The following is a 44,165-nucleotide window of genomic DNA, read 5'->3' on the forward strand; positions in this document are numbered from 1 at the left end:
AAACAAGTCGTTTGGGCATAATCATAAGATCTCCCTGAGCGTATGTTGAGAGTCCTGAAAAAATAAAAATAAAAAATAGGAGTAGGGGGTTAAGTAGTTTTTTTATCATATCCTTGGGGCTGGATTTTTTTGTTATTTCGTTGGTTTCAAAGTTAATGAATAAGAAATTACCTGTTAAGGAAATCTAAATTTTAATTGTAAGAAACCGTTACGTTAAAACCGGAGGAATTGGTGTAAAAGCCCGAAGTCTGGTTAGCTTCAAGATTTAAAGTTCCGCCAATTTTGATAATATCAATTACATTGCCTTCCTGGGGCAGCACAGTAAATTGGTCAATGATTAAAACCTGGTTTGGATTCTCCTGATTATATAAGGTAAATTGCTCTGGCAGGGTGATGGCATAGTTGTTATTGCCATGGGTAACAATTGCTTCTGCAGGATTTACAGTTCCGGGAATTGTGTTGGAAATTTGCACTCCGTAAGCAACCCTGGAGCCATCTGGTGACAAAATCACCTGCCCGGGATTATAGGCGCTAATTATATTACCAAAATCAAGGTCCACCGTTTTATCAATTTGTATGGGGTCTATAACCGTTGCCCTGCTGTTCACAGAAGCTGAAGCCGAATTTTGCGCCGAAGCGCTAAATCCGATTAAGCTTAGGAGTATGAAAATATATTTTCTCATTTTTATTTTCGAACGCAGTTAGACAAGCTTGATTTAAACTAAAAAACACCGCCACAGAGGGCGGCGTTTTTATATATTTTGTATAGGTAGTTTTCTATTTATTCGTAAGCAACACTTACGTCAAATGTACCAGTATAATTTCCTGTTGGCTGATTGGCTGCCACATTCAATGTTGCTCCAACACCAATAGTTTGAGCATTACCTGTACCTGTAGGTTCTGCTCCGGCATTATCGGTAAAAGCATCTACAGTAATAGAATTAGCTCCGCTTACAAGATTAGCACTTCCAGGTGTAGTAACATTATACCTATAGCCATCTGCAGCTGTTACACTAAAAATTGCAGCTGTTGGAGTTGTATTGCCAATTTGAGATAATCCAGTGAATGTACCATCTGTAGCAATTATTACATCACCTTCAATATTATTCGAAACTTTACCAAAGTTTAGATCCTGTGTAACAGTAATTGACAGTGGGCTAACGATATCTGCAGCAGCAATAGCAGTTGCGGATTCTTGTGCAAAAGCAGTTCCTGAAATTAGTGCAAGTAGGATAAAAGTAATTTTTTTCATTTCGTTTATTTTAATTTTGATTTGGGGTTCAAAAATTTAACATTGCAAATATGGGGGTAAACCCTTATACGAATGAAACTTATTCGATAACCAAAATAAAATACTCGTTGAAATACACTTTTAGGTAAAATTATGATAAAACTACAACGTTATAGTCGGTTTTATTGAAGATTTTTCAATTGTAGTTTACGGTAACTTGTAGATCGCTGGCAGTTTTATAGTCGCCAGGTAGTTGATTTGGATTTACAATTAGACTGGCACCAACCCTTATAGTTTTACCATCCCCATTTAAACTACTACCATCATAATTAGAGGTGAAATCCTGTAGAATCATACTTTCACTACCGCTGGTTAACCTGTGGGTTCCTTTTGGTAAACTAATCCCAAAAGCAAAACCGCTTTGTCCGGTAACTTCAAATGTTGCAGCAGAGACAATTCCTCCTTTGGCTAATTCTAATTCCCCGTTTGTTATCCTGGTATTTTCAGGAGTTAAAATTACAGCGCCACCTTCTTTAGCGTCAATGTTGGCGAATTTCATATTAGAAGTAGTGGTGATTCCTATAGGCTGAATAATAGTGGCAGAAGCAGTAAAATTTGCCGTCGCAGAAGCCTGGGAAAAAAGAGGGCTAATTCCTAAAAATAAGGTAAAAATTAAAAAGGCTATTAAGTTTTTCATCGTTTGTCTGCTGCTGCGTTTTAATCATAGTTTAAAAGTACAAAAGTTTTATTCATAAAACCGACAAAAGGCGTATATTTTCGATGAAATGCACAAATTATTTTAAATTCTGTTCTTTTTAAGTTGATTATCCTTACAAAACCCTGATTTTCAATTATAATGATAATGACATCAGCCTATGGATTTTTAATTCCTTACTTATTTATAGGAATAATTTAAAAGAATAAACTTAATTTGGGTGACTAAAACTTTTAACTGAATTTGTTTATCTATGAAAAACTCTTACTCGACCAGTCTTAACCTTCAAAATACCGATTTTGGCCTTCTATTATTTAGATTATTCATTGGAAGCCTGATGCTTACCCATGGACTGCCCAAGCTCATTACATTTTTTGGAAGCGAAGAAATCTCTTTTGCCGATCCCATTGGCATCGGTGAAACAGTCACCTTTACATTTGCTGTTTTTGCAGAATTTGTTTGTGCCATACTCATTTTATTAGGCTGGGCTACCCGGTTTGCAGCAATTCCTTTAATTATAACGATGGCCGTTGCCGCGATTATTGTTCATTGGACCGATGGTTTTGGCCGCCAGGAATTACCATTGTTATATATGGGAGGCTTTCTTCTGCTATTTTTTACCGGAGCCGGTAAATTCTCACTTGATTATTATCTTTTAAAGAAGAAGTAATTAAATAGCTACAGATATTTATAAAATGCATTTAAGGCGACGATTTCGTTGATTAATTAATAAAAAAGAGGCTGTCTGAAAAGCTCATCAAGCTAATTGTTTTAAACTTTATCCCGAAAGCCTTCGGAACAGCTTGACGAAAATATAATTTTTCAGACAACTTCTTTTTGAAACTTTAGTTCAATAAAATCTATTTATTCTTATTAGTATCAGGATCGGGGAGATCGTCTAAATCTTTCTTTTGTTTAGAAATTCCTTTCTGGTTAAATTGATAATTTTCTTCGTCTACCAATTCTTCCCTATCATTTTTTTTATTTTGATTTCTCCCCGGAATATCTAAATTATCGGCAGTAAAATCTACAGGCACATCCCTGTCCAGTTCCTTGTCCTGACCTTTATCCATGCTTCGACCCTTTTCATTCAAGGCTTGTTTATCTTCTGAAGTAATATCAGGATTATACTTTTTCTTTTTTTCTTCTTTACTCATGACTTTATTTTTTCTTTAAGTTATAGAATAGCGCTAGAATTGAAGAAAATTTCAGGTTAAAATTCTGTCAAAAAAAAGCCTTAAAAGACTAAAATCTTTTAAGGCTTTTTATATTAATTGGAATTTGGTTTCCTATTCAGAATCCAGCATCGCGAAGAATTTATCCAGGTTTGGTATAATTACTATTCTGGTTCTTCTGTTTTTAGCTCTGTTATCATTATCAGTATTATCTACTAATGGTTGGTAACTACTTCTTCCTGCTGCGATAAGTTTTTCGGGGGCAACATTGTATTTATCCTGAAGTAAACGAACAATTGAAGTGGCTCTTCTTACACTAAGGTCCCAGTTATCCTGGATGTAAGATCCTTCTACCATAGTACGATCATCGGTATGTCCTTCAATCATTACTTCCATAGCCGGCTCAGAGTTAATAACTTCAGCAAGCTTTTTCAATAAAGGCTGCGCGTTATTAGAAACACGGTAGCTTCCGCTTCCAAACAACAATTTATCAGAAACATTGATCATTACCACAGTTTCATCAACGGTAATTTCAATATCTTCGTCGTCTGATCCTTCAGATATATTACTCTTTAAATTATGAGAAATTGCAAGGTTTATAGAATCTTCTAAAGTTTCTGCACCCGCTACTTTTTCCTGATCCATTTTTGCAATTGTAGCCCGCATTTTGTCTTTATTGTTATTAGACATTACGGTAAGATCGTTCATTTCCATTTTGCTGTCGTTCTCCTGGCGCAAGGAATTGATCTTCGAATTGTAATCTGCAACACGTTCTTCAATACGTGCATATTTCTCTTCAATTTCCTCTTTTTCTACCTGAGTTTTTTGCAACGTACTTTGGGTATCATCTAATTCATCCTCTAAAGCCACATATTTTTTCTTAGAAACACATGAGCTTAGCATTGTTGCTGCTAAAACAGTTACAGCGATTGTTCTTTTCATATTTCGGTTTTTATTAAGTTAGGCCTTTTAATTTTTTCGATTTGGGTATTTAAAGGCTTGTTCTATTTGGGCGAGAACCATACCAAGTTGGTGAAGAAGGTAAAGTTACCCGGTTCTGGAAACTTCCTCTAAATTTCTAACTTCTCATTTTCTGGTACTTAGAAATAATTTTCACTTTATAATTTATTGTTTTTAAATAATTTCTTACATATAATAGGATTGCGAAATCTGTGGATTTAAATGAAAAAACTGTGGTAAAATTGCACACTTTTTCAAATAAAACGAAAATTTTAATTCCAATATTAAAAGTTAATTATCTTGTAATCAGAATTTTATAATCATTTTTTTGTTTACATTACATTACGAATTATAAAATGGGGAATTATGAAAAAATTAGATGTAGGTTACAGTAAGATTCTGAGGCTATAACGAGTTTTTATTTTCGATTTAATCTGAAGATTATTTCGCCTGCTACGATCCCGGATATTGGGCTGAGCCCTGCAGAATAAAGCTTTATTAACTAAATCTTAGGTTTAAAAACTTTATATTACTCTTAGAATGCAATAAATTTGAATTTATAGCGATTACAGGATTTGGAAAAGGAAAAAAAGAAGAAGAAAAAATATAAAATATTAAAGATCCTCGCAAAAATCTTTGCGGGGCTCTTTATTTTTATAATCTTATTGCTGCTTTTTATCAGAAGTCCATGGGGACAGGATATTATAAAAAATCAGGTGGTAAATAATATTTCCGGTAAAACCAATACGGATATTACCCTGGATAAACTTTTTATTACTTTCTCTGGAAATATTCAACTCGATGGTCTTTACCTCGAAGATAAAAATGGTGATACGCTAGTGTATTCCAAATCACTTGAGGCCGATATTCCAATATGGCCAATTATTCAGGGAAATGCCATTAGTGTAGATAATTTAGATTGGGAAGGTTTAAAGGCCAATATTGTTAGAAAAGATTCTGTTGAAGGCTTCAATTACGAATTTCTAATGGAAGCATTCGCCACAGATACTACCCAGCAAGCCAGTCAGGAACCTACACCACAAGATACTACCGCTTCACAGGAAATCAATATTGGAAACCTTAATTTTAAAAATTTCAACATCACTTTTAAAGATGATGTCATGGGGATTGACACTGAAGTATCTTTGGGTGAACTTATCCTGGAACTGGAAAAAACCGATCTTGAAAAGATGGATTTCCGGGCCGGAAATGCCAGCATAACCAATACGAAAATTAAATATTCACAAAATAAGCCCTTTCCTGAATCCGAAGATGAACAACCGGCACCAATGCCTTATTTGGTGGTAGATAACTTTAATCTGGGAAATGTACAGATAGATTACAATTCTATTCCCGACGGAATTAATGCGAATCTTGACGTTCAGGAATTTTTAGCGGAAGTTCCGCTGATGGACCTTAAAGCTCAGGAAATAGAAGTTAGTAAGGTCGCATTGAATAATTCTGATATTAAACTGGAAATGAAAACTATGGTACAGCCGCAGGATACCACTGCCACCGAGACTACTCCTTTTTCATGGCCAGATTGGCAAGTTGCCGTTAATGAAATAAACTTTTCTGATAATAACATAAGTTATTTGGTAGATGGAGCTGAGCCTAAAAAGGGCGAATTTAATGCTGAAGCATTGGTGCTGGATTCTCTTAATTTAAATGCGAATAATTTATATTTAAAGGATAAAATAGCCGGAGTCGAAATTGCTGCCTTTAATTTTAAGGAAGCTTCAGGGCTTGATTTAAATCAACTTAACTTTAACTTATATTTAGAGGAATCTCAACTAGATCTTACAGAGTTTGCATTGGCTTTAAATGAAAACAGGTTGGAAGGGGAGGCCGGTTTAAAATATAATTCAGTTCAGGACTTGATCGATAATTTTGAAACGGCAGAACTGTCCCTGGATCTTCCAACAATTTTGTTAGATGTGGAAGATGCATTTAGGTTTCAGCCAAACTTAAGATCCAATCCTTATATAAAGGAGTTAAGTGCCAATAAGGTATCGGGAAATCTTAAGGCCTCGGGAAAACTTTCAGATATCGCAATTTCAAGAGCTAATCTTAATTGGAAAAACACTTCACTTTCAGCTAACGGAAATATTTACAACGCAATAGATCCCGATAATATTCGGTTTAATATTCCTCGTTTCAATGCAAAATCCCGCAAATCTGACCTTACAGGTTTTGTGAGTGAAAAAGACCTAGGAATCAGTATTCCGAAAAATATTCAGCTTAGCGGGAATTTTAGAGGAAGTCCTGAAGACCTTTCAGCCAAAGCATTTTTAAAAACTTCCGAAGGAAATATTCGCATAAATGGTAATTTCTCCAACCAGCAGGAAATTGTTTTTGAAGGAAAAATGACATCCGAAGAACTTCAGCTTGGAAACATCTTGCAAAATGAAAGCCTGGGAGCTTTAAACCTTGAAGTTGAAACTTCAGGAAGGGGAAGTACGGTAAATACACTTGATGCAACTTTAGACGCCACCATACAATCATTCTCTTATAATGATTACGGAATAGAAGGCCTTAAAATTTCCGGCGATATTAACGATGGAACCGGTACCATATCTTCAAACTTTAAAGACGATAACCTGGAATTGGTACTTAATTCGCAAGTGGAGCTGGATTCGGTTAAACCTAAAGCGAACCTAAATTTAGATCTAAAAGGGGCGAAGTTACAGGAATTGGGACTTTCTTCCCGGGATATTCGTATGGCCTTTAAATTGGATGCTGAATTTGAAGGAAATGCAGATGAATACGAAACCTACGCCAATTTCACTGATGCAGTGGTAGTTTATGATAATAACACTTATTTGCCCGGCGATTTAAATGCGCACGCCTTTGTACGTACAGATTCCACTTCTTTGCAGATTAGTAATAAAATTTTAGATCTGGATTTGAAATCTAATGCCGATCCTATAGATTTTTCCAAGGCACTAAACCGACATTATGAATCCTATTTTACCGAAGTAGATCCTTTAGATACCGTGCAAAAACCTGTTAATTTAAAACTGCGTGGAACTATAATAGATGCTCCCGTTTTAAATGAAGTTTTCTTAGCTAATCTCGAACAGCTTGATACCATACATATTGAGGCCGATTTCATTGAAAAAGAGCGAAAATTTGATGCTCTGGTAAGCCTGCCTTATATAAATTATTCAGGTAGTGAAATTGATAGTTTGGAATTTAGTTTAAATTCAGATCCTGAAAACTTTGATTTTAACCTTGGGTTTAGAGCGATTAACTCAGGACCGATCGCAATTCAGGAAACCGATTTTAATGGAAGCCTTACAGAAGATAAACTCTTCCTGGATTTCACTTCTAACCAGGGCGAAGAACGATTAATTCATATGGCTTCAGAAATCACCAAACCCGGGGATAGCCTTAGATTTTATATCAATCCGGAAGATTTAATCCTGAATAAAAATGAGTGGAATATTGCTTCGGGAAATGAAATAATAGTTTACGGGGAGGATATTACCGCAAATAATTTCAGGTTAAGTAGAAATAACCAGGAAATGCTATTAAGCAGTGAGCTTTCTCAATCAGATAAAAACCATATTGGAATGGAATTTAATAATTTCAATTTAGGGGCACTGCTAAATTATTTGAATCCGGAAGAAGAATTGGCCACGGGGCAATTAAATGGTTATTTAATTTTTGAAGATCCTATGCAAAAAATTGGAATTCTTGCTGGGATGGAGATCAATCAGTTAAAAGCAATGGGGGTAGAGCTTGGTAAACTAAGCCTGAATTCTACTCCAAAAGCCGATTTCCAATACGATGTTGGCCTCGCTTTAAAAGGTGAAAATGTGGATCTTGATATGAATGGCGATTTCCAGGCGCTGGACACTACTACCACCTTAGATTTCGAAATGCAGATCAATAAAATTAATATGAAAACTCTGGCAGCAATTTCTCAAGATGCGATTACTGATGGGCAGGGAAGTATTTCCGGAAACTTGAGTTTGGAAGGCACTACAACAGAACCTGAGTATAAGGGGCAGCTTAACTTTGATGAGGCTCAATTTAATGTAGCCTTACTTAATGTTCCTTTTACGCTCCCTTCAGAGACATTGGAATTTGACAATCAGGGAATATATTTCAATGAATTTAGGGTAGAAGATAAAGATTCAAATTCATTTGTTGTTAATGGGGAAGTGCTTACAGAAAGTCTAATAAATCCTAAATTCGACTTGAATTTCAAGGCCAGGCAATTTCAGATTCTTAATTCTTCAAAAGAGGATAATGAAATGTTTTACGGAACTGCCACTTTTGATGCCGATGCCAGCTTAACCGGAGATCTTAATATTCCTAAATTAGATATGAATATTACCATAGGTTCCAATACCGATTTCACCTATGTTATGGCAGAAGAAGAGCTGGCGATGCAGGAACGTGAAGGGATCGTGATTTTTACAAACAGGGAAGATCCCGATGATATTCTTACCGGAAGCGAAGAAGAAAAATCGGCTACACTTACAGGTTATAATGTTAGTGCCCGAATTAATATAAATGAAGACGCCGCATTTAATATTATTATCGATGAGCAAACAGGGGACAATTTTAGAGTAAAAGGAGAGGGAGAATTAGATTTTAATATGTCTCCTAATGGAAGAATGACGCTTGCCGGCCGTTATACAATGAGTGGTGGTCATTACGAGATGAGTTTGTACAGCCTGGTAAAACGTAGATTTGAAATTGCCGATGGCAGCCGAATTACCTGGTCTGGAGATCCTTTGGATGCAACCTTAGATGTGAGTGCTATTTATAAGGTAGAAACTTCACCCGCATCGCTTATGGCAACCAATCGGAGCGCTGGTGACAATAATCAATTTAGAAGGGAACTACCATTTTTAGTATACCTTAACGTAGATGGCGAATTAATGCAGCCAAAATTATCTTTTGGTCTGCAAATGCCAGATGATGAGCAGGGTGCAGCCGGAGGCCAGATCTATGGACGCCTGCAACAATTGAACAGTCAGGAAGCGGAGTTGAATAAACAGGTTTTTTCATTATTGGTATTAAACCGATTTTATCCAACTTCCGGGAGTGCCGGCGACAGTGGTGGAAATCTTGCCATTGCCCGCGATAATTTAAGTCAGGCGCTCTCAGATCAGCTAAATATGTTTTCTGAAAAACTACTGGGGGATACCGGTGTTGAGCTTAATTTTGGAGTAGACAGTTATACTGATTATAGCGGAAATACAGCAACCGAACGTACTGAGGTAGATATTGAAGCTCAAAAACGCTTGTTGGACGATCGTCTAATTGTAAGTGTAGGAAGCGAAGTAGGTGTGCAGGGTAGTAACCGTCCCGGAGAAGAAGCCAGTCCCGTAATTGGAAATGTAAGTATAGAATATTTACTTACTGAATCCGGAAGATTTAGATTAAAAGGTTTCCGAAGAAACGAATTCGAAAATGTAATTGACGGACAGCTTATTATTAGCGGGATCGCTTTTATTTTTACAAGGGAGTTCAATGAGTTTCAGGAATTATGGGATAATTTCTTTCTGAAAGAGAGAGAAGCAGAGGAGGAAGAATCAGCCGAAAACAATGATAAAGAAGATTAACAAATAAAACCGGCGTGATACTGAACGCATAAACAGGCAACTTATTGAGCAGTGGTTTTTGCCCGTGACTAATTCACAAATTAGGATTGAAATTAAAAACAGATGAAGGTTTACTTAAAATATATCGCTTATGCTTGTGTAATATTTTTGCTACTGCAGGCGTGCAATGTGAAAAAATTTGTTCCTGAAGACGAATTGCTTTACACCGGCGCCAAAATTTCAATGGAAAGTGATACTACTATTAAGAAGCGTTCCCAGTTAAAGGCTGAGTTGGAATCAGTCTTAAGACCAGATCCTAATAGTTCATTTCTGGGAATGCAGCCGCGATTATATTTTCATTATAAAGCCCAGCGTGAAAAACCGGGTTTTATCAATAAATTTTTGAATAAACAAATAGGGGAAGAGCCGGTTTACGGGAGCGATGTAAACCCGGTACGCACCGAAGATCTGCTTAAAAACAGACTCGAAAATAGAGGGTTTTTCTATAGTACTGTTGTTTCTACAGTAGACCGTAAAGAAGAAGAGAAAGAAATGAGCGCTGCCTACTCAATACAAATTCCCGCTCCATATTTGCTTGAAAATTACAAGTTAGATTCAGATAGCCTTCCGATTTACAAAGAAATACAGACCACTTTAGAGAACTCTCCACTGGAAAAAGGTATGCGATTTGATCTTTCAACCATGAAACTGGAAAGGGAGAGGATTGATAGGAATTTAAAATCTGAGGGTTATTATAACTTCAACTCCGGATTTTTGATTTTTGAGGCTGACACCAATCAATACGATCAGAAAAAATTTGATCTTTTTTTGAGATTAAAAAAGGATATCCCAAACGAAAGTGTTATTCCTTATAGAATAGAAAGCGTTAATATCTATCCTAACTATGAAGTGGGAACCGACAGTTCTAGTGCAAAAACGCGATATGCAGAGAAAAACTTTTTTCAGGAGGAAGTGTTCTTTAAGCCGAAATATTTAGATCCTTATCTTCTTATTGAAGAGGGACAGCTTTATAACCCCGAAACGTCCAGGAATACAGCCAGGAGATTAGGGAATATTGGTGCTTATAAATTTGTAAATATAAGTTATCGTGAGATAGACAGTCTTGCTACAGATAGTACCGGTGTTCTGGAAACAAATATTTATCTATCCCCCTTAAACAAACGTTCTCTAAGGGCAGAAATACAGGCAGTTACAAAATCTAATGGCTTTACCGGGCCAAGTTTGGCTTTGGGCTACACCAACCGAAATTTATTTAAGGGTGGAGAAATTCTAAATATTACCGGAAATTTCGGGTATGAAGTGCAGGTAGGTGGAGGTACCCAGGCCGGTTTAGAAAGTATCCAGCTTGGATTGGAAGGGGAACTTATCTTTCCAAGACTTTTATTTCCAATAAAATTTGATAAAAACTGGTTCTCATATTCCATTCCCAAAACAAGAACAAGTTTAGGCGTAGATTATCTTAGCCGAAGTAATTTATTTAGTTTGCGTTCTGCTTCTGCAAGATTTGGTTACATCTGGAATGCGAACCGTTTTGTGACCCATGAGCTTAATCCAGTATCGGTAAATTATGTTAAATTGGGAAATACGAGTCAGGAATTCCGGGATATATTAGAGAATAATCCTTTTTTGCAAAACAGTTTTAACCAGGAATTCATTGCCGGTTTAACCTATTCTTTTACCTATAACGAACTAGTAAATAGCAATAGCCGGCATCAGTTTTTCCTAAATTCAACCTTAGATGTAGCCGGAAATCTGGTAGATGCTATTAGTGGAGGAGGCGAAGAAGATCCTCAAACTTTCCTGGGACTCGCATATGCACAATATGCAAAAGCCGATATTGATTTTAGGTATCATTTAAATGTTGGAAGTGGCTCTAAAATAGCCAGTAGATTATTTGCCGGTTATGGTGTGCCGTATGGAAATTCCGATGTTTTACCTTTTACCAAACAATATTTTTCCGGGGGGCCTTATAGTGTAAGAGCTTTTAATATACGTTCCTTAGGTCCCGGAACTTACACTCCACCTGGCGGGGAAGGTGCATTTTTTGATCAGGCAGGAAATATTAGGCTGGAAGCTAACCTGGAATATCGTTTTCCACTTTTCCCTTATTTATACGGAGCTGTATTTGCCGATGCCGGGAATGTCTGGAATACAGGAGAAAATAGTACTTTGGAAGGAGGGCAATTCAGCAAAGATTTTATGAACGAGTTGGGAATCGGTACTGGTTTCGGCTTACGGGTAGATATTCAAAGTTTTGTGATTCGGGTGGATCTGGCTGCGCCTGTTCACGATCCTTCATTGCCCGAAGGCCAGCGCTGGGAATTTGACTATGCAAACCCTGTGCTGAATTTTGCTATTGGATATCCATTTTAATATGCACCAGGAGATTCTAAAACACGTTACTTCCAAAATTGAACTGTCTAATGAAGAACAGCGGGAATTTGTTGGGATACTTTCAGAAAAACATGTTTCAAAAAAAGAATTTTTAATTGAACCTGGTCAATCTGTAGATTGTGAATATTATGTGGTGGAAGGCTGTTTAAAAGCTTATTATTTAGATCAAGATGGCAATATGCATATTATTCAGTTTGCGGTAGAAGATTGGTGGATAAGCGATTTTGAAGCTTTCTTCGGAAATATTCCAGCTCAATTATTCGTCGAAGCCATAGAAGACTCGGTGCTTTTGGGAATTCATCGCGATACCTTGGAAACCTTATACCACAGAATTCCTAAATTTGAACGTTTCTTTAGAATGAAAACCACCAATGCTTTTGTAGCCCTTAGAAGTAGAATTCTTTCCTCACTTCAAAAGAACAATAAAGAGCGATACCTGGAATTTTGCATCACTTATCCGGAAATAGAAAAACGGATTCCCAATTATCATATAGCAAATTACCTTGGCATAAAGCCGGAAAGCCTTAGCCGACTAAGAAAAGAGCTGTTTGAGCTTAACATTATTTAACAGGCACTACTAACATACATCAAGTAGTTTCTTTTCCTTTTCAGCTAATTTCGCTTACCAAGTGAGACTTATAATTTGGCAATTTTTTTTGCAGAAATTTTAATTCTCAAATTAAACATGCTCATGGTTTATCCCGGGTTTGTTTTAAAAAAAATACTAAGAAAAAGATTTTAAAATTAACAAATTACAAGTATGAGTAAAGAACAAAATTTATTAAAATCATATAATTTAAACGGACTGGAACTTCCAAACAGAGTGGTAATGGCTCCCATGACAAGAAGTAGGGCCGATAATCCTGAAAACAAACCTGCAGAAGGTCTACACGATGTTTATTACACCCAGAGAGCCTCTGCCGGGTTTATTATTACCGAAGGGTCTCAGGTTTCTAAAGAAGCTGTTGGTTATGTTAATACTCCCGGGATTTACAGCCAGGAACAGGTTGAAGGCTGGAAAATGGTGAATAAAAAAGTACACGAGGCCAATGGCCGAATGTTTATTCAGCTATGGCATGTAGGGAGAATGTCTCACCCCGATTTTCATAATGGGGATTTGCCCTTGTCTTCTTCAGCAATAAATCCTGAAACTCAATCTTATACTCCTGAAGGTTTTAAAGATACTGTGACTCCAAAGGAAATGACCATTAATGATATTAAAAGAACTGTTAAGGATTTTAAGCATGCAGCTAAAAATTCAATGGAAGCCGATTTTGACGGGATAGAAATTCATTCTTCCAACGGTTATTTATTCCACCAGTTTTTTAATGGCACATCTAACAAAAGAAATGACGAGTACGGCGGAAGCATAGAAAATCGTGCAAAGATCTTATTTGAAATTATAGACGCGATTAAAGAAGTAATGCCCGAGCAAAAAATTGGTTTAAGGTTGAATCCTTCACTTCACGGTATTTTTGGAATGACGATGGATGAGGAAACCATCCCAACATTCGATTATATTATCAAGAAACTGAACGATTACGATCTTGCTTATGTGCATTTATCGGAGCCTTTTAACGATGTTTCAGAGGTACCACACGCAGTAACTGAAATCGCCAAAAGATACCGTCCAATGTACAATGGCACTTTAATTATTAATGCAGGCTTTGATCAGGAATCTGGAAACAAAGTCATTGAAGAAGGAAATGCCGATTTGGTAGCCTTTGGTAAACCTTATATTTCTAACCCCGATCTGGTAGAGCGTTTTGCTGAAAACATTCCACTTTCAGAATGGGATACCGATACTTTTTATACTCCCGGGAAAGAAGGATATATAGATTACGAAGCTAAAGCCAGAAAGCAGGAAGCATAAGGCATAAAGATTCTGTTTAATTGCAATTATTAAAGAGGTTGTTTGGAATAAACTTACTTCGTCATTCTGAATTTATTTCAGAATCTAATATGTTTTATAATTTAAACATGTTAGACCTCCGATAAAAATCGGAGCGGGCTCTGAAACGAGTTACCATTGACGTATTTTTAAAACCCTGATATTTAGGTTTGTTTTTTTTATAATTCAAAAAGAAACTTACCTGGTTTGGAAGTTTCCTTTTTCATTTTTTGCGTGTATTCCTCTCACTGCGTTCGTCGGATACAAGTAAAACGAAACAAAACCCGCCTGAACGGACGGGCAGGAAGGGCGTCCTATGTGGAGGTGTTTTTTTGGCAACTGCCTTCCTCTCCCTTTTGGTCGTCGGAGGCAGAAAAAATCGCAAATCAGCAGCTAAATTTTTTCCAGGGCCCTTCGACTCCACTCAGGACAAGCTTTCAAAAATTATTAACGCTGCTGATTTGCTACACTCACATACAGAGTTTAAAACTCGCTATGCTCGAAACGTCATTTTCCTACGCTAGATAAAATTTTTTATCACGGGTCTCAGAATGACGAGTTAACTTAATTAATTCCAAACAACCTCTTTTTTAAGTTTAAAACGAAATCACATTCTTACCAATAGATTTCCCTGTTTCCTGTAGTTCATGAACTTCTTTAAACGTTTGTGCGCTAAGTCCGGTGAAGGTTTTATTTAGAGTGCTTTCAATGGTTTCTTCCTCTAAAAGTTTAGAAATTCTTTCCAGTATTTCGTGTTGCTTATGCATATCTGGGGTTTGGAATTTTGCCCGGGTAAACATCAATTCCCAGTGAAAAGCCACACTTTTATTTTTTAGTTTATTTAGATCTACCGGGTTTTTGGTTTCCACAATAGAACAAATATCCCCCTGGGGTTTTATGAGTTCGGCCATTGCATTCCAGTGCATATCGGTATCAGAAAAGTTCAGTATATAATCTACCTGCTCATAACCTTTAGATCTCATTTCTTCTTCTAAATTCTTATGATTTACAATTACATCGGCGCCCATATTTCTGCACCATTCTTCGGTTTCATTCCTTGAAGCTGTGGCAATCACGTTAAATTTGGTTAGTTTCTTTAAAAGTTGAATTCCAATAGAACCAACTCCGCCGGCACCACCAATAATTAGAATATCCTGATTTTCACCTGAGTTCTCTTTAATCTTTAAGCGTTCAAAAATGCATTCCCAGGCGGTAAGGGAAGTAAGGGGCAAAGCTGCAGCTTCTTCAAAAGAAATATTTTTAGGTTTATGGCCTGCAATATTTTCGGTTACCAGCTGAAATTCGGCATTACAACCGGGGCGATCTATTTCTCCTGCATAGAAAACTTCATCTCCCTGCTTGAATTTCGTGACTTTATTACCAACCTGTTCTACAATTCCGGCAGCATCCCAACCAAGAATCTTAGGTTTTTCGAGTTCCTTATCCTTAGCAGCATTCTGTCTTACTTTAAAATCTACGGGATTCACAGAAACCGCCTTGATACGAACTAAAAGATCTGAATCTCCGGGTGTAGGTTCTTCAGTATTAAATTCAACAAAACTGTCTTTATCGGTTATTGGTAGGGATTTTTTTATTCCAACGGCTTTCATAAACTGATTTTTAATATTCATATCTCAATTTAAGAAATATAAAAGCCAGCGCCCATCACTTAAGAAAAATATAAGATATCCGGGAATAATTAATGCTGAAGTTTCCCGCCGTAGCAAAGATCTCCGGCATCGCCGAGACCCGGTATAATATATCCGTGATCGTTTAACTCCTTATCTATGGTAGCGATCCAGAGTGTAGTGTCTTCGGGAAATTCTTCTTCCAGGTGAGCAATGCCATCTTCTGCACCAATTATAACCACTAAATGAATCTCTTTGGGAGTTCCCATCTTTTTTAAAGCCTCCATTACATTTACAAATGAACGGCCGGTGGCCAGCATAGGATCGGCCAGGACAAGCGTTTTACCTTCCAGGGAAGGAGAGGCGAGGTATTCTACTACAATTTCAAAATGCTCATCGTTATTGGGGTGGTGGCGATAGGCGGAAATAAAAGAATTCTCAGCATCATCAAAATAATTCAATAAGCCATTGTGTAAGGGAAGGCCTGCACGTAAAATAGAGCAAACCACAATTTCGTTTTCAGGTAATTGAACTTCGGCATTTCCTAAAGGGGTTTTGATATTTTTAGCTGAAAATTTTAATTTCTTACTAAGTTCATAGCCTAGAATTTCTCCTAAACGCTCAATATTTCTGCGAAAACGCATTCGGTCTTTTTGAATTTCAGTATCCCTAAGTTGCGCTACAAATTTTCCGGCGATTGATTTTTCTTCTAAGAGATGATGTACCTGCATACTGTTTTTTAATTTTTAAACTCACTTAGTGAGTAAACTACCTCGGGTCAAGCCTCAAGAGGCATTATTGTAAAATATATTTTGATTTCGAGACCCGCCTGCGAAACGGGCTGGCAAGCTTCGGAGCATTAAATCTCGACTATCAAGTAAAGATAAGTAAAATAGACCGGAGCAAATTGCAAGGACATTAGTAGTAGTAAACAATATTTTAATTTCAGAGCATATCTCGAGTATTTTAATCTCGATTATCGAGTAAATGTTTTTCGAATGCCCTGGGTGATAAAAACTACAATGGGGTTTATACTTAAAAGATTTTTCTATATGCTAATTTGGCTGTATTTTTGATATTAATTGCCTAAAGAATTCAGCTGATGAAGTTTATATATACTTATTTATTTCTTTTCTTCACCGTGCTAGGCTATGGGCAGATAGATCTTCCGGCTACCAATAAAACCGGGGGAATCTTAAAAGCAGAGCCGGAAACGAAATCTTCCGGATTTCCTATTCTTCGTGCCGAGGAATCTAATGAGGAAAGCAAATATCTTCGTGAAAAGCCTAAAGAGATAGACTTTAGGGAGAAACCGAATAACCTGAAAACGGCAGGCGATGCTGTTAAGGAAAAATGGACTAAAGATAAAGAAGCACTGGATAAATATGGTGAAGATCAATATTTAGGCGACTTTAAAACCAGCGGAAAATTTGTTGAGCTTTATTGCCGTGATCATCAATTTGTAGACGGCGACCAGGTTAATGTTTATGTAAATGGAAAATTTATAGAGCGGGTAGTGCTGGCCGGGAGCTTTCATCCCATCCTGGTTACTCTTGAGAGTGGTTTCAATAACATAGAATTCGAGGCGATAAATCAGGGCTCTTCTGGTCCCAACACCGCACAGCTAAAAGTTTTGGAAGAAAACGGTAACCTTGTTGCTTCTAAAGAATGGAACCTTTTAACCGGAGCTAAAGCAAGTTTAATCGTAGTTAAGGAATAAGCTTTTATTTCCTTTGAATTTCCTCTCTCCGAAATGATTCATTATTAAAAATTCTGCAGTTTAGAATTCATTTAATAACTTTATAAGAAATCCAATCTTATGAAGCGTATATTAATTGCCATAGATTATCATCCGGTTTCAGAGAAAGTTGCTGAAGCCGGTTACAAGCTGGCCAAACAACTAGATGCCAGGGTTTGTTTACTTCACGTCATGGCCAATGTAAGTTACTACGGAATTGATTATCCAACTTTTATGGGCTATTCCGGTTACGATGAAATGGCCGTAAACCTGGATATAGCTCAGGAAATGAGGGAGGTAGTGGAAGATTTTCTTGAAACTGCAGCAAAACACCTTAACGACGAAAATGTAGAAACCCATTTAGCCGAAGGTGATGCAACCACTGCCATTCTTGAATATTCAAAAACCTGGAATGCAGACCTGGTGGTAATGGGCACGCACAGTCATTCGGTTTTTGAAAAACTTTTAATGGGAACGGTCGCTTCAAGTGTTTTGGAAAAGACTGAAGTACCGGTTTTTATGGTGCCGATAAAGAAGGATTGATAAGAGAGTGAATACCTGTAAAACAAAAAAGTCTTCCGTATTGGAAGACTTTTTGTGATCGCGCCAGGATTCGAACCTGGGACCGCCTGCTTAGAAGGCAGGTGCTCTATCCAGCTGAGCTACGCGACCGTTTTTGCGGTTGCAAATATAAGCCTCTTTCGAAATAAAACAAGCTTTTTCTATTTAAAAATGTATTTTTTTATTTAGCCTGAATTTAGTCGAAATTTAATCAATTTTAACTTAATTTTTATTTTCAAAGCATTTCTAAATTATATCCTTAATTTTGCTTTGGTAAATTTTTTAATAGATCCCTTTTGAAAATCTTGATTTCTTTCTCCTCCCGGAATTTTAGTCCTGTTAACCAGCTTTTTGAGTTAATTTTATTATCACAACTTCAAAATAAACATCTATAACTGTTTATGGATTTTAAATTCACCATTATCGTTCCGGTTTATAATGAGATAGAAAGTTTACCAAGGCTTTTTGAATATTTACAAAACTACCTCAAAATTGCTTCTCTAAAATCCTGTGTTTTACTGGTAGATGATGGCTCCAGTGATGGGAGCTCTTCTGCTATTGAGAAATTCTGTTTGGGACAGGAAGATTTCAACTGCTTGTTATTTGACCGGAATTATGGAAAAGGTGCTGCATTAAAGGCGGCTTTTGATCATACTCAAACGCCTTTGCTGGGTTATCTCGACGCAGATCTGCAAACCCACCCCGAAGATTTTGAATTACTCCTGCCTCATATTAAAGATTATGGTTTGGTTACAGGTTGGCGAAAAAATAGAAAAGACACCCTGGTAAAACGTATTTCTTCTAAAACAGGGAATGCAGTAAGGATATTTTTTACCCATGATAATATACACGATACCGGATGCCCGCTTAAAATTATACATACTGAATATGCCAAGAAAATACCCATGTTTAAGGGCTTACAACGCTTTTTACCGGCAATGATATTATTGCAGCAAAAGGAGATAAAAGAAGTTGTGATAAGTCATTATGCAAGAATCGAAGGCAGTTCAAAATACAATTTCAAAAATAGGTTTCTCGGCCCTTTGCTGGACTGTTTTGCCTACGTCTGGATTAAAAAATCATATATAGATTACAGCATAAAAGCGAAACATGAGTAATTCGCTAATAATCTATGTGATTGGCTTTACCGCGCAGATCCTGTTTTCTTCAAGGATGATCATGCAATGGATACTTTCTGAAAAACAAAAGAAAGTTCTCACGCCAATTCTTTTTTGGGAACTGAGTTTAGTGGCTTCATTTTTATTATTTATCTATGGTTATTTTAGGGACGATTTTGCGATTATGCTGGGACAAAGTCTTACCTATTTTATTTATATAAGAAATTTACATTTCCAGGGGCAATGGGGGAGGCTTCCTTTTCTTTTTAGAGGTCTAATACTGATTTTTCCGGTGCTCGTGGTTGTTTACAGTTTTTTTAATAATGAATATAACCTTGAAAAATTATTTTTAAATGAAGCAATCCCGCTCTGGTTGCTTTTATTAGGAATTGTAGCGCAGATAGTTTTTACGCTGCGATTTTTATATCAATGGTTATATTCCGAAAAACAGAAGAAATCTTCACTCCCACTCGGGTTCTGGTGGCTAAGTCTGGTTGGTTCTTCCTTAATTCTGGTTTACGCAATTTTCAGAAAAGATCCGGTTTTGCTCATTGGGCATTTATTTGGCGCGATAATGTACATTAGAAATATAATAATTCATCATAATGAAATCAGAGAATAAATACCTGGTACTACTTATTCTTGTGGGAATAGCAGTGTTTTTTGTAAATCTTGATGCAATCTACATCAACATTATGGAGGCGCGTAATTTTATTACCGCCCGGGAAATGCTAAACGATAATAACTGGATTTTCACAACGATGAACGCCGAGCCGCGTTATGAAAAACCTCCGTTGCCAACCTGGTTAACCGCAATTTCTATGTCGGTTTTTGGAATGGAGGGACTGTTTGGCTTGCGTCTTCCTTCCGCAATTATGGGAATAATTTTAGTGGTTTTTACTTATAAATTCCTCCTCAAGATTACTAAGAACATAGAATTATCATTTCTGGCGGGATTAATTGCCAGCACTTCCTTTTATATTGTCTATTCAAGCAGAGACGGGCAATGGGATATTTATACCCATAGTTTTATGATGCTCGCCATCTTTTCACTTTACAAATTATATAATTCTACAAAAAACTGGTTCTTATATGCTGCAATTAGCGGATTATTTATTGGCTGCTCCATTTTGAGTAAAGGGCCGGTTTCGATATATGCCTTATTTCTTCCTTTCTTAATTGCCTACGGAATTATCTACAAATTTGATGGCACTCAAGAACGCAGGAAAGCATTAGTTCTTCTTGCTCTTGTCGCTTTAATTTCCGGCGGATGGTGGAATCTATATGTTTATTTATATGATACCCGTGCGGTTGCTGAAATCACAAGTCAGGAGACCGGAAGGTGGCTAAATTATAACGTAAGACCGTTTTATTATTACTGGAGCTTTTTTATACAAAGCGGTTTATGGACCATTCCATCTTTTGTAGCGTTGCTTTATCCTTATTTGAAGGATAGGGTTAGCAATAAAAAGGCTTATAAATTCACACTTTTCTGGACCTTAGCTTCCGTTTTTCTATTATCTGTTATTCCAGAAAAAAAATCCCGCTATCTTTTGCCGGTGCTTATTCCTATGGCAATGAATACCGCTTTTTACATTGAATTCCTTTTTAATCATTTCAAAAGTATTAAAACAAAAGAAGCTGCAGTGGCTTATTTCCATTTTGGAATATTTGCTCTTGTAGGTTGTATATTTCCCGTCGCCGCATACTTCTATTTTGAATCTTTTCTGCAGGATATTCTGCTTTGGTACCTTCTAAGTTCAATTTCATTATTTATTATCGGAATACTTATGTTCAGGTTTTTAATGCTGAAAAAAATAAAACCCGTGTTTTATTTAAGCGTTTTCTTTTTGATAAGTATCGTGTGGTTTGGCTTGCCAATGGCAGATAAAATCAACGTCAATAAGGAGTATAGCAGTATTGTGAATATAGATAGGCATCTTGATAGGTATAATGCACCGGTATATGAATTTCAAAATTTTACTCCTGAAATTATCTGGGAATATGGAAAACCCATCCAGGTGTTAACCCAAAGAGGCCAGGTAGAAATTCCTTCAGAAGACAAATTTATGCTTTTAACTGAAGCTTATAACAGTGATAGTTTAAAGCAGGTTTTTAGCAACTACAAAACAACAAAAATTGATAGTGTAGATATGAATCCTGTGAGTACCAAGCATAAACAAAGATTATATCGGGAGCTGTATCTAATTGAAAGGACCGGAAACCGTTAATATTAGGAATATTAAAATTCTGAAAACCCCAGCGTTTTTTTGACAAGGCTAAAATATTTCAAACCGTACCTGAAATGAGACCTTAACCAATTTTTTAACACGGCAATATTTGATTATATTGAAACGTTTTTAAAACCAACCAAAATGCTAGATTATCCAATAAAATTTTATCCCATTTTAAAAGAAAAAATTTGGGGTGGTAAGAAACTCAAAAATATTCTCAATAAAGAAACAAACCGGGACGACCTGGGGGAGAGTTGGGAAGTTTCTGGAGTAGAGGGCGCTATTTCTATAGTTGCCAATGGCGAACTTAAAGGTTTTTCGTTAAAAGACCTTTTAGAGGAATATAAAGATAAAATTGTAGGCAAAAAGATCTACGATGAATTTGATTCCGATTTCCCTTTGCTTATAAAATTTATAGACGCTAACACTAACCTTTCTGTTCAATTACATCCTAACGACGACCTTGCACGTCAGCGCCATAATTCCTTCGGAAAAACAGAAATGTGGTATATCATGCAGGCCGATGAAGGCGCGAAAATCAATATAGGCTTTAAGGAAAGTGTTTCAAAAGAAGACTATATAACTCGCTTAGAGGAAGGAAAAATCGTGGAAGTACTCAATTTTGAAGAAGTAAAAAAAGGGGATAGCTTTTTTATCAACACCGGAAAAGTACACGCGATAGGAGCAGGAGTGCTTTTGGCTGAAATCCAGCAAACCTCAGATGTTACGTACCGAATTTACGATTGGGACCGAACCGATGATGAAGGTAATTCCCGGGAATTGCATACCGCTTTAGCCATAGATGCAATAGATTTTGAAAAGAAAGACGATTTTAAACTGAATTACGAGAAAGCGAAAAACAATTCTTCTGAAGTGGCTAGTTGCCAGTATTTTACCACAAATTATCTTCCGGTAGAGGGAGAAATAAATAAAGATTATAGCAATTTAGATTCCTTTGTGATCTATATGTGTGTTAGTGGAAAGGGGAAAGTTTCCGTAAACGGGAATTCTGAAAAAATTGCCCAGGGAGAAACTTTACTTATTCCTGCTCAAAATAAGGAAGTAAATCTTTCAGCTGAAAATTGTGAACTTTTGGAAGTTTATATCAAATAAAAAAGGAGGCTTTTTGAAAAATTTTAAATCGTCACCCTGAACTTGGTTCAGGGTCTAACATGTTAGAATCCCGAAGTAAATTCGGGATAAAGTCTGAAACAAGTCCGCCTGAACGGACGGGCAGGTTCAGCTTGACGAAAGTTAGACGTTTTTCAAACAGCCTCCTTTAAACTAAGAAATCTTCCTACTTATTCTGCAGAATTCCCTCTATTTTTTCTAATTCACTTTTACTAAATTCAAGGTTTTCAAGGGTTTTAATATTGTCTTCCAATTGAGAAACTTTGCTGACTCCAACCAATACAGAAGTTACCCGCTGATCCTTTAACAACCAGGCCACAGCCATTTGTGCCAGGCTTTGATTTCTGGATTGGGCGATTTCGTTTAGTTGCTGCACTTTATTTACAACTTCAGGCGTGATCTGCGATTCATCTAAATAACTGCCCTGGGTTGCCGCGCGGCTGTCTTTTGGAATTCCGTTTAGATATTTATCGGTTAGAATTCCCTGTTCCAGCGGAGAAAATACTACACTACCTATGCCTTCATGTTCCAATGTATTTAACAAACCATCTTCTACCCAGCGATCCATCATATTATATCGTGGTTGATGAATTAAAAATGGCGTTTTTTGTGCTCTTAGGATTTCGGCCGCTTTTGCGGTATCCTTAGACGAATATTGTGAAATCCCTACATAAAGTGCTTTTCCCTGTCTTACAATCTGGTCTAAAGCAGCCATAGTCTCTTCTAAAGGCGTTTCGGGATCCGGGCGGTGATGATAAAAAATATCTACATAATCCAGTCCCATTCTTTGTAAAGACTGGTCTAAACTGGCGATTAGATATTTCCTGGAACCAAAATTGCCATAAGGTCCCGGCCACATATCCCAACCGGCTTTGGTTGAAATAATTAGTTCATCACGATATTGCTTAAAATCTTCAGCAAAGATCTTCCCGAAATTCTTTTCAGCAGAACCATAGGGTGGGCCATAATTATTGGCAAGATCAAAATGGGTTATACCGTTATTAAAAGCGGTTCTTAAAATATTTCTTGCATTGTCAAAATCATCATTATCTCCGAAATTATGCCATAAACCCAGCGAGAGCAGGGGGAGTTTAATTCCGCTTTTTCCGCAGCGGCGGTATTGCATCTTTTCGTAACGATCTTCTGAAGCTTTATAAATTTCCATAAGTATTAATTTTTCAGCATAAATATCGGGATACTTCTTAAAATAGCAAGTCTGGCTGGTAGGAAGTTTGTTTTGGATTAAATTTTCCAATCTAAACTTCGAAATACTGGAAATTTGATTAGCCTATTCAAAATAGGTTATCAGAAATAATTTAACAGAGCATAAAAGCTAAATTTTATTCTTTAGGTAGGAGTTATAGAAGTCTGAAGCTGCCATTTGATGGGGACGCAAAATATCCTGCGCTCCATAGTTATCTAACTGAACATGATCTTTTTCAGTTAAGGCGGTAAGGAAGACTTCTCCCTTGTAATTATTCTGTTTTAAGGAAGTTATTAAATGTCTTGAAAGTTCATTATTGGCCACCGTGCTAATTATCATCACACTGTTATCGTAAGGAATTTGCTCCAATAATTCGGGATCTTCCATATCTCCATAAATCACATCTCTCCCGTTTCTTTTCCATTCTTTAATTATACCGGAATCGAAATCTATTCCGAGAAAATTAATTTCGGGATGTTCGTCGAGCATTTCAGAAAGTCTTTTTCCAAATCTTCCTAAACCAATAATAATCACATCATATTTTTTAGATTCGTTTATCTGCATTTGACCTTCCCGGTAGGGGTGTTGCTTTTGGAAAATACTTAAAGCTGGAGAGATGAATTCATAAATTTGATGGGAATATAGAATAAGATAAGTAGAAAGTCCAATAGTAATAAGCCCTACCAGGGTGATTAAACCAACCACTTCTTCTGTGATATGACCAACTGCAAGGCCTAAACCGGCAAAGATCAGTGAAAATTCACTTATTTGAGCTACGGTTAAACCTGCGAGAAAAGAGGTTCGTTTACGGTAACCCATAGCCCCCATGATAATTAATACAATTATTGGATTTCCCACCAGTACAAAAACTGAAAAATAGAGAGCAGGGACAACCTGGCTTCCAATTATAGATAAATTAAGATTTGCACCAAGGTTTACGAAGAAAAACAGAAGTAAAAAATCCCTTAAACTCACCAGCCTGCTACTAATTACATCTTTAAAATCTGAGGATGCCAGACTAATCCCGGCCAGAAACGCTCCAACCTCTCCGCTAAACCCAATAAGTTCTCCTATTGATGCCAGGGAAACTGCCCAGGCAATGGCAAAAAGGGTAAGTAATTCCTGCGATTTTGCAAGAAAAGCACTGAATTTTGGTATTACCCATTTCATTGCAATTAAAGTGAAGCCTATAAGCCCCAAACCTGCTATTAGCGTGCTAACAATATCATGGGTGAGCGAGGTATCTTCTCCCTGCCGCATCCCCGATAAAATAATCATCACCAGAATTACCACGATATCCTGAACAATTAAAAAACCTATGGCTATCTGGCCGTGCAGTGAATCTATTTCCTTTTTGTCTGAAAGTAACTTTACTATAATAATAGTACTGGAAAATGTAAGCGCTACAGCAATATAGAAGCTATGCAATGAGCTAAATCCCAGGGCTAACCCAATAAAATATCCAAATAAGGAGGTGAAGAGCACCTGACCCATTCCCGTAAGCAGCGCAATTTTCCCGACATTTTTAATAATTCGTAAATCCAGCTTTAGACCAACAATAAAAAGTAAGATAGCGATCCCTATTTCGGCTAACAGATGAATGTTTTCCTCAGATTTTACAATATTTAAAACTGAAGGCCCAACAAGAATTCCTAAAGCAATAAACATTACAATAAGGGGTTGTTTTAAAACCCTTCCAATTGCACCCAGCAGGGCTGCCAGGGCAAGTATAATTGCAAATTCATAGAATGGATTTTCAGCTAAATTAGATAACCAGTTCATGAGGATAAAACAATTAAAGGAGTGTCTCCATTATAAACCAATTCGTTGATCATAAATTTTCTGAAAATGCTGTCTTGCAAAGAACGAGATCCTTGTTGTAGTAATAAAAAAGTATCATTATTTTTCCCTACACTATCTACTAGCCTGGTGTAGGTATCACCGTTTAATAATTCGGAAGTTGTATTAAAACTTTTATATTCTTCTTTAATTTGTTCCAGATAAATTTCTGCCTCAGTTTTATCATCATTTTCTTCCAGAATAGTGAAAAACTTAATTTCACTAATTTGTTCTTTAAGGCCCGATAAAACGGTCTCAAACTGGGTTTTATTTAGCGGAAACTTCTTATTTACCCCAATAGCAAGTTTTGTTGGAAGAGTAATTTTTTCTTTAACAGGAACAGCAATGGTAAGGGAATCTGATTTATCTACGATGGAAAGGGTAGTGCTGCCAATAAACAGCCGCTTTAAAAATCCGGTTCCTTTTAATCCCGCCAGAACCCAATCATCATAATTCTCAGTTTTTAATTCATTTAAAATCGTGATTATATTTTTTTCACTAATCAAAAAATGCTGATCGTTTTTGAATCTATCCGGAGTTATTTCGTATAATTTTTCCCGGGCATCATTTTTTTCGGCTTCAATTATCTTATGCCTGCTTTCAAAATCTGTCATCCCCGGAACAATTCCCGGAACCTGATGGATAAACATTACTTTGGCATTTAGCGTTTCCGATAAACCCACGGAGAAATCAATCAGGTTTTTAGAGTTCTCTGAAAAATCTACCAATACTAAAATTCTGTTACGCCTGTACATAATGTCTATTTTTTAAATTCGAATTCTTTTAAAATTAACCTGTGAAACTCTAATTTAATTCCCTTACCCAAATATTCCTGAAACTCACAGGGTTTCCGTGATCCTGAAGATGAATAGGAAGTTTTTCGTCATGTTTCGTATAGTTAGGAATACCAATGTATTCGGTTGGACCTCTAAGGGTATAGTTATTTTGTACCAGAACGCCATTATGCAAAACGGTGATTTTTGCCGGACTTAACAACATGCCCTCTTCATTGAATCTTGGAGCAGTAAAAATAATATCGTAAGTATTCCATTCCCCTGGGGCTTTTGTAGCGTTTACTAAAGGCGGGGATTGCTTGTAAATACTCGCGGCCTGGCCATTGGTATAGGTTTCATTTTCGTAAGAATCCAGGATTTGTACTTCATACTTTTCCATAATAATCACGCCACTGTTTCCGCGTCCCTGACCATCGCCCTGAATTTCTGAAGGCGAGCGCCATTCTAAATGCAACTGTATATCGCCGAAATTCTCTTTAGTCTTTATTCCGCCAGTTCCCGGGTTTACCGTTAGAATATTGCCCTCAATATTCCAGGTAGGATTAGACCCGTCTTTCTCATTAACCCAGCCCGTAAGATCTGAACCATCAAATAATATTTTTGCATCAGAAGGAGCTGTAGTGGTAGATTCACCCGCTTCAATTTTTGGCGGAACCGGTTCATAAAATTCGGTTGCTTCAGGTGGAAGTTCAGTTTTCTCATCCTGGGCTACACCTGTAAAAGCAGTAAGAGCCAAAGAAATTGATAGAATAGAAGAAGTAATGGAAATTTTCATATTTAATTGCATTAAAATTATTTTTCAGTTAGATGATCGTAGATCATTTTGGATACTTCAGTAAGCATTTTAGTACCGGCCTCCATATCTTTCATGTTTTTTGATAATAAAACCAAAACATATTTTCTTCCATCAGGTACTTCAATTAAGGCTGAATCGTGATGTACCCCGGTTATCCAACCGGTTTTATTGGCAATTTTTAAGTCTTTTGGAAGTAACTTCGGAATTAAGTCGGTGTGTTTTTGTTGCCGCAAAATGTTAAGCATTTTTTCATCAGCTTCAGTACTTACTGCATTTCCGTTGGCAAGAGCTTCAAAAATCAGCATTAGATCATAAGCAGTTGTAGAATTGCTCAAACCTGCTTCATAAGCTTTCATATCTTCCACACCGCGAAGTACATTAATATTACTAGCGCCCATTTCGCGCATAGTTTTATTCACATTTTTAGCATCAACCAGCTCAATCACGATATTAGTGGCCAGGTTGCTGCTGTAAATAATCATATCGGTTACAAGGTCTTCAATCCTTCTTTTCCGGCCAATTTGCTCATAAAGATGTTCCCCGCTGTCCCGGCCAAGTTCCATAGCATAAAGACTTCCATCTAGAATACTTTTAAATTCATTTTTGATGAGAAGGGAATCTTTGAGCGAGAATTTACCTTCGGAGACTTGTTTAAAAACCTCTATCATTACCGGGGTTTTCATCGTGCTGGCAGCGTGAAAATTCTCGTGCTGATTTATAAGAATACTGTCTTTATCTAAGGAAAGATCTTTAAAAGCAATGGCAAAATCACCTTGCGTACTTTTAAAAATGGAATCAATTTTCTGCTGAAGTTGTTGTGTTGAAGTTTGCCCTGAGCAAACCAAACAGCTAAGCATAAAAACAATTATTGGAAAAAATTTCATTGGTTTCAGGATTTAGTCCCGAATTTAACGAATTTTCTCTAAACCGTCTTAAATACTGCCTAAAGCAATTTCTACCATTCGGCTAAAACTTTGCTCCCTGTCTTTTGCGGGAAGGTGTTCCCCGGTTACCAAAGAATCTGAAACTGTTAATACTGAAAGAGCCTGTACTTTATGTTTCGCGGCCACGCTATAAAGTCCGGCGGTTTCCATTTCTACGCATAACACACCGTATTCGGCCCATTTTTCGTAAGTCATGTCGTTTTCTTCGTAAAAGACATCTGAAGAAAGTACATTGCCGGCTCTGAATTTTATGCCGTTATTTTTGGCAAATTTTACTGCATTCATAAATAATTCGAAATCTACAGTAGGCGCGAAGTCGGCATGTTGAAATTTAGCTTTATTAAAACCCGAATTGGAAGAAGCAGCCATTGCCAAAACAACTTCATTTACTTTTAGATCTTTTTGGTAAGAGCCGGCCGATCCTACCCGAATGAGTTTTTTGGCACCGTATTCAGTGATTAATTCAGTACAATAAATCAATGCGGAAGGTATACCCATTCCCGTAGCTTGTACTGAAATTTTTTCGCCTTTATAAGTGCCGGTAAATCCCAGCATTCCCCGTACTTCGTTATAACAAACCGCATTTTCAAAGAAATTTTCGGCAATCCATTTTGCTCTTAAGGGATCTCCCGGAAGTAATACATTTTCTGCTATTTCATCTTTTTTGGCTTGTATATGTACGCTCATATTAGTTGTCTTCTGAAGTTACCAGTTTTATACCCGAGGAAGTTCCCAGCCTGGAAACGCCTAATTCTATATATTTAATGGCAGTTTTCCGATCTTTAATGCCGCCTGAAGCTTTTATCTGCATTTTAGTACCAGCGATTTCTTTCATCAATTTTACATCGTCAAAAGTAGCTCCTGCAGTTCCAAAACCGGTAGAAGTCTTTACGAAATCGGCTTTGGCATTTAAAGCAGCCCGGCAGGCAGATTTCTTTTCAGTATCGGTTAAGTAACAGGTTTCAATAATTACCTTGAGCACTTTAGAACCGATTGCTTTTTTAATTGCTGCAATTTCTTTTTCGATATAATCATAATCTCCGGCTTTTAACATGCCAATATTTATAACCATATCAATTTCATCTACCCCTTTATCCAGGGCGTTTCTAGCTTCAAAGACCTTAGCTTCCGTTGTCATAGCACCCAAAGGAAAGCCTATAACCGTTGCTATTTTTACTTCGGAAGTTTTTAAAACCGATTTGGCAATTTCAATATAAGAAGGAGGAATACAAACGGCATAGAATTGATGCTCTATAGCTTCCTCACATAAATTCTGAATATCTATTGGAGTAGCTATTGGATTTAATAAGGTATGGTCTATATACTGGTTGAGTTGCATTATATATTTTATTAAGAATTACAAAGCTAAAACTTTCTACTACATCTAATTTATGATTGTTCTCAGCTTTTTAATATTTTGTGTGTAAGTTTTTAATTCCCTGAGGTTTTTCACTTCAGATCTAGATGAAAAATTTGAAATAAATGTGGAAGGTTTTACAAGTGATGGGAAACCAATATAAGTAAACAGATTTTTTGAAGTGGAATAAACCCTAGTCCTTATTCTGGCTTTCGGGGTAATCTTCATACCAATCATCAAAGGTCTTTTCGGTTTTATAGTTATCGGTAAGGATTTTATAAACAGTAAAGATCAATAAGATTTGACCGGCGCAGGTTAAGTAGAAAACTACCGGAAAACTGGTATTAAAAAACGCCAGAACCGCGATTATCACCAGGAGAATACTGGTTAGGATTAAATATGTAATTCCATTGGCTTTCATAAGCCTTAATTTACGAAAGAGCGTTCTAAACTTCTCTTAAGAAGAAACTAAAAAAATCTTTATTTTAGTAAGTGGGCTTATACCTGTTACCAAACCAATGATTCTCAGGAAATAATATTGGCCAACAGCAATTCTCTTCCAGAAGATAGTGTAAATGACCTGCTAATTAAATTTATAAGTTCAGATAATCCCAGCCTTTCTAATAGGATACAGCCTTCTTGTGAAGCAATTTGTTATTAGCAGGGGAGCGTACACCTATTACAAGATTTTGGAATAACTTTCCGGTTTAGATAATATTTTTTCTCAAAGTCAGCCGGGATTTTTTGCAGGTAATATTGCAAATATTAATAATCCGGAAAAAAATGTAATTGGCTATTTTGATATTTCGTCGGTGACAACAAAAAAACTTATTTTAATTACGAAGATATTTACGACCCTGAGGGCATCAGGCCAAGGTTTGTTTCTTTTGCGGCCTGTGAAGTTACTTTGCCAGACAGTTTAATAGCCCAGATAGAACAAAATTTAATAAGATGGTCACCCACGACACCTGGTGGCGCAATTCAAGTAGTACCAAGAGTTTTTGTGGAATGTACAGTTTTTGGCACCAATGAAAAACCTGAATTTTGGAAGATTAAGATTAGACAGAAATATTGCTGTTATCGCAGTACTGACACATTAAATAATCAATGCAGTTCCTGAGAGGCAAAGTAGGCCCAGAAGAACTTTCTTGAACAGGGATTCATTGATCTTTTGAAAAAAATACCCCCCTAAAAACTGCGCCAGGATAAACACTGGAAAAATGATAAGACTCATTTTCAAGTGGCCGCTATCCAGCACACCTCCAATGGCCAGGGAAGGTAATCTTACCGTTGTAACAAGGGCTAATACCCCAATCATTGTAGCCCTGAAAATTTTCACATTCTCAACTGTGTTTTTTACAGCGATCACATACAACGGACCCCCGGTTGAAAAGACTCCGGCGAAAAATCCACCCAGAACTCCAAACAGCATAGTGCCTTTGTTGCCCAATTTAAGATCGATCTTTCCAACTACCACATAAGCCACATATAGAAGGATAAAAACGCCAAGAGCTTTTTTTAAGATTAAGGGTTGGCTGTAAGTAAGAACAAGAATTCCAATTACTATTCCTATGATGGAGGTGATGCTCAATTTCTTAATAACATGTTTGTCTATATATTTCCACTCCTTATAAACCAGGGAAATACTTGAAAAAAGATAAAAAATAGATATATAGGCAATAGCATCGGGTAGTTTAAGGCCAATTAATAAAATAGGTAAGGCGATTAAAGATCCGGCAAAGCCAACAACGGTTTGCACAAAAAAACCACAAAAGATTGCGGTTCCAAGAAGAAATAATAAGTCGGTATCCATGTAGCAGTAGTAAATTTTAAGATGTCCAAAATTAATCCCAATAAAAGATTTTGCCCAGTGGAAAGAATGGATAAATAATGTTTTTTCCGAATAAAAATCGGTAATTGCACTTAAAACAAATTATTTGATGATCGATAAAGCAGATCTAAAGTTGATCGAACTATTAAAAGTTAATTCCAAAACATCATTTGCAGATCTAAGCAAAAAAGTTTCCCTTTCTCCATCTTCTGTTCGGGAAAGAATCAATAAGCTCGAAGATATTGGAGCAATTAAAGGCTATAGCCTGGAGGTAGATCAGGCTCTGCTTGGCAATAGTCTGGAAGTTTTTATACTGCTGAAAGTTTTTACTGGCAAATTACAGTATGCGATTGTAGAATTGAACAAATACCCTGAAATCCTTAAAGCTCACCGAATAACAGGCCCCCATAATTTCCATCTGAGAGTGGCACTCAGGAACCAGCTACATTTACAGCAGTTTATAGATGAATTGACCAAGTTAGGAGAACCCACTACGCATTTAATCTTATCTGAGCAGGAAAGTAATCGCGAGTAGAGCTTCTTTTTTATCCCCAAAAACCTTTTTGTGTAAGGTTTTTTCTTGAATTTCTAAAAACCAAATAATCTGCTTTTTAACGCATTTGGAATAAGATGCTACGAATGAGCACGGACTAAGCCATAAATTAAAAGACTTCTTTTGATATCTGTGCCTTTTTTAGAAGAAGTTTTAAAACACCTTCTAAACAACGGTATAAAAGGGAGGGCTTTTCAAAGTGCCTGTACACTTAAAGGTGAAAATTAAGGGAGTTCACCCATGAACTATTTAGAAAACTTCAACTACTTTAACTTAAAGTATTGTTAACGTAACAAGGTTTGGATAGTAAAACAACTCTCCACGATCTCATCGCAAAATCTTTGTAGACGCTGGGAGAAGATCGCATACCCCGTTTAAATTTATTATCCAGCCAGACCATAGATCGGGTTAAAAAAGAGGTCTTAAAAGAAGAAATCAACAAAAGACAACAGGTAAAAAAAATTGATAATTAAAAATTTACACCCATCTAATTACCTGAATATTAATAACTTAAGGTGATAATTAAAAATATAAGAGTATGAAGAAGATAATTACTATCTGTATTTTAATTCTACTGGGAGCAAATTTACAGGCTCAGATGCGAGATGTAACCGTAACCTTACAGCCTACCGTGAGTTATAACTGGTTCGACGATAACGCCGCCATCGAAGATGGTGTTATGTATGGAGGAAGAGTGGGTTTTGGTTTTGGTGAAGCAATTGAACTGAGAGCACTATATGAAAAGTCCACAGATATAAATAACACTGTGGATAGTTTCGATGTTTTTTCAGATGATTTTGTTAGTAATTTTACCTCGCGTAACGTAGATATCGAACGCATTGGGGGTGAACTCAAAGCCAACATCCCAATACGAGGTCGTTTTATACCATATTTTATATTGGGAACAGGGGTTCAAAAACTAAAATTTGATATTGCCGCACCAGGTGACCCATCAAATGAACAAAAATTAGAACAGATTTACGGTAATCTGGGACTTGGAACACAATTTAAGTTGGGCAACAGGTTGTTTCTAAATTTGGAAGCAAAAAACACAGTCTTTAACTTGAACCCTGCTTCCGTACTTTTTCAAGATGGGCAGGATCAGTCAGAGTTTGAAGATTTTTTAAATGAAAATAATGATAATCGAATGTACAACTGGTCAGTTTTGGCTGGTTTACAATTGTATTTAGGCGGCCGCAGTCCGGAAGATTTTAGCGATTTAGACAGAGCTTACTACAACAAGTTTTCAGGAGGTTTAGGTGGTTTTAAATTTATTGTAGAACCTGCTGTTTCCTTTGTGAATTTTGATAGTGATAGTAATTTAGCTGATTCTTATTTTATTGGTGGAAAAATCGGTTTTGATTTAAATCAATACGTAGGCATAAGAGGTTTTTACTACCAGGCTACCAAAAATGAAGAAATATCTACCGATTGGGATAATTTGGCAATGTACGGGGCTGATTTTGTAGCTAAGTTAAATGTGTCTCGCGGAGTGGTACCTTATATCAGCGTAGGTGGTGGTTACCTCAACGCTTATAACAGCTATGTTGGTAAAGATTTTCTGACTGGTGTACCTTCCAGCTATTTTGCAAAAGGTGGTTTAGGTTTAAATGTACCCCTTGGCAGAAATTTTGAAGCTTTTGGTGATGCAAATTTATTGTTTACATCTGAACGCGGAACCACAGATTTGGAAAATACAATATCTCCGGATGAGTTAAAACAACACACAATGTTTACTGTGGGTCTTCGCTTTCAATTAGGTAAAAAAGCTGATGATACAGACGACATTTTGCAAAGCAGAATAGATCAAAGGGTAGAAGACCGAACCCAGTCGTATCAAGATCGGATTGATGAGCTGGAATCAGAATTGTCTGAAGCCTACGAAAACAATGACACCAGAAAAGCTGTAGAAATCATCGAGGAGAAAAAAGAACTGGAGCGAATCAAGTCTGATCCAGAAATGAAATCTATAGGGGATGTAAAAGAATCTAAAGTTGAAATGACTCCTAAAGAACTTGAGGATTTAATTGAAAAAGTGATACAGGGTGTTGATGAAGAATCTCGCAAACCACAAACGATTGAGGATCGCATGGATCGTTTAGAGCGTTTACTGTTGGAACTTAACACAGGAACCTACAACCAAAATCTTGTACCAACCCGTCAGGAAGATGCTTCTCAAAAAGTGTTGGACATGTTGAAAGATCTTGACAGAAAGATCGATAAGAATACAGACAACATCAATAACATAAGAGGTTCTCTTCAAAATCAAAATCAGGATCAGAATCAGGATAAAACTGTTGTAATATCAGGCGGGCAACAAACTCCTACAGGTACACTACCAGGGGTGCAACCATCAAAAACTACAGTTGAAACAGATCAAGATGGTAATATTGTCGTGCAATCTGAAAGTGCAAAAGACGGTGTTGCAACTGGTTGGGTAATCAATGAAGGTTTATCTGTTTTCACCGGAGCGGTTGTGGCAGATGATGTTGCTATGATTATTGGAATGAGAGGGAATTACGCCTTTACCAATTCACCATTTAAGTTTCTACCAGATATTTACCTGGCTCCAGGTAAGAATACCGGATTTGGAATAAACGCTAACGTTGTGATTCCTTTTAAAGTGGATGCAGGCGTAATTTTGAATCCTTATGCCGGTCTGGGACTTGGTTATAATGATGCTGTAGGGGTTAGTACATTTAGTCCTAACCTGGTCTTAGGAACATCCTTTAATCTTTTAGGCGGTAAGTTATTTGCAGATTATACTGCTCACAATTTTATCGACATACACAGAATATCTGTGGGATACAAACTAACTTTTTAATGACATGTTACAGTTAAATACAAAAGATAAAACAAGGTCAATTGTAGTTTCGATATGTATATTATTTTCAATTAGTCTTTTCGCGCAAAGCGAAAACACTTCTGAAAAAAGTACCATAGTGATGACACAATCAGATTTGAAATCTTTTTTAAGTACTATAGCAGATGCAAGACGCGCAAAACTTAATGAAAGGGAAAGTGAACAACAGAAAAAGTATTTGACCGAGCTTAGGTTGAAATACCAGGATCGTTCAGATATACGCACAGGTGCATATGATAATGCATCCTATCAGCAAATTTTAAAAGATTTACGTTATCTAAACGAAAGAATCAATGATTTAAGCGCTAATAATACGCTATTGCCTTCTAGAAGTAGAGATAATTCTACCATTCTCTTGCCTGGCAATGCAATCCCCAATGCTTTAAATCAGCCAAATGAGCGTAGCACAACAACTATTATCCCATCGAACAACAAAACAATTAAAGACTTAGAGGAAAGAATTGATTCTTTAAAAAATGTTGAATTGAATAAAGCAGATTACACCAAAGAAAATTCTTTTGCAGATAGCCTGAGTATTATGAAAGGAAATCTTGATGATGTGAGACGACAGATGAATAGTTTGGAATCAAAAATCATAGCGGCCAATAAATTAACCAAAACAGAAGATACCGGGGAAGATAAGACCTATTTTAAACAACAAGTATACTTCGACAATAATTCAGTAACCCTGAAAGACGAATTTTACCCATACATTCAAGACCTGACCCAGATTTTAATTAAATATCCCGAGGCTAAGGTCTTACTTGAGGGTTGGGCAAGTCCGGTAGGAAGAGTCAATTATAATAAAGAACTGTCTATGCGTAGGGCAGAAGCTGTCGAACAAGCTTTTATAAATAATAGAATAGATAAGACCCGTATCATTACCTCCTTTAGAGGCGAAGACAAAACCTCTTCAGAACAGTTTGCACGACGTGTAGATATGTCTATAATTGTGAGGTAAATTTTGAAAGTTCCCTAGTTTTAAAAGGATCTATTATGGAACGCTAATTATTGAAAAACCGTTGGGAAGTTTTTTTAAAAAAAGAACAAAGCCAGTAAGACTATTTTCTTAATTAGAAATTGTTACCAATTTTCATTTAAAGATTTATTCCTTAAACAGTTTACTAATCGCAAAATTAGTCAGGTAAAAATTCATTTCCTGTTAAGTTTTGTACTTCTGCATTTTCGATTCCTGATTATAGGTTTATCTTTCATTTCTTCCTATTACTCTTGAGACAGACTTAAGTGATAGTTTTTTATCAAGACTGTTGTGTATAAATTTTTTTCTTTTTTGATTATTATTACATTATGCATTCTTAACACTTTTAGGATACAGCCTTTATTTTTTTCTTGTTTAAATTATTTGGCTTGTCACCATAAAGTCCTAAAGCTTTCACATAATTTTAACATTTATAGTAAAACCGCTCCTTCTATATCACCGTATATCTCTGTGTTGACCAATAATGGTCTTCATAAATATTAATTCAAACCAATCCTTATGAAAAAGATTAAAATTTTTGCGTGTTTAGGTCTAATATTGGCTGCGTCAATTTTTATTGCCGCCGATCACATTGACGCACCGGGTGTAGCAGGATCTTCTGCAGACATCGCCGATTTCTATGCTTTTGAACCAACAACAGGTTCAGACAACACAGTTTTTATTGTAAATGTACAGTCTAATGTTTTGCCAGATTTAACTTATGGTGAATTCGACGAAGATGTACTGATAGAGATTAACATAGATCTGGATGGTGACCTGGTAGAAGATCAGGTTATTCAAGCGATTCCAAGAGATGGAATTATGTATTTCTTCGGGCCATTTAGTCCATCATCAACAGGTCTTAATAGCGAAGTAGCAACTGGAAATGCTTTAGGATCTGTAGAGATTTCTTCTACAACCGCTATCACAACTACTACAGATAATGGAGTTTCATTATTTGCAGGACCAAGACAAGATGCTTTCTATTTCGACTTTATTCGATTTAATGAAGTGATTGCTCCATCACCCTCAGACAACTCAGGGTTTAATGTCCCAGGAACAGATACTTTTGATGGTGCCAACACACTATCTATCGCTTTAGAAGTGCCAAACGAGTTATTAGGAACCCCAACTGCTCAAAATGTAATTGGTGTACCTGTATATAAAACCTGGGTAACTACAAACAGGAAACAATAATATAACAATCTTAAAAACATAGAATTATGAAATTATATAGTACAAAATTTTTATTCGCGGCATTGTGTACCAGCTTCCTGGTAATTGGATGTAGTAATGACGATGATAATATGGATATGAATCCAAACCCACCTATGGCAGAAGTAGATTTCAGCGGTTCTTTTAGTCAGGTAGACCATATGGGTAGACCAGGAATTAATACAGTTTTAAGCGGAAGTGCTGACATAAAGAACATGCACAACGTAACAATCCCTTCTATGATGGGAGCAAGTTTTCAAGCAGATTTTGAAGCACAATTAGAAGGCATGCATGATGCGTATGCTATAGCATTAGGGCTTACAGCGGAAGATGTAGATTACCAGCCAAACATTTTGGGAGATATTCTTAATGGTCCAGAACCAACCTCAGAAAGTAATCCTAATCCAGTATCGGCTACTGTTTTAACAACGGTATTAGCCAACGATGTATTAGAGGTTGCACCAAACGCGCCAACTATTTATTTTGATGCCGGAGCCGGAGCACCAACTTTCGATGGAGCAATAGGTTTTACAGGGAGAAGACTTCAGGATGATGTGATAGATATTTCACTTATTTTATTATTTGGAGGGGAAACCGGAGCCAGGTTTAATGGTGAGGACGGACTTCCACAATTAGTTACAGATGGGGTATCTCTTACTGCAGATAATATCTCTGCCAGCTTCCCTTATATAGGAGCGCCAGAATAAATTTTATTTTAACCTTTTAAAAAGCCCTTTAAAAAAGGGCTTTTTTTTTAACCAACAGTATCAACCATGAAAATCAATTTTCTTCTAATACTAAGTTTTTTACTAATAATAAGCTGTAAAGAATCGACTTCTGAGCAAGAAAGCCAGATTACAAATTCTGAAGATTATGACAACTATTTAGCTATTCAAAAAGCACGCACCACATCTCCTTATTTCGAGCTTTGGAATTCAAAAATAACAGCAGATAGTATTGAATTGCCAAGTTTTACAGCCGTAGCTGGGCAATATAATATGTTTTTCGAATCTACCGGGAATATAGCTTTCCTTAAAAAAGCAGAACAATCACTGGAAAAGGCCGTAGAAGTTGCCAATATGGATAAAGAAAAATATTACAGGTCTTTAGCAAGAAATTATATTTCTCAGCATAGATTTAAAGAGGCTTTAGTTTATGCCGATTCCGCTGCTCAATTATCTACAAGCATACCTGCAACACAACATTTACTTTTTGATGTTCATATGGAATTGGGAAATTATACCAAAGCAGACAGCATTCAAAAGCTTTTTGCAGACCCACAGGATTTCGATTATATCATTAGAGCTGCTAAATGGAATGACTACAAAGGAAAATTGGATAAGACTATTATGTTTATGGAAAAAGCCAAGGAAAAGGCAGAAGCTGGCAAAAATAGATTGAAACTTTTATGGGTATATTCCAATATAGCAGATTATTATGGCCATGACGGAAGAATTCAGGACAGTTACGAGCACTATTTAAAGACTTTGGAAATAGATAGTTCCAATGCCTATGCTAAAAAGGGAATTGCCTGGATAGCGTATTCAAAAGACAAAAATAGTGTCGAAGCACAACGTATACTTGATTCTGTGCTAACAGCTCATGTATCTCCAGATTATTATTTGTTAAAAGCTGAAATTGCCGAATTTCAAAATGATGAAAAAGCTAAAAAAGATGCGATGGATTCCTTTTGGAAATTAGCAAATAATCCCGCTTACGGAAATATGTATAACACGCATAAAATAGAGGTGTTGGCAGAAGATCCTTCAACTAGAAAAGAAGCCCTGGCTTTGGCTGAACAAGAAATTAAGAACAGAGCAACACCAGAGACCTACCAGGTACTTGCCCTGGCTAATTTAGTAAATGGCAATAACGAAAAAGCTTTGGCTATAATTAATGATCATGTGGCTGATAAAACCTTTGAGCCTACAGCTCTGTTTACTATGGCTAAAATTTACAAAGCGAACTTGATGCCAGATAAGGTTGAAGATTTAAAGGAAGAATTGTTAGAAGCTGGCTATGAAATGGGGCCTGTAAAATTAAGAGAGATTCATTCCCTTTAGGTTCAGGAGATTGATTTGTAATAGAGTAGGGCGATAGGGGTTGTTTTGTACGCTCTATCGCCCTAATTAATTGTGACACTACCCGCAAGTGTTTAAAGTTAAAATAACAGGGGGTAGGACTTTTTTAAAGTCTAACCCTTTTTTCATAGATAGCAAGGAACTGATTTAAGATAATACTCCAGATCCTGATAGGCATTGACCACTTTTTAGTTGCTTCCAATGTAGCCAAGTATACAGATTTCATTGCTGCCTCATCTGTAGGGAAAGACAATTTATTTTTGGTATACTTCCTGATTTTCCCATTGAGGTTCTCGAAAAGATTAGTGGTATAAATGATTTTTTTTATTTCAACTCAAAGAATACGGTAAGGTCTTCCCAGTTGTCCTCCAGCTCTTAATGGCATAAGAATACTTACTTTTTCCATAGTCCTGAAAAATCATCCAGGGCAGCTTTGGCAGCTTGCTGGTTAGGTGCATTGTAAATATGCTTCATATCTGCTGTAAAGGCTCTTTTGTCCTTCTATGCACGTACCTGCAGGCGTTGCGTATTTGATGCACCACACAGATTTGGATTTTGTATTGAGGAAACACGTTCCTGATGGTATCGGTAGACCCGTTTAGGTTGTCGGTGGCCGTGATAAGGTCCGGGATTTTATATAGGTAAGGACATTCATCCAAAAGGCTTCAGATTCCTTTTTGTCCAGCCAAAGCCCCAATACTTCTTTCTTTCCATCCCTGCGAAGCCCGACTGCTATGTATATTGTTTTGTTGATCAGCTTGGGGATCTCCTGTACCTTGAAGACGATACCATCCATCTATACAATTAGATAAACGGGTTCTAATGGATGATTCTGCCAGGCCACGATATCCTCGGTGATCTTTTCGGTAATCCTGGATAAGGTGGAAGTGGAAACTTCAAAATTATAAACTTCCCTGATCTGTTCTTCGATATCGCTATTGCTCATTCCGTTATTGAACTGCTTTAAAAATTCATCGCTAAATAAATCTTCTTTTTTCACACTGTGTAAACTTTAAAATTGGACAAAAAAATAACAGGGGTCGCGACCCCTGTTATTTTTCTATTTACACAGTTTATGAGATAGTCCTTTGATTTTAAAAATTATTTCAGGCTATGATTTAGTTCTTAAAAGTTAACTATTAGATTTCTTTACATAAACTTTCCACTCCTTTATAATTTCTTCTTTTGCTTCTATCTTTTAGAAAATAAAATTGTTAAAATGTAACACTTACTTTCCCTCTAATATAAAATGGAATGCCTGGAGTAAAATGTATTTCTTCGAAGGCATTCGATTCATTGAATAAACGGCTTTCAGTTGCGAATTGGGTTTCATTCCATTCGGTATTTAGCAGATTCTCTACAATGACTCCAAAAGACCAATTCTTCCGATTGTAATTAATATTCAAGTCGGTAACAAAATAGCCTTCTGCCACAATAGAGTTATCTTCATTAGCAGGCCTGTCATCTACAAAGCGATAAGTTAGTCCGCCGGAATAATTCCCTAAGCCATTTACGACAATTCCACCAGATGAAGTAAGGTCGGGTGCTAATGGAATAAAATCTTGCCCGTTAGGTTGCTCTGTGCTTCTGGCATATGTATAGTTGATGTCGCTATACAAATATAACCAATCCCATGCCTGGTAGCGTGCCCCCAATTCTAAACCCAGTCGGTTGGTTTTCCCACTTGGTTCAACGATTCCTGCATCCCCTACATACACAAATTCCTGTTCCAGAAACAAGCTCCAGAGGCTTGCATTTAGGGCTAACTTATCTATCGGTTTAATAATTGTCCCTAAATCCACTCCGTAAGCCGCAGGAAGTATGGACTTTCCATTATTGGCAACTACAACTCTGGCATCATTAGAGTGAAACCCGATTCCCGATTTAAGGAAAAGCTGCCAACTTCTATTTACCGAGTAGATAGTATTCAACTTCGGACTAAATGCAAATTTTGATTCACTTTGATTATCGTACGTGTTGCTTAGCTTGTTCAAATAATCGAATTTAAAATGATCCAGTCTAAGTGCCGGGTTGAGGGTCCATTTTCCCATTTTAAATTGGGTGTTTAAAAAAGCATATGTATTTACTTCATCTACATCCCCTAATGAAATTTGATCTAGCGTCGTTTCGCGGTTTAGTGTACTTGATAACTCTACATCATCTACATCATCATAGCGAAACCCGATCCCGGAAGCATATTTGAATTCAATGTCGCTTCCTAAATCAATATTCTTTCTTTCAAAAACACTTTCTGCACCAACTATTACACGATTTTCTTTTTGTCGTATTTGGTCACCATTTACAGGATCTTCCAGAAAAAAGGTGAAGTTGGAATAGAGTTCGAAATTATATTGAGATATAAAAGCCTTTGATTTTACCATGCTATTTTCGTCAATCTTTTTTTTGTGGTTAAAAAGAAGATTGGATCTGCTTGTTTTTCCCCCTTCTGTATCGTCAATTGCTCCAAATCTTCCAATTAAACCCCGGTCAATGGCACGCTGTGGTACCTGTCCCGAAGCATCCCATTTACTTTGGAAATGTGAGGCGGTAACTGTTAATTCCTGATTTCCCCTTAAATTGTAATTATATCTCCCCATAATATTTATACGGTTGAAATTTTGAGGAGAATCAAATGGGCCATCAGATAGGGATAATTCAGAGGCTATATAAGCATTATTGTTATCGGATTCCAGGAGATTGAACATACCTACAAGCCTTTTGCTATTGAATTGCCCTGCTTCCAGGGAGATCTGATTTTTATTTAAAGTTTTCTTTAGTTGAAGGTCAATATAACCTGCGGTATTAAAATTTCCTTTATCTGAATAATAGGGGCCTTTCCCAAAATCGAGATTTTCAATGGTTTCAGGGATTACAAAATGTAAATCTGCATAACCTTGTCCGTGGGCATGTGAAACCATATTTACAGGCATTCCGTCTACACTTATAGCCACATCGGTTCCATGGTCTACATCAAAACCACGCAGAAATATCTGTTCTGCTTTTCCACCACCCGCATGCTGGCCAATGATCAAACCTGGCACTTTTCGGAGTATTTCCTGTGATGATTTTACAGGATCGATTTGTGTGTCTACACCTACTAATTGGCTAAGGGCATTTACTTCAGAAACTAAAACTATTTGTTCCAGAGATATACTCGACTCTTCCATCTCTGTTACTAATTTTTTGTTCAAATTATCAGGAGAGATTATTAAAAGCTTGGTTTTATATCCCAGACTTGAAAAATAGATTGAATCTTCTGCTGATGTTTTAGGTAAAGTAAAGGAACCAGTGGCATCAGTTCGGCTATATTTTCCCGTAACCTTATTAAAGACACCTACATATTCCAAAGGTTGATTACTTGAATTAATTACAGTGCCTTCCAGATTCTGGGCAAGAATAGCAGTTGTAAAAAGCATTAAAAATGCTGTTATATAATATTTCATGTATAGAAATTTCTTGGGTTGGTAGTTTCCCTTTTAAGAGAAGCTGAAATATTTTTTTTGAAATTTGAACATATCAATGGATATCCAAGTTTGATTTACGCTTAGAAAAACCTACATACAGACATAAGTAAGTCAAATGAATCTCAAATTCATCAGCCCTATATTTCTGTCTAAATAAAATGATATGTCTTACATAAGATTGCTCTGGGGAGGTGGGATCGTAATATCTGGTTCATGGTCTTCTGCGAAGGAAAAGTAATCCCAAATTTTTTTGTCTTTGTAGACTAAGACCGATTGGGGTAAATTTATATTATGAGAGAGAATATGTTTATCTATTTTATTCTCAAAAATTTGTTTTTCCTTATTATCTTTTGAAGAATCATAATTTAAAATCGAATTGAAGAAGGAAATTACCCCGTGTGTGTGATCATCGATTTCTTCTTTATTATGATGATCCTCGGCCTCTACTAAATGATTCAAAGCTAAAAAATTATGATCATCTGTATGATGGTGTTTCTCTTCATTAGATTTTTCAGCATGATGATCTTCAATAACAAATTGATGTGATATTTTATGAAGAAGAATGTTGAATTCTGAATATAATGGAGAAAATAGATATAATAAGGACATTACAACCAGCAGGTTGCGAATAAAAAATGATTGTTTGAAATGCGCTGTCCTCAAGTATTATTTAGAATTAGATAAAATTTAGTATTTAAGAATATCTACGTAATAAATGCCCAAGAGGTTTTTGGGATGCTGAAAATAATAGCAGAATGCATGTATTTTCCTGCTCAATATTATCATTTAGGCAGCTTAATGGTATGAGAACAATTTTTTCGTAGTTTCTTTGTCAAGCTTCTTAAACAACTAGCTTAGATATTGATTAATTACGTCTTAGCTGCAAATCTTTCTTAATTTGATTGCGGAAGTAATTAAACATGATCCAGGAAAACTAACAGGTCTATTACATTAATTGTATAGTTTTATTACAGATCGAAACATTTATATTGTGATATGTTCTGGACCGTTATAAACTATGTTCGACTTAAAAACATCGAGCATATTTAAGATCTAAGTAGTAAATTCGTGCCTTTTTGTACGGAGGTTTTTTGGTTGGGAAGTGCATAGGAATTGACGGACAGGCTTTTGAGATATTGGGATAAATTTAGAAGCACTTAATTTCCTAACATCCGTGCTGGGAAAGCAATGGATTAAACCGACATTCCCAAAATATTATTTATTAAATACCCGGGCCTTTTGTCTAATTTCAAGAGAACTATTTTTGGCTTTAAAGTCAGAGAAACTTAGGGAATTTTTCACTCTTGTGTTGGCTGAACCACTTAGCTGTAATAGCTCGTGTGTTTAAAAGGTATTAGTGCCAGTATGACTCCTTGTGAATATAGATCAGCTCTATCAATAACGTTTCCTGTAAGAATTCCTACGGCACCGTTCTTCTGTTTAGAATTATTTTGGCCAAACACGATGTCATCTGCCTCACCCAATTCTTTTCCTTCATTGATGAGGCTGATTATTTCATCGGGAAGAAAAAAAGTTCCTGTTTTTCCTTTCCCGATGTACTGTCTCGATTTAACCACTATCCATGCGAAGGCCTGCATTTCTTTTTCACCTGTTTTTTCAATCCCGCCTTCGATTCCCACCCAATAGTCTGCATTTTGAACCTTGGCCATGGCATTGTTTGCCCTGTTAAGAGCACCACGCAGGGTTGTATCATCCTCCATAGGTTGATCCTGCACTCCTGAGGGTACTGAAATACCTTTGAAATTGAAGGTCTCTTCCTGAAACATTTTGGTGAATCCTTCTTTTACGGCCTTTAACTTCACAGGATTTTTGGAAGCAATAATAACTTTTTTGTCCATATCTTCTTTAAGTGAATGTAAAAGTAGA

General features: G+C 36.6%; 37 protein-coding genes, 1 tRNA gene and 1 pseudogene (1 of these 39 only partly in view). 17 read left to right on the forward strand and 22 right to left on the reverse strand.

Translation table 11 applies throughout. The features are described 5' to 3' along the window. The 4 genes from LB467_RS04895 to LB467_RS04910 all read right to left on the reverse strand — a co-directional run. Positions 1–19 carry the 5' end (the start) of a fimbrial biogenesis chaperone gene (locus LB467_RS04895; RefSeq protein ID WP_224472902.1) on the reverse strand. Its footprint begins 713 nt before the window's first position, so only the first 19 of its 732 coding nucleotides appear in the window; it begins with the start codon at positions 17–19; the stop codon falls past the left edge of the window. A gap of 172 nt (positions 20–191) precedes the next feature. Then, a complete protein-coding gene (locus tag LB467_RS04900; protein WP_224472903.1) occupies positions 192–683 on the reverse strand; it encodes a DUF4402 domain-containing protein in 492 nt (163 codons plus the stop codon). A 98-nt stretch (positions 684–781) separates the two neighbouring features. Continuing rightward, positions 782–1,252, reverse strand: a complete 471-nt coding sequence (locus tag LB467_RS04905; RefSeq protein ID WP_224472904.1) for a DUF4402 domain-containing protein — start codon at positions 1,250–1,252, stop codon at positions 782–784. A 175-nt stretch (positions 1,253–1,427) separates the two neighbouring features. Next, positions 1,428–1,928: a DUF4402 domain-containing protein gene (locus LB467_RS04910; RefSeq protein ID WP_224472905.1), complete on the reverse strand. Its 501-nt coding sequence runs from the start codon at positions 1,926–1,928 to the stop codon at positions 1,428–1,430. 271 nt (positions 1,929–2,199) lie between these two features. Here LB467_RS04910 and LB467_RS04915 point away from each other — a divergent pair, with 271 nt between their 5' ends. Beyond that, positions 2,200–2,616 carry a DoxX family protein gene (locus LB467_RS04915; protein ID WP_224472906.1) on the forward strand — a complete coding sequence of 139 codons (417 nt, stop codon included), beginning with the start codon at positions 2,200–2,202 and terminating at the stop codon, positions 2,614–2,616. A gap of 190 nt (positions 2,617–2,806) precedes the next feature. Here LB467_RS04915 and LB467_RS04920 read toward each other — a convergent pair whose 3' ends face one another. Together LB467_RS04920 and LB467_RS04925 are read right to left on the reverse strand one after the other, a co-directional pair. After that, positions 2,807–3,103 (reverse strand): hypothetical protein, encoded by a 297-nt coding sequence (locus LB467_RS04920; RefSeq protein ID WP_224472907.1) that lies wholly within the window; start codon positions 3,101–3,103, stop codon positions 2,807–2,809. 132 nt (positions 3,104–3,235) lie between these two features. Continuing rightward, positions 3,236–4,063 carry an OmpA family protein gene (locus LB467_RS04925; RefSeq protein ID WP_224472908.1) on the reverse strand — a complete coding sequence of 276 codons (828 nt, stop codon included), beginning with the start codon at positions 4,061–4,063 and terminating at the stop codon, positions 3,236–3,238. 593 nt (positions 4,064–4,656) lie between these two features. Between LB467_RS04925 and LB467_RS04930 the strand changes: the two genes are divergently transcribed. The 4 genes from LB467_RS04930 (at position 4,657) to LB467_RS04945 (ending at position 13,930) form a co-directional block, all read left to right on the forward strand. Next, positions 4,657–9,663: a translocation/assembly module TamB domain-containing protein gene (locus tag LB467_RS04930; RefSeq protein ID WP_224472909.1), complete on the forward strand. Its 5,007-nt coding sequence runs from the start codon at positions 4,657–4,659 to the stop codon at positions 9,661–9,663. Between the two features lie 102 nt (positions 9,664–9,765). After that, the gene (tamL, locus tag LB467_RS04935; protein WP_224472910.1) at positions 9,766–12,036 is read left to right on the forward strand and encodes a translocation and assembly module lipoprotein TamL; all 2,271 of its coding nucleotides are present in this window, start codon (positions 9,766–9,768) and stop codon (positions 12,034–12,036) included. Position 12,037: 1 nt separating this feature from the next. Then, a complete protein-coding gene (locus tag LB467_RS04940; RefSeq protein WP_224472942.1) occupies positions 12,038–12,625 on the forward strand; it encodes a Crp/Fnr family transcriptional regulator in 588 nt (195 codons plus the stop codon). 192 nt (positions 12,626–12,817) lie between these two features. Then, a complete protein-coding gene (locus tag LB467_RS04945; RefSeq protein WP_224472911.1) occupies positions 12,818–13,930 on the forward strand; it encodes an alkene reductase in 1,113 nt (370 codons plus the stop codon). Between the two features lie 614 nt (positions 13,931–14,544). On the opposite strand, the gene LB467_RS04950 is transcribed toward LB467_RS04945, so the two are convergent. Both LB467_RS04950 and upp read right to left on the reverse strand, forming a co-directional pair. Continuing rightward, positions 14,545–15,558, reverse strand: coding sequence for a zinc-binding alcohol dehydrogenase family protein (locus LB467_RS04950; protein WP_224472912.1), 1,014 nt, complete (start codon positions 15,556–15,558; stop codon positions 14,545–14,547). An 89-nt stretch (positions 15,559–15,647) separates the two neighbouring features. After that, entirely contained in the window at positions 15,648–16,307 is a 660-nt protein-coding gene (gene upp, locus LB467_RS04955) for a uracil phosphoribosyltransferase (protein ID WP_224472913.1), read from the reverse strand. 371 nt (positions 16,308–16,678) lie between these two features. On the opposite strand from upp, the gene LB467_RS04960 reads away from it, so the two are divergent. Beyond that, complete coding sequence (locus tag LB467_RS04960; protein WP_224472914.1) at positions 16,679–17,296, forward strand: hypothetical protein; 618 nt, start codon at positions 16,679–16,681, stop codon at positions 17,294–17,296. A gap of 99 nt (positions 17,297–17,395) precedes the next feature. Next, a complete protein-coding gene (locus LB467_RS04965; RefSeq protein WP_224472915.1) occupies positions 17,396–17,857 on the forward strand; it encodes a universal stress protein in 462 nt (153 codons plus the stop codon). A 55-nt stretch (positions 17,858–17,912) separates the two neighbouring features. Here LB467_RS04965 and LB467_RS04970 read toward each other — a convergent pair. Next, positions 17,913–17,986, reverse strand: a tRNA-Arg gene (locus tag LB467_RS04970). A 290-nt stretch (positions 17,987–18,276) separates the two neighbouring features. Here LB467_RS04970 and LB467_RS04975 point away from each other — a divergent pair. The 4 genes from LB467_RS04975 to LB467_RS04990 all read left to right on the forward strand — a co-directional run bounded on the left by LB467_RS04975 (position 18,277) and on the right by LB467_RS04990 (position 22,340). Further along, positions 18,277–18,993: a glycosyltransferase family 2 protein gene (locus tag LB467_RS04975; RefSeq protein ID WP_224472916.1), complete on the forward strand. Its 717-nt coding sequence runs from the start codon at positions 18,277–18,279 to the stop codon at positions 18,991–18,993. Further along, positions 18,986–19,615, forward strand: coding sequence for a lipid-A-disaccharide synthase N-terminal domain-containing protein (locus LB467_RS04980; RefSeq protein WP_224472917.1), 630 nt, complete (start codon positions 18,986–18,988; stop codon positions 19,613–19,615). The genes LB467_RS04975 and LB467_RS04980 overlap by 8 nt, the downstream gene beginning before the upstream one ends. After that, on the forward strand, positions 19,599–21,224 hold the full coding sequence (locus LB467_RS04985) for an ArnT family glycosyltransferase (protein ID WP_224472918.1): 1,626 nt from the start codon (positions 19,599–19,601) through the stop codon (positions 21,222–21,224). Before LB467_RS04980 ends, LB467_RS04985 begins: the two co-directional genes overlap by 17 nt. 144 nt (positions 21,225–21,368) lie before the next feature. Next, positions 21,369–22,340: a type I phosphomannose isomerase catalytic subunit gene (locus LB467_RS04990; RefSeq protein ID WP_224472919.1), complete on the forward strand. Its 972-nt coding sequence runs from the start codon at positions 21,369–21,371 to the stop codon at positions 22,338–22,340. 184 nt (positions 22,341–22,524) lie between these two features. Here LB467_RS04990 and mgrA read toward each other — a convergent pair whose 3' ends face one another. The 9 genes from mgrA to LB467_RS05035 all read right to left on the reverse strand — a co-directional run bounded on the left by mgrA (position 22,525) and on the right by LB467_RS05035 (position 31,105). Continuing rightward, complete coding sequence (mgrA, locus tag LB467_RS04995; protein WP_224472920.1) at positions 22,525–23,523, reverse strand: L-glyceraldehyde 3-phosphate reductase; 999 nt, start codon at positions 23,521–23,523, stop codon at positions 22,525–22,527. A gap of 168 nt (positions 23,524–23,691) precedes the next feature. Then, positions 23,692–25,344, reverse strand: coding sequence for a cation:proton antiporter (locus LB467_RS05000; RefSeq protein ID WP_224472921.1), 1,653 nt, complete (start codon positions 25,342–25,344; stop codon positions 23,692–23,694). Then, a complete protein-coding gene (locus LB467_RS05005; protein ID WP_224472922.1) occupies positions 25,341–26,156 on the reverse strand; it encodes a universal stress protein in 816 nt (271 codons plus the stop codon). The genes LB467_RS05000 and LB467_RS05005 overlap by 4 nt, the downstream gene beginning before the upstream one ends. 49 nt (positions 26,157–26,205) lie before the next feature. Beyond that, the gene (locus LB467_RS05010; RefSeq protein WP_224472923.1) at positions 26,206–26,970 is read right to left on the reverse strand and encodes a 3-keto-disaccharide hydrolase; all 765 of its coding nucleotides are present in this window, start codon (positions 26,968–26,970) and stop codon (positions 26,206–26,208) included. A gap of 17 nt (positions 26,971–26,987) precedes the next feature. After that, on the reverse strand, positions 26,988–27,875 hold the full coding sequence (locus LB467_RS05015) for a serine hydrolase (protein ID WP_224472924.1): 888 nt from the start codon (positions 27,873–27,875) through the stop codon (positions 26,988–26,990). A 48-nt stretch (positions 27,876–27,923) separates the two neighbouring features. After that, entirely contained in the window at positions 27,924–28,622 is a 699-nt protein-coding gene (gene deoD / locus LB467_RS05020; protein WP_224472925.1) for a purine-nucleoside phosphorylase, read from the reverse strand. Between the two features lies 1 nt (position 28,623). Then, complete coding sequence (gene deoC / locus LB467_RS05025) at positions 28,624–29,274, reverse strand: deoxyribose-phosphate aldolase (protein WP_224472926.1); 651 nt, start codon at positions 29,272–29,274, stop codon at positions 28,624–28,626. Positions 29,275–29,485: 211 nt separating this feature from the next. After that, positions 29,486–29,713, reverse strand: a complete 228-nt coding sequence (locus LB467_RS05030) for a hypothetical protein (protein ID WP_224472927.1) — start codon at positions 29,711–29,713, stop codon at positions 29,486–29,488. 675 nt (positions 29,714–30,388) lie between these two features. Further along, positions 30,389–31,105: a sulfite exporter TauE/SafE family protein gene (locus tag LB467_RS05035; RefSeq protein WP_224472928.1), complete on the reverse strand. Its 717-nt coding sequence runs from the start codon at positions 31,103–31,105 to the stop codon at positions 30,389–30,391. A gap of 127 nt (positions 31,106–31,232) precedes the next feature. Between LB467_RS05035 and LB467_RS05040 the strand changes: the two genes are divergently transcribed. The 6 genes from LB467_RS05040 (at position 31,233) to LB467_RS05065 (ending at position 38,796) form a co-directional block, all read left to right on the forward strand. Further along, a complete protein-coding gene (locus LB467_RS05040; RefSeq protein WP_224472929.1) occupies positions 31,233–31,658 on the forward strand; it encodes an Lrp/AsnC family transcriptional regulator in 426 nt (141 codons plus the stop codon). Between the two features lie 556 nt (positions 31,659–32,214). After that, positions 32,215–34,500 carry an outer membrane beta-barrel protein gene (locus LB467_RS05045; RefSeq protein ID WP_224472930.1) on the forward strand — a complete coding sequence of 762 codons (2,286 nt, stop codon included), beginning with the start codon at positions 32,215–32,217 and terminating at the stop codon, positions 34,498–34,500. A 121-nt stretch (positions 34,501–34,621) separates the two neighbouring features. Beyond that, positions 34,622–35,500 carry an OmpA family protein gene (locus LB467_RS05050; RefSeq protein WP_224472931.1) on the forward strand — a complete coding sequence of 293 codons (879 nt, stop codon included), beginning with the start codon at positions 34,622–34,624 and terminating at the stop codon, positions 35,498–35,500. A 537-nt stretch (positions 35,501–36,037) separates the two neighbouring features. Next, positions 36,038–36,715 (forward strand): DUF4331 family protein, encoded by a 678-nt coding sequence (locus LB467_RS05055; protein ID WP_224472932.1) that lies wholly within the window; start codon positions 36,038–36,040, stop codon positions 36,713–36,715. Between the two features lie 26 nt (positions 36,716–36,741). After that, the gene (locus LB467_RS05060; protein WP_224472933.1) at positions 36,742–37,440 is read left to right on the forward strand and encodes a DUF4331 family protein; all 699 of its coding nucleotides are present in this window, start codon (positions 36,742–36,744) and stop codon (positions 37,438–37,440) included. 66 nt (positions 37,441–37,506) lie between these two features. Beyond that, positions 37,507–38,796: a tetratricopeptide repeat protein gene (locus tag LB467_RS05065; protein ID WP_224472934.1), complete on the forward strand. Its 1,290-nt coding sequence runs from the start codon at positions 37,507–37,509 to the stop codon at positions 38,794–38,796. Between the two features lie 124 nt (positions 38,797–38,920). On the opposite strand, the pseudogene LB467_RS05070 reads toward LB467_RS05065, so the two are convergent. From LB467_RS05070 to yjjX, 4 genes and pseudogenes are all read right to left on the reverse strand, one after another. Then, positions 38,921–39,814, reverse strand: a pseudogene (locus tag LB467_RS05070) (IS256 family transposase). A gap of 214 nt (positions 39,815–40,028) precedes the next feature. After that, the gene (locus LB467_RS05075) at positions 40,029–42,257 is read right to left on the reverse strand and encodes a TonB-dependent receptor (protein ID WP_224472935.1); all 2,229 of its coding nucleotides are present in this window, start codon (positions 42,255–42,257) and stop codon (positions 40,029–40,031) included. Between the two features lie 189 nt (positions 42,258–42,446). Then, positions 42,447–42,887, reverse strand: coding sequence for a hypothetical protein (locus tag LB467_RS05080; RefSeq protein WP_224472936.1), 441 nt, complete (start codon positions 42,885–42,887; stop codon positions 42,447–42,449). A gap of 713 nt (positions 42,888–43,600) precedes the next feature. Further along, positions 43,601–44,165, reverse strand: a 565-nt coding sequence (gene yjjX / locus LB467_RS05085) for an inosine/xanthosine triphosphatase (protein ID WP_317196340.1), incomplete at its 5' end; no start/stop codon positions are given.

The sequence above is a fragment of the Salegentibacter tibetensis genome, from assembly GCF_020164485.1.
Lineage (GTDB): Bacteria > Bacteroidota > Bacteroidia > Flavobacteriales > Flavobacteriaceae > Salegentibacter > Salegentibacter tibetensis.

What these genes read in the sequence shown, in the direction of transcription:
- LB467_RS04900 (WP_224472903.1), bottom strand. Translation starts at nt 683, where the DNA reads ATGAGAAAATATATTTTCATACTCCTAAGCTTAATCGGATTTAGCGCT.
- LB467_RS04905 (WP_224472904.1), bottom strand. Translation starts at nt 1,252, where the DNA reads ATGAAAAAAATTACTTTTATCCTACTTGCACTAATTTCAGGAACTGCT.
- LB467_RS04910 (WP_224472905.1), bottom strand. Translation starts at nt 1,928, where the DNA reads ATGAAAAACTTAATAGCCTTTTTAATTTTTACCTTATTTTTAGGAATT.
- LB467_RS04915 (WP_224472906.1), top strand. Translation starts at nt 2,200, where the DNA reads ATGAAAAACTCTTACTCGACCAGTCTTAACCTTCAAAATACCGATTTT.
- LB467_RS04920 (WP_224472907.1), bottom strand. Translation starts at nt 3,103, where the DNA reads ATGAGTAAAGAAGAAAAAAAGAAAAAGTATAATCCTGATATTACTTCA.
- LB467_RS04925 (WP_224472908.1), bottom strand. Translation starts at nt 4,063, where the DNA reads ATGAAAAGAACAATCGCTGTAACTGTTTTAGCAGCAACAATGCTAAGC.
- tamL (WP_224472910.1), top strand. Translation starts at nt 9,766, where the DNA reads ATGAAGGTTTACTTAAAATATATCGCTTATGCTTGTGTAATATTTTTG.
- LB467_RS04940 (WP_224472942.1), top strand. Translation starts at nt 12,038, where the DNA reads ATGCACCAGGAGATTCTAAAACACGTTACTTCCAAAATTGAACTGTCT.
- LB467_RS04945 (WP_224472911.1), top strand. Translation starts at nt 12,818, where the DNA reads ATGAGTAAAGAACAAAATTTATTAAAATCATATAATTTAAACGGACTG.
- LB467_RS04950 (WP_224472912.1), bottom strand. Translation starts at nt 15,558, where the DNA reads ATGAAAGCCGTTGGAATAAAAAAATCCCTACCAATAACCGATAAAGAC.
- upp (WP_224472913.1), bottom strand. Translation starts at nt 16,307, where the DNA reads ATGCAGGTACATCATCTCTTAGAAGAAAAATCAATCGCCGGAAAATTT.
- LB467_RS04960 (WP_224472914.1), top strand. Translation starts at nt 16,679, where the DNA reads ATGAAGTTTATATATACTTATTTATTTCTTTTCTTCACCGTGCTAGGC.
- LB467_RS04965 (WP_224472915.1), top strand. Translation starts at nt 17,396, where the DNA reads ATGAAGCGTATATTAATTGCCATAGATTATCATCCGGTTTCAGAGAAA.
- LB467_RS04975 (WP_224472916.1), top strand. Translation starts at nt 18,277, where the DNA reads ATGGATTTTAAATTCACCATTATCGTTCCGGTTTATAATGAGATAGAA.
- LB467_RS04980 (WP_224472917.1), top strand. Translation starts at nt 18,986, where the DNA reads ATGAGTAATTCGCTAATAATCTATGTGATTGGCTTTACCGCGCAGATC.
- LB467_RS04985 (WP_224472918.1), top strand. Translation starts at nt 19,599, where the DNA reads ATGAAATCAGAGAATAAATACCTGGTACTACTTATTCTTGTGGGAATA.
- LB467_RS04990 (WP_224472919.1), top strand. Translation starts at nt 21,369, where the DNA reads ATGCTAGATTATCCAATAAAATTTTATCCCATTTTAAAAGAAAAAATT.
- mgrA (WP_224472920.1), bottom strand. Translation starts at nt 23,523, where the DNA reads ATGGAAATTTATAAAGCTTCAGAAGATCGTTACGAAAAGATGCAATAC.
- LB467_RS05000 (WP_224472921.1), bottom strand. Translation starts at nt 25,344, where the DNA reads ATGAACTGGTTATCTAATTTAGCTGAAAATCCATTCTATGAATTTGCA.
- LB467_RS05005 (WP_224472922.1), bottom strand. Translation starts at nt 26,156, where the DNA reads ATGTACAGGCGTAACAGAATTTTAGTATTGGTAGATTTTTCAGAGAAC.
- LB467_RS05010 (WP_224472923.1), bottom strand. Translation starts at nt 26,970, where the DNA reads ATGAAAATTTCCATTACTTCTTCTATTCTATCAATTTCTTTGGCTCTT.
- LB467_RS05015 (WP_224472924.1), bottom strand. Translation starts at nt 27,875, where the DNA reads ATGAAATTTTTTCCAATAATTGTTTTTATGCTTAGCTGTTTGGTTTGC.
- deoD (WP_224472925.1), bottom strand. Translation starts at nt 28,622, where the DNA reads ATGAGCGTACATATACAAGCCAAAAAAGATGAAATAGCAGAAAATGTA.
- deoC (WP_224472926.1), bottom strand. Translation starts at nt 29,274, where the DNA reads ATGCAACTCAACCAGTATATAGACCATACCTTATTAAATCCAATAGCT.
- LB467_RS05030 (WP_224472927.1), bottom strand. Translation starts at nt 29,713, where the DNA reads ATGAAAGCCAATGGAATTACATATTTAATCCTAACCAGTATTCTCCTG.
- LB467_RS05035 (WP_224472928.1), bottom strand. Translation starts at nt 31,105, where the DNA reads ATGGATACCGACTTATTATTTCTTCTTGGAACCGCAATCTTTTGTGGT.
- LB467_RS05040 (WP_224472929.1), top strand. Translation starts at nt 31,233, where the DNA reads ATGATCGATAAAGCAGATCTAAAGTTGATCGAACTATTAAAAGTTAAT.
- LB467_RS05045 (WP_224472930.1), top strand. Translation starts at nt 32,215, where the DNA reads ATGAAGAAGATAATTACTATCTGTATTTTAATTCTACTGGGAGCAAAT.
- LB467_RS05050 (WP_224472931.1), top strand. Translation starts at nt 34,622, where the DNA reads ATGACACAATCAGATTTGAAATCTTTTTTAAGTACTATAGCAGATGCA.
- LB467_RS05055 (WP_224472932.1), top strand. Translation starts at nt 36,038, where the DNA reads ATGAAAAAGATTAAAATTTTTGCGTGTTTAGGTCTAATATTGGCTGCG.
- LB467_RS05060 (WP_224472933.1), top strand. Translation starts at nt 36,742, where the DNA reads ATGAAATTATATAGTACAAAATTTTTATTCGCGGCATTGTGTACCAGC.
- LB467_RS05065 (WP_224472934.1), top strand. Translation starts at nt 37,507, where the DNA reads ATGAAAATCAATTTTCTTCTAATACTAAGTTTTTTACTAATAATAAGC.
- LB467_RS05075 (WP_224472935.1), bottom strand. Translation starts at nt 42,257, where the DNA reads ATGAAATATTATATAACAGCATTTTTAATGCTTTTTACAACTGCTATT.
- LB467_RS05080 (WP_224472936.1), bottom strand. Translation starts at nt 42,887, where the DNA reads ATGTCCTTATTATATCTATTTTCTCCATTATATTCAGAATTCAACATT.